The sequence below is a fragment of the Streptomyces sp. CLV115 genome (assembly GCF_038448545.1).
GTDB classification, from domain to species: domain Bacteria; phylum Actinomycetota; class Actinomycetes; order Streptomycetales; family Streptomycetaceae; genus Streptomyces; species Streptomyces sanglieri.
In genome coordinates this window covers 1-46,258 of the sequence record NZ_JBCEWQ010000064.1, presented here as the reverse complement: position 1 = coordinate 46,258, position 46,258 = coordinate 1, and the positions used below count along the sequence as shown (strand labels likewise).

Genomic DNA, 46,258 nt, shown 5'->3' with positions numbered 1-46,258 from the left:
TGGCTTCACGGCTTCCGACGCCTACGTGTCCGCTGGGAGCGACGCGACGACATCCATGAAGCCTTCCTCGGCCTCGCCACCTGCCTCATCACCCACCGACACGTCCAACGCCTTTGTTAGGACCTCTTAGCCACCTCACCGCATACTAACCTCGGGCTTTCATGACGATTGCTCGCGCAGGCTTATGGCCGGTTGCTTTCACCGGCTGTGATCTGGGCTGTTGCATCTCGGCCCGGTCATAGTCCTGGCCCCAGTGCTTTCACCTGTTGAGTGACGCATCCATCCGGCGTGTAACAGCTGACAGGCTGTGCCCATGGACATGGAGGCGCTCAGCGCCGATGACTACGAGTCGGTGCATCGGGCCAGCCGAGGTTTGGCGGCGCGATACGGGATGGTGACGCTCAACGCCATGATGGAGGCGTGGGAGGCGTTGGTGCAGGATGTCGAAGAGGGCTTCGACGCCGAACAGGTCTGGGAGTACGGGAACATGCTTCGTTGCCGCAGGTGGCTGGCGGAGGCATGGCCTGTGTTCACGGACAGGATTCGGGCCGTGAGGCAGGCGGAGCTCGACGCGCTGGATGCCCGCTTCCAACTGGCTACCGTGCCGCTGCGAGGCCAGGCGGACGATGCGCGGTGGCATTCGCGGCGACCGCTTCTGATCGTCGGCGACACGTTGCTGGAACTGCCAGGATCCTGGGTCCTGTGACACGTGCGAGCTGATGTCCAACCACCGGTCAGATCACCGGAGAGTGCCTCTGAACTGGGAAGATAGGGCTCTTCTAGGGTCCTGTCCGCCCCAATGAGAGGCACTCTCCAGGTGAGGAAGCGTAGCGCGTCGTACCCGCGTGTCCGTATCGAGAGTGGCGGTCACGGGGTGGTCTCTCAGGCCGGGGGTGTGCTGCTGGTCGAGACCGCCCGCAAGAGTGGCCTGGATACCGCGATATCGGCCGCGCTCGTTCCCTGGCGACGTCCTCGGGCGGTGCACGATCCGGGCAAGATCCTGTTGGATGTGGCGCTCGCCGTCGCGCTGGGCGGGGACTGTCTGGCCGATGTCAGCATGCTGCGGGCCGAGCCTGCCGTATTCGGGCCGGTGGCCTCCGACCCGACCGTCTCCCGTCTGGTCGACAAACTGGCCGCTGCTGGGCCGAAGGCCCTGGATGCGATCCGCACTGCTCGGGCCGATGCCCGCGAGTACGTATGGAAACTGGCCCGGAACCAGGCGCCGGACAGGGACGGTCACGTAATCGTGGACCTGGACGGCGTGCTGGAACTGGCACACTCCGAGAAGCAGGACGCCGCCGCCACTTGGAAGAAGACCTACGGGCACCATCCGTTGATGGGCTTCGTCGATCACGGACGCGGCGGCACCGGGGAGCCGGTGGTCGCCCTGCTGCGGCCGGGGAACGCAGGCTCCAACACCGCCGCCGACCACATCACCGCCACCCGGCTCGCCTTGGCCCAGCTTCCCCAGCAGCATAGGCGCGGCCGGTCCACACTGATCCGCACTGACTCCGCCGGCGGCACCCACGAGTTCGTGGCCTGGCTCGCCCAGCGCGGGAGGTGGCTGTCTTACTCGGTCGGGATGACCATCACCGAGCAGATTCACCAGGCTGTCCTGAAGGTTCCCGACTCCGCCTGGACGCCGGCCGTCGAACCGGGCGGCGAAGTCCGCGACGGCGCCTGGACCGCCGAGCTCGACGGCGACGTCCTCAAGGGCTGGCCGCAGAGGATGCGGCTGATCGTCCGCAAGGAACGGCCCCATCCCGGAGCCCAGTTGCGTTTCACCGACGCCGACGGGCTGCGGCTCACCGCATTCGCCACGAACACGGCAGACGGGAAGGTCGCCGACCTCGAACTGCGGCACCGTCAGCGCGCGAGGGCCTAGGACCGCATCCGGGCCGCACGGGCCACCGGTCTGCGGAACCTGCCCCTGCACGACACGGCGCAGAACCAGATATGGCTGGAGATCGTCCAGCTCGCCCTCGACCTGCTGGCCTGGCTTCCGATGCTCGCCCTGATCGGCAAACCCCGTCTCTGGGAGCCCCGCCGCTTGCGGCTGCGACTATTCTCCGCCGCCGCCCAGATTGTCACCACCGCCCGCCGCCGACACCTTCGGTTCGGCCGTCACTGGCCTTGGACCGACGTGATCACCAATGCGATCCAGCGACTCGCGGCTCTCCCGAACCCTGGCTGACCAGCAGCGTCACCCGCCCCAACGAGCCTGATCACTCCGCCGGAAATCGTGGAACCCGGCGCCCACCCGACGCGACAGCCGGGCCCCCACCGCACCCGCAACCATCCACGAGACCGGAACGGCCCGCCGGATAACCCGACGGGCCGTCATGAAAGATCGAGGCTAACGGATTTGATGGTGCCGATATTTCAGAGCCTGGATTAAGGAATGAGCGAAATATATGCGGCGTTCACGTAGCCGGTGACACCCGTCGTGGTGTCCTTGAGCTTGACCCAGTTGAATTCGCCGTTGACGTTCTCACCCCGAACGCTGGCGAGGAAATTCGCCTTGTGGCTCTTATAGGCGAGGCCGAGCGAGGGAGACTTCGTCGTGGCCTCCGCTCGAATATTAACGCCATCCTGAAGGAACTTAACATGATCCAACGAGACCACAGCCGAGGCGGTGATTGCGGACGGCGCAGAATTCGAAAGGGCGCCTGCGGCTGGTGCCGAAATAGCGAGTGCAGAGCTGGCCATGACGCCAACAACAAGCATGGTTGACCTTTTGACCTTCACGACAGCCTCCTATTTGATCCCTCTTACCGAGTGCGATTGGAACGCTAGCTTGAAAGATCAAAAACGGCAATGCCAGGTGCAAGTTTTAAGTCATGGGATGGACATCACGCCACCCGACAGGATCCACCCATTGATAACGTTTAGCAACCTTTCTCCCTCCAAGGTCATTTGTGCGATTTTCCCGTATGCCCCGACTGAGGCGCCCCGAAGTTCTCGGACAGGGATCCAACAGGAGGGATCGAAGGGGAAACAGCACGCGGCGCGTCCGAGCACATACACGCCAGGGTTCCATGAGGAAGTGGTCCAGATGGCGTTGAAATCCAGCAAGCCCATTCCCCAGGTGGCCCGGGAAATTGAAGTGAATCCCGGGACACTCCACAACAAACTGGTTCATCGAGCTCGTGCACGGTTGGCGGTGAGACGTCGAAGGGCCGGTGGGGCCGCGGTGCTCACGTCTACCGATGCCGAGCCAGGATCCGGTCTGCGGTCTGCGGTCTGCGGTCTGCTGCAGGGACAGCAGACCGGCGACGGCTTGGACAGTGTCGTCCATGTGCTCGCGGCGGCCGAGTTGACGGGCCAGCGCCCTCCAGTTCTTCAGGTGGGCGATGCCGTTGCCCAACCCGGACGCGGCGCAAGGAGTGAGCCTTACGCCGGCGCTCGTACATCTCCTCGTACCACTCCGGGGCATTCTTCTTGAACTTGCGGTGCGGTGGCGTCACGACGCGTCCGCCGGTCTGTGCTCCGAGTCCCTGGTAGCCGACATCGGCAAGGATCTCGACCGCGGGACCGTCGGCCAGGAGCTTGACCAGCCCAAACTTTCGGGCGTGGGTGACGTCCGCGCAGCTGCCTGGTTCGGTCGGGCTGCAGAACAGCAGCCGCCCGTCCCCGTCGGTGAAGACCATGGCCTTGACGGCGTTCTGCTTGCCCTTGCTGGAGATGAAGCGATCCCGGTCCTTGCGCATTTGGGCCGCGTTTCCTACGAGCTCAGCGTGTTGGTGAGGTGGGGCCCGACGCAGCCCACGATCACCCTGCCGGCACCCTCGCCCCGCATGCCTTTCGTGTCGTCCAGGAAGTAGACACGCGGCGCGATCTGGCCGCGCGTGGCGAGCTTCATGTGCGCCTGCATCTCCACACACTGTCGGCCAGGCACCGTGAACAACGGTGCTCCGTGAGCTGCCTGCCCCTGAAGGCGGCAGGTTCGGCTGGGGCTACAACGGCACCGGCACTGGCAACGCGGCCGCCGTAATCCTCGCCGACGCCGTCGAGGACGAGGACGACGTCACCGGCTTCAATGCCGAGGGCACCACCGTTGTCGCCGGCCTGAGGATCGGCCCGAAGGGTGTCATCCCCAAGGGCACGATCGCTCCTTCGGACGCCAAGCCCGTCACGAACTCGTATACGCCGTCTACCAGCACGCTGCCTGTCGGCTGAGTGGGCACAAGCCCTGTCACGATCAAGCCATTCATACTCGCCCCCTCGCTGGGACTCCACCTCGTACCTGCGCAACTCCACGGGAGCAGGCAAGCCTGCCAACAAGGGGGATCGACCTTCAGTATGAAGGCCCCGCTCGGGTACAGCTCCCAGCTTGGCGCCCCGGAGAAGGCCGTTGCCGATCACATCAAGTTGGCTTTCACGAACCCCAAAGCGACCAAGCCACTCAACGCGCTCAAGGTCGTCCCCGGGGACTCCGCCGCCCAGCCCTTGAGCCGCCTCTACCTCGACAAGAAGCGGGCCGCTCGCAATCGGTCAGCCGCGATCCGCGAGTGCAAGCGCTACTGGGCCAAAAAACTAAGCTGCCGGAGGCAGGCAGTGCGACGAATTCCCCTTCGCCTACGAAGGATCCGCCCTTGAGGAGTACGACATCCACGCAGAGAGGGAGAACTACTCCGCGATGCCCCTGGACGGCGATCAGAACAATGCCACCGGAATTCTGCTCGCCGGTTCCTACACGAACAACCGCATGCTTGACGGTCCGGAAGACGGCTTCATCGTCAAGATCAACTGCCTGAGGATGCGCGCTCACCCCAAGTATTACCCCTTGGGGCGAGCACGCTTCGTCAGCGCTGGAGCCAGAAGTCGACGACGTACTTCTCCACGCCGTAGGCGACCCCTTCTTCCTCGGACACCCGCTTGGCCTCGGCCCGACCCGAACAGCTCACCCGGACCCGCCATCGGCCCGGGGCGCCCAAGCTGATCAGATCGGGCAAGCGGCCATGGACCGTCGACCAGATCGCAATATCCCCGGTGGCCGATTCGAAGTCGACCTCACCCTGCTCGTCCCAGGGCCCGCCACCCGTCTCCGGCTCCATGTCCCAGACCCGCACCCGCATCTCGGCGTCGTGCGTATGCGCGCCGCTGTACACATCAATCCTGCGCGCGTGCTGGGTCAGGAAGCCACCTCGCTCATATTCCTGGGCGTATGGCACCGGGACCAAGCTGTCGTCCGACTCCTGGAAAGCGAAACTGTTGAAGGAAACACTCACGTCAAGCACGTGTTCTCGAACCGATAAGGCCACGAAAGCACTCCGTTCCTCGATCAGGCAGGAAAGATGAAACGACACTCCAAAGCGTGTCGCAGAAGGCTGCGGGGTGGGTATTCCCCCTGTATGGGCGGGATGTTGCGGGCTGAGCGAGAAGCCGCGGCGCCGTGACGTCGTCCTGCGGATCTTTCACCACCTCTTCGCCAGTAGCGCCGCGGGCCTCAACTCCTACGAGTGCGACGCCCTGCGGACCTGGCTCACCGAAACCGAGGTGCCGACAGCGTCCACCGCGTGGCGCGAGGACCCGCTCGACACCACCCTGGTGCGGCTGGAGACCAGCGTCACCGAGGGCAAGGGCACGAAGTGGATCGCCGTGACCACCGCCCGCACCATTATCACCGCCCTCCTGATCATCACCGCCGTCCTGGACGCGCCTGGCAGTTCCAAGGCGGAGAGCGCTCCTGCGCGCTGTCGACCAACACTTGGACGGGTGGGAGACCAACCCCTGGGGCATTGAGGCCCGACGGTACGGAACCGGCCCCCGCTACCGTGCCGAGGTCCTCAAGGTGACGGGCCGTCCGACCGTGCTCTCCGAACGCGGAGGACTCTTCGGCCTCAACCACACCCCGCCTCCGGCCACCGGGCCGGGCGACGCGGTAGGCAGCACCGGCCGACCAACGCGCCCAGTACGTCCCGCAGACGCGGGACGACTGTTCACTGGGGGCTCCGGCGTCGATGTCGTTCGGGAATCCGCGCAAGGGGCGGACTACACGCGCCACAGTCCGGGGAAGCGGCCGTAGTCGGCGTCGCCGGGGTGGGCAATCGACTCCATGTGCTCGGGCGGGATGGCGGGGCGGTGGAAGACCTCGGCGTGGGCGGGCCGGTTGTCGAGGGATCTTGCCGACGAAGAGGTTCGGCAGAGCGGTGAACACCAAGTGGGCCCGCGGATCAGACAGGTCGACGAGCGCCGTCGCCACAGCGGGCCTGCGCAAGCTCCGCAGGACGCCCGCCAGATTGGGGTCCTGCTCATGGGAGCGTAGAGGCTCTCGCCGCGCCAGTGGCCCAGCAGGCGCCAGAACCCGTCCGGGTTGTCAAGGAACGCGGCCGTCGACAGGGCCAGGCAGATCTGTCCCTCGCGCATCCCCCAGCTCTTCGCTCCGGGAGCAAGGCTGTGCTTCGCCCTCAGCGCGGCGTACTGCTCGGCCGACAGCAGACCACGCCGGTGTACTTCGAGCAGCAGGCCTTCGACCAAGTCCCCTTCCAACTTGCGCAGCCCCTGCCCCCGGATGCCGTCTACTTCGTGGTCGAGGAGACGGGTGCAGTGCCACGCGCGCACCAAGTGTCCGTCCAAGAGCCGGTGTACCTCGTCGTCGTACTCGTACAGCGACAGATCCTGGTAGTTGGCCTGCCCGTGCGCGCGGCCTCCCGGGCGAGTTCGTCCATGAGTTCGGCCAGTGAGGCGGGCCAGGTGGCCGGGGCATCGGCGTCCACGACAGGACGCCTGGGCAGTGTCATCGTCATAACGACCAGCATGGCGCCCGGCACCGACAACCGGCGGCGGGAAAACGCCGGCCCCTCTCCGGTCACCGGCAGGGTGCCCTGCGCTGTTCGGCGGTACGGGCACAGCGCTGCTCTGAGCGAAGGCGGGGGTCAGTCCCCAGAACATCGATGAGATTGGCCAGGTTCTTCAGGGCGCGGGCGGAGGCGCCGCGAGCGGCTGGAACGGGCGCTGCATGTGGCCGAGCCGCCGGGGTTGTGACTGAGCGCTTCATTTGGCGGATGAGGCGAGAGCCGGCCGGTCGACCGGTTCCCCACAGCGACTCCAGGGCAGTATTTCGCGCGCCCTGCGCACACCCGGCACCCTACGATGCCCGGTACGGCTGCCGGCGAGGGGCGGGAATGCGTAAGAAGACCAGGGACGGGACCGTGCCGGCGATGCGGCTCGCGGGAGGTGCGCCGCTTCGGACCACGCTCGATATCGCCGACCCCAGCGACTGGCTCGCGCTGGACGCGGGCGTGCGTGAGGTGGACTGGTACCGCTCGCAGTCCCTGCTGGAGTGGGAGCATTCCACGCCGCTGCCCGTCGACTCGAATCAGCTCGACGAGTCTCGGCTCGCACTTGCCCTGTGCCACCGTGACGGGTGGATCCGTCAGGAGGCGGTGCAACGGTCGGCCCGGTACCCCGGTCTGCTGCCGTTGATCGTGATCCGTTGCACCGATTGGGTCGGCCCAGTGCGTGACCGCGCCCGCCGGCTGCTGCGCGAGGTCCTGGACGTCGATTCTGCCCTCGCCCTCGCGCCGCTGATCCTGCGCGTCGGCGACCGTGACAGAGGCGCCTTTGGCGTCGAGTCACTCGAAAAGGCCATGCACCGGGCCTCCCACCGACAGCTCGCGGCTCTCTTCACTGCCCCCGACCGAACCGTGCGCCGGTTCGCGTACCGGTGGGCTGTCGACAGCCGGCTGCTCCGCCCTGCCGAGCTGGCCCGCGCGGCCGCCCAGGACGAGGACACCGTGGTCCAGGACCTGTGTGCCACAGCGGCGCTCTCGACTCTGAGTGACGAGGAGGCCTACGAGTACGTGCTGGCGCCCTTGCTGACCGCGCGCAACCCGCGTACCCGCTCGGCCGGTGTCACCGCGCTGCGGCGGGCGGGGCGGTCGGAGCAGGCTGTGCCGTTCCTCAGTGACCGGTCCGCGCTGGTGCGCGCTTGCGCTCGGTACGTCATACGACAACACGCAGGCGATCCGGCGGCCTGGTACCGGCAGCGGTGCACGGCCCCGGACGACGCCGAGTTGCCGCCTGGTGCGGTCATCGGGCTGGCCGAGTGCGGGGACCGGGCGGATGCGAAGCTCCTGTGGTCCTTGCTCACGCACCCGGCGGCCGGGGTGCGGGCGCGGGCGGTGGCCGCGCTGCGTGCGTTGGACAGCACGGACGCGGAGCGGCTGCGGCCACTCCTCGACGATCCTGCCGCCGGTGTCGTGCGCGAGACGGCCGTCGCCCTGCTGCCATCGGCAAAGGAACTGCCCGCCGACTGGCTACTGGACCGCATCAGCGCCGAGCGGCCGCGGCACGTTCGGCTCGCCGCGTTCCGGCTGCTCGACGCGCGCGACGGGGTAGCGGCATTGCGGGCGGCGGTCGGGCTGTTGGAGGACCCGGATGTGAAGCTGCGCACCTGGGCAGGGCAGGCGGTGCAGCGGTGGCATCCCTCGGAGGACGTACGGCACTGCGGCGCGGAGGTGGGGGAACTGCTCGACCGGAGCCGACACCTTTTCAGCGACTACGTGCTGCGGCAGCGTAAGAGGGAGGCAGGTGCGGGCAGCTGAGTACGCCTGCGGACGCACAGGGGCCGGCAGGTCCCGATGGCCGGTGGAACCGGACACCGGCCCGAACCACACTCGCCGGCCAACTGGAGCCCTCAGTAACAGGAGCTGTGACTGAGGACCTCGGCCGGCCGGCTGAGCCGGCGCAGCTCGACCTGGGTGGCGGGTGTGCCGGGCGGGGTGGACCAGAATGGAAAGACGTTCACCGACCCGCGCCTTTGCATGGCCGTCGTCGACCGCCTCACCTTCGACAGCAACGTCATCGAGACCGGCACCGACTCCTACCACCTCGCCACCACCCGCGCTCGCGCTCGCGCTGAACAGCAGACGCCACATGAGCCAAGGCGAAGCGCCCCTCATCCATCGCTGCCAAGACTCCCGAAGACACGAGCGACCCACTGATCCATCCGGGCCTCGAAGTCCGACGCCGACGTGATCCCCGAGGCCGGCAGGCAACCAGCGTCGTCAAGGTCAGCGACGAAGTCCACATCGGCCCAGCCGCCACGGAACAGCACGACCGACAGCACGGCCTCCGCCGGACCGGATATCACCACGCCAACCGAGTCCGGATCATGAACCTGAGCCCTGTCGGTCTCCAGCGGCTGAGGCCAGGACGCCTCCGCATCCCTCCATGTCACCCGGCCCACTTCAAGGCCGGCCGACATCCAGCCCGCCGTCCGCTGAGCCAAAACGACAGCCGCCTCGTGGAGATCAACAACTCTGTCCATGAGGGGATCATCCCTCATGGACAAAACTCAGGGCCCAGCCCGAAACCCCCTACGGCGACTCCCCTGTTCCTACTTCTCATCAACATGTTCGTGATCGTAGACCTGCGGTCGTTCCCAGAGTGCGTCGACAGCCGTTCCTGCTTCTGACCTACACAGCCAGGCGGCGAACTGCTCGGCGGTGCGCTCGCCGGAGGCCGCACGGCGCTGCAACGCCTCGGGCGAGAGCCGGTCCCCCGACCAAACCACAAGGTCGCCGTCGAGGACCAGGCCCTGCGGCAGCTGCCCGGCGGCGGTGCCCGCATCAGGGAAGTGGCCCTGGATCAGACTGCCGCGCCGCGACTGCAAAGGCACAGGGCCACCCGGTCTCGCGGGCCTGGTTCAGACGGCGCCGTTCACCACCCCGGGCAGGCCACGTCCACGGCGAGGACAGCTGCCCCGGATGCGACGGCAGCCGTGGGCCGGCCAGGCACGACTGGGAGGCCCGGACGCGCACCATCACCGAGATTCAGCCGCACATCGGCAAGTGGTTCGACCGCGGCGTATGGACCCGCGCCGTCAACGACGCGGGCTGCACCGCCACCCGCCGCTGAAGTCAGCGCGCAGGGACTGGCAGGACGTTGCGGATGGTCAGCGTAGAGCACCGCGCCTTCCTCCTGGAGCTCCTCGCCGATGCCGAGCCGTCGCTCCAGGTTGTTCCGGCGACCGACGACCGGGACGTTGCCGTGCTCTGGTACGACACCCTGCGCGACCAGGACATCGAAGGAATCGTCCGCAAACGTGTCGTCGTGCGGCGCGCCTTCGCCAACGCCCTGGTTGGCTCGCAGCTGATCGCGGTGTCGGCCGGCAGCAACCGGGCCAAGGGCGACAAGGACCCCGGTAAGTGGAAGCCATCGCTGCAGTCGTACTGGTGGCCCTACAGCCGCGCCCGGATCAGGGTGAAAGTCACCTGCTGGCTCACCGCCAACCCCGCCGAGGCCAAAGCCCTCTCCGAGTGCTCGACACCTGCGCCGCCTGACCTGCGCCACCTGATCCCGCCGGCCGGCGGCGCTGACCAGGGCCTGTCCGATGGGTCATGGCCAGGCCCTAGCCTTGTCCCGGTCGGGCGCGGTTCGTGTCAGCTGCAAGAGGCAGTAGCTACCCTCGCCCGTCCCGAACGAAGAGTGTGCAGGCACCATGAGGCTGAACGATCTGCGGGACCCGAGCGCGAACCTGGGCCTCTGGAATCCGCAGGCACCCGGTGCCGCGTTGTTCGACGCCGTCGACCGCGGCGACATGGCAGCGGTTCAGGACCTGCTGGCCGACGGTGCAGAGATCGATGCACCCGACCCTCGCTCGCCGTTCTTCGACGGCCAGACCGCATTGATCAGCGCGGCGAACAATGGCCTCGGCGACATGGTACGGCTGCTGCTGTCCGCCGGCGCGGACATCAACGCACGCTCCGCATCGGGCTGGACGGCACTCATGCGGGCGTGCAACGCCGATCGGCTCGACTGTGCACGCGTACTTCTTGATGCGGGAGCCGAGGTCGGGGCGCGCAACGGCGAAGGCTACAGCGCTCTCGGACGCACCCGGACCACCAACGTGGAGCTGATGCGGCTATTGGTAGAACGAGGCGCGGATTAGGTGTTGTCTACACGGCTGACGGGTGGGTGTCCGTCCAGCGTGGTGTGGCAGGGGCGGTGGTTGCAGGTGTGGAGGAGGTCTGTCAGGGCTTCGGTCCGCTCGGTGTTGGTCTGCGGCCGGTAGGCACGCGTGAGCTTGCCGGTCGCGCCGGGTTCGGCGAGGGCGGCCTTCCAGGCCAGGCCCTTGCGGTAGCACCAGGCGTTGTCGGTCAGGACCCGCTCGATGCGGAGCGGAATCCATCCTCCCGGGCACGGCCGCCGAAACTGACGCCTCGAATTGGATCCGCGTATGGGTCTTTGTCAGTGTGCGGGGACAGCGGGCCGGTCCAGGTCATGACGCGCGCTGCGTTCGTACCGGAGAGCGAGATGAAGGTGGTGGATGGTGACGGCGGGCAGCAGGCCTCCCAACCGTGCCGCGGCTCGTAGGTGCTCGACGGCCGCCTTCAGCGCGGCCACCGCCTCGGCGCGGGCGACAAGGTCGTCCGGGAGGTGACCAGCCACGTGGGCCAGTTGGTCGGCGAGCTCGGTGACCCCCGGGTCGTCGGGCACGTCACAGCCCAACTTCGCGGCGGCCTCCGCCAGTTGAGCCATGGCTCGGGAACGGGCGGGCGAGCAGCGGGCGGTCAGTGCGTTCATGAAGCCATCATCTCCGGCGAAGACGCGGTAGCGGGCAGGCTCCGGCCAGACCGGCAGGAACTCCACGGTCCGGGGAACTTCCCGCCCGATCAGGGTCGTGCCTCGGGCTCGGTGACAACGAAATCCTCACCGGTTCAGCGCACGACCACCTCCCGAACTCCCGTGCGGGGCCGCCGATTTGCTCCCGATCTGGCCGATCCCGGCCACGGTGCGCGGTGCGCGGTACGCGGTACGCGGTACGCGGTACGCGGTACGCGGTACGCGGTACGCGGTACGCGTCAGGATCCGGTGTCCCCGCCCCCGGCGGAATCCGTCCCGGAGTGCCAGCGCGCGATCGTTCGGAGGCCCGCCCGGGCCAACTCAAGGTACTGCCCCGGGCACTCCCACAGCTCGCGCGCCGACAGCTCCGGGGGCACCGGCGATTCCGGATGGTCCGCGGGCGCGCAGAGGTGCAGGACCGCAGCGCGCCGGTCCGCGACCGCGGACCACGGGTGGATCCGGTGGCTGCACACGGCGTTGAGGTCGACGGTCTCCAGGGCGGCCCTCATGTCGCGCGAGTAGGACGGCGGCAGCCCCTCGTACGAATTCTGGACGACCATGCGGAGGGATAGCATCACGCCGATCCGCTCGTTCTCCCCGACCTGCCCGGACAGCCATCGCCGGGCGCACCACAGCCCCACCGGCCCTGCGTTGTCCTCCCAGGTACGGGCGAGGGCGTCCTGGACGGCGGTGAAGTCGATACGGCCGCCGTCGCGGAGGAACGCGGCGTCGAGGCAGGAGACGTCGATCTCGCCGAAGAGCTTCTCGATGCACTCGCGGACGGCCACGGCGGCCTTGTCGGTGAGGTCGACCAGGAAGGCCGGGCAGTCCAGTACGGCCATCTCGTCGTTTTCGAGCTCGTAGTCCGCGGCGATGATCTCCCGCCCGACCGCGGTCAGCAGGCTCACCCCGTACTCGACCATTCTCTCGGGGTCGTCACTGAGAATGTCGTCCGGGTGCCCGTCCGGGCAGCGGCACACGGCCGGTTCGAGGGCCGCCCGGATGCGGCCGAGGACGTCGGCATAGGTGTCGGGGAGGGTCCTGCCCTGGATCCGGCCGGAAGCCGCGTACCAGGACGTGGCAAGAAGGAGCACGGTGTAGCCGGACAGCTCCCGGCGCCCCTCCGGCGTGCCACGGCGGTCGAGAGCGCCGGCGGCGTCCGCGACGAGGCCCGTCAACGCCTCCACCGGGTCCACGGAGGGATAGTCACAGACGATTCCGCCCAGGTCGGATACGAGTTCGGCATGGCTGTCGGAAAGCGCAGGCAATTGATCGTTCACGCTCTGGACCGACGCGTGCGGACCCGGCGCGGTTCCCGGCCCGGCGCCGGGCCCCGGCCAGCCGGAGCCGCCGGGTGCCGCCGACCGGTCCCGAGGATCAGCCGCGGAGACGGGACTCAACTGGGCGTGTACCGAGCACGCCTCGGGCTCGCAGCTGGTCGAGGTCGGAAGGACGCTCTCCGGGAAGAGCGTCGAGCAGGTCGGCCCGGGCGGCGCGGATGCGTGGCCCGGCCCGGGGGCCTGCGCCAAGGGCGCGGCGGACGGTCACGCCGGTCGTCGTACGGGGGGGCTTCGTTCACTTCTCAGGGTTCTGGCTCAACTTCCGTGCAAGGGCGACTCTGAGTGACGGTTGGCGGCTGCTGGGTGGCGCGAGAAGCAGACCGAAAAGAGATCATGATCATCGTGGTGGGGCTGACAGTCTCGCCCGTGAGAGAAGTTGTGCTCCGGTTGCAGGAGCTGTTGTTCCCGTCGATCGCGGACGTCGCGGTGCTGTCGGTAGACGTCGATATCGCGATAGTCCGTGTTGACGCGCACAGCACTTCGCGGGGCGCCGCCTGCCCGCAGTGCGGCATCTGGTCGGCTCGGGTTCACAGCTCCTACCTGCGGTTTCCCGCCGATGTCCCGAGTGGTGGGCGAAGAGTCGTACTCCGCCTGCGCGTCCGGCGCTTCCGGTGTCTGGACAGAGTGTGTTCGCGGCGGACCTTCGTCGAGCAGATACACGGCTTGACCCGGAAGCACGGCCAGCGCACCGAGCGGCTGCGCTCCACGCTCGCTTCGGTAGGTCTCGCCCTGGCGGGCCGGGCCGGTGCCCGACTGCCCGCGGTTCTGGGCGTGTCCGTCAGCCGGAGCACGGTCCTGCGCCTGATCAAGGCCCTGCCCGAGCCGGATATCCCGTCTCCTCGGGTGGTCGGCGTTGATGAGTACGCCACCCGCAGGGGCCATGCCTACGGCACCGTGCCGGTCGACGTCGAGACCCGACGACCGGTGGACTTGCTGCCCGACCGGGAGGCGTCCAGCGTGGCCGGGTGGCTCGCCGCTCGCCGCTCGTCCCGGGATCGAGGTCGTCTGCCGCGACCGTGCGCCGTTCTTCGCGGAAGGCGCCAGGGCCGGGGCACCACAAGCCATCCAGGTCGCTGACCGGTGGCACTTGTGGAACAACCTCGGTGATGCCGCCGAGCGTACTGTCGCCCGCCATCGCCAGTGTCTGCGCGTCCTCCTACCCGAATCGGTCGGGAAGGAGGAAGCGGACGAGCCTGTGCTGTCCGGGGAGACCCCGGCCTCCCCGTGGAAGAGTGACCGGTTCGCCAACCGCATCCGGGCCAGACACGCCACCGTCCACGCAATGCTCGAAGCAGGCCACAGCCGCCGTTCCATCGGTCGTCAGCTCCATATGACACACCGAACCGTCAAGAGCCTGGCTGACGCCGCCAGACCGGAAGACCTCTTCACCGGCCAGTACCGGTTCAACCGAGCCACGGCCGTTGACGAGTACAAGCCCTACCTCGACAAACGCTGGGATGAGGGATGCACGAACGCCTGGAAGCTGTGGGAGGAGATCATCCCGCTCGGCTACACCGGCAGCTACGGCACTCGAGGTGTTGGCGGCTGGGCGGTGACAGGGGCGGGGTGAAGTGCGCTTCTTCCTGAAGGAAGACCTGGCCAACTGCCCTGAACTCGAAGCCCTCACCGGCCACGTCCGGTCCTTCACCGAAATGCTCACCGAGCGCCAAGGCCACCGTCTCCCGCAACGGCTCGACGCCGTCCGCAGCGACGACCTGCCCAGCCTTCACACCCTCGCGGCCGGCATCGACCGCGATCGCGACGCCGTCATCGCCGAACTCACCTTGCCCTGGAACTCGGGCGTCGTCGAGGGCCACGTGAACCGGATCAAGATGCTCAAGCGTCAGATGTTCGGCCGTGCAGGCTTTGCCCTCCTGCGGAAGCGAGTCCTGCTCGCGCCATGAAGGGAGTGCCTGTTCACAGGCCGAGCCGGATGGGTCTAGACGGAGCACCGGCGGTGATCAATGTCGTCAGGGAAGACGCGAGGTCACGCGGGGAGAACAGGTCCGAACCGGCATAGGACGCGATCTCGCGAGGGTGCCACCACTTCAAGACCGCTGATGCACTCCGCGGCAAGCTGGTCGTCGGACAGGGTTCCGCGCGGCTTGAATGCGGCAGTGCGTACGAGGAAGTAGTCGTTGATGACGCCGTCGTAGCCCTCGGCATGTCCAGGGGCCACAACTTCCTGGTGCCAGACGTGCGGCAGATCGGCTGTGACGGCAAGCCCAACCTCTTCCTGCAGTTCGCGGCTCAGCGCGGCAAGCGGCGTCTCACCCGGCTCGATCCCTCCGCCGGGAGTTGCCCACACCACGGTTCCTGCTGGCTCTGGAATCGTGAACCGGCAGAGAAGGACTCGCTCGTCCTCGTCGAGGATGATTGCGCGGACTGAATGACGCAGATTCACAGACGGCATCCGGACACGCTAACTGCGTGCAACCAGGCGGTGTGATCGAACAGGCAGGCCGACCCCAGTAGCTCACCGTTACCGATCACGGAAGTTGAGCCAGAACCCTTCTCGGTTCTGGCTCAACTTCCGTGGAGCATGCACGCTGAGTGACGGGTCTCGGTCGAGTCGGCCTTGGGGAAGTTGCCCGGAATTGACCCGTACCGGGTGCGGTGTGGCTGACAGTGCGGCCCGTGGAAGAAGTGGTGCTCCATCTGGATGAGTTGCTGTTCCCGTCGATCGCCGACGTGGCGGTGCTGTCGACCACCGTGAACAACGAGGCGGTACGCATAGAGGCCCGAAGCACAACGGCTGGGGCCATGTGTCCCGGATGCGGGAGCTGGTCACGGAGGATTCACAGCTCCTACCTGCGGTTTCCTGCTGATGTGCCCAGCGGAGGCAGACAGGTTGCTCTCTGTTTGCGAGTCCGCAGGTTCCTCTGCCAGGTCATCTCATGTAGGAGGCGGACTTTCGCGGAACAGCTGCCAGGGTTGACCCGTCGATACGGTCGACGGACCGAGCGCCTGCGGTCGACGCTTGCCGCGGTCAGCCTCGCGCTCGCCGGTCGCGCCGGTGCCCGCATGGCGAGCGTGTTCGGTGTGTCCGTGAGCCGCAGTACCGTGCTGCGGCTTGTCGAAGCGTCGCCCGACCCTGAAGTTCCGGCCCCGCGGGTGATCGGCGTCGATGAGTACGCGACCCGCAAAGGGCGTCACTACGGGACCGTCCTGGTCGACGTCGAAAGCCGGCGTCCCGTGGACCTGCTGCCCGACCGGGAGGCGTCCAGCGTGGCGGCTTGGCTCGCGAAACGGCCAGGGGTGGAGGTGGTTTGCCGTGATCAGGCACCGTTCTTCGCCGAAGGTGCCACGGCCGGGGCACCGCAGGCGGCGCAGGTCGCTGACAGGTGGCATCTTTGGCACAACCTGAGCGAGGCCGCAGAGCGATGCGTCGCAGACCACCGCGGATGCCTGAAGGTCCTGACGCCAGATCCAGCCCAGCCTGCCCCCGAGACGGAGAAGTTCGACGACCCCTCCGGCTCGCCTTGGCCGAGGGGACACCGCTTCGCTGACCGCACCCGTGTGAACCACGCGACCGTCCACGAACTGATGGCCGCCGGGCTCAGCCGGAGGGCGATCGGCCGCCAACTCCGGATGACCTCCCGCACCGTCAAGCTCCTCGCCGACGCAGCCATCCCGGAGGACCTATTCCAGGGGCAGTGGCAGGGCCGACCATCCAAACTCGACCCCTTCAAGCCCTACCTGGATGACCGCTGGAACCAAGGCTGCACGAACGCCTGGAGGGTGTGGGAGGAGATCGTGCCGCACGGCTATCAGGGCAGCTACCAGCGGGTTCGCGCCTATTTCCGGGAGAAGAGGCTCTCGCCAGGCCTCGTCACGGCTCGGCCACCGTCACCCCGGGTCGTCGCCGGATGGAGCCTCCGCCGCCCGGAGACCCTCACCGAAACGGAGCACCTTCGTCTCAAGGCCGTTCTGGTCCACTGCCCTGAACTGGACGCCCTCACCGGCCACGTCCGCTCCTTCGGTCAAATGCTCACCGAGCGCCAGGGCGAACGGCTGCAGCAGTGGCTCGACGCCGTCCGGCAAGACAACCTCCCCGGCCTCCACACACTAGCCGCAGGCATCGACCGTGACCGCGATGCAGTCATCGCCGGCCTCACCCTCCCCTGGAGCTCAGGCGTCGTCGAAGGCCACGTCAACCGAATCAAGATGCTCAAACGCCAGATGTTCGGCCGGGCCGGCTTCCATCTTCTCCGCAAGCGCGTCCTGCTCTACTCCTGATGCACAGGTCAGGCCGCATCATCAAGGAGCCCGAAGCCTTCCGGAAACCCTTCTAGGAACTCCCGCCGTGCGGGGTCGGACTCGGCTTTGGCCATCGTCCCGAGCAGACCGATCAGTTCGCTCCGTTGGTCGCTCGGCAGCTTGCTGACCAGGTGGGCGACACCCTCCAGGACCTTGACGGCTTCGTCCGGATCCATCTGCTCGTCTTCACTGCCCTCGATGAACCACAGAACGTCGACCAAGGCCGCGGCCAGGGCGTGAGTCAGAGACGAGTACACGGGCATGAAGGCGGTCTCCCAGCAGGCCACGGCAGCAGAGTCCAACCATCCCACCACACTCCACTGACATCACACTCAGTCAGCGCTCCACGGAAAGTGAGCCAGAACCCGAGCTTTGACAACACCGGACTCCGTGGAAGTTTGCCGGGCCCGCAGGGTGCTGTCAGCGGCTGGGGCTAGGGTCCGTGATGTGAGTGACTACTACGACCTGTTTCTGGCGGTGGACCTACTGCCGGACCTGCCCGAGCCGGTGCTCCTGGAACTGAGGTGGCTCCTGGGACAAGCGGACATGCCGACAGAACTGAAGTCGACCGACTGGGAGTCATGGGGCGGTCCCTGGCAGGCCTTCGACGGTGGCTCGGCGAGCCACTCGTTCGACGGAGCCGATGTCTCCCTGCTGGTCCGTGCCACAGACAGGCCGAACCTGGACGGCAGCGAACCGTGGGCCCTGACCGTCCGGACGTGCGTCCACGAGGACGACTTCGGGGTGACGATGGACGTCGTCGGGTGGCTTCTCCGACACGCGACCACGCAAGGGTGGGTCGGGTTTGTCCGTGACTCCGGCCTGGGCCAGGTTCAGCATCTCGTACGCCACGAGGATGGCTTCGAACTTGTCGATGTCCACCGCCGCCCGGCCGGTCAGCAGAAGCGTGTTCCCTGGTCATCGCGGTAGCTCGTTCAAGGATTGTCCCGTGATTGTTGGTTGTCACGGGGCGGCGGCGTGCAGGTTCCGGATGTACCGGTCGAGGCGTGTGCCGTCCTTGCTGCGCGTGGGCTTGCCGGGGGTGAACCCTGCCCGCTGCGCGACTGCGGCAGATGCGGGATTATCCGGCTCGACCTGGATGACGGCTTCCCCGCCGCCCTCATTCGCCGCGTACTGGGACGCCAACAGGACCGCGCGGGTAGCCAGGCCGCGCCGCCGCCAGGACGGATAGAGGCCGTAGGCGACATTCACCTGGCCGGGCGCCAGACCCTCTCCTGCGAACCGCAAGTCGATCGTGCCGGCGAGCACCCCGTCGGCGCCCATCCGGATGCCGAACGCACGTAGTGGCCGGGCGGTGTCCCACTGCTCCCGACAGTGCCGGAAGTACGCTTCGATGCCCTCGCGCGTGCCGGGACCTCCGTTGAGCCAGCGAACGAGTAGCTCGTCCTCCCCCGCGAGGTGCGCCTGCACGTCGTCCAGGCGCAGGGGGGACAGAGTGATGACCCCGTCGGACAACTTCACTTCCTGCATCCTGGGATTCTTGACGCCGGAGCCGCGCAGCACCATCGGATTCCGCGCGGCATCACACAGAGCTCCCCCGACACAGGAGACGATCTCCGTGTGAGTGGTGGGATCACGGCGTCGGGAGCTGTCCTGGACAGCCCCGTTCACCGGACTGGTTCCGCGTGCCTTCGGGAAACTGGTGACGATGCTGCGCCGCGCAGGTGCGGACGCGTTCCGCAGGGGCCGGCCGTGGAGCCTTCCGCTGGAGGGCCAGGGGACTGCTGGTCGCGGCGTACTGGCGTACAAACCTGACCCCTCGGCGGCTCGCTCCGCTGTTCGGGGTGTCGAAGTCGGCGGCGGACCGGATCACCGACCATCCCGGGCCGGGTTCGCCGTTCAGTACGTCGCCCTTATCGCCGTAGGTGAGGCCGTGGGCGGCTCCGTCGTCCGGGAGACGGTCGGTCAGCATGGCGAGGGCGCCAGGGCCGAAGCCGGTGCAGCCCCAGGGCAGGCCGGGATGTCCATCGTCGGGTCCAGGTAGAGGGTGCCGTCCTGGACGCGGACCCAGATGGAGGTTGTCCAGGATGACCTCTTCGATCTCACTGCCGGCGGGCTCGTGCCAGGAGCCGTCCGCCTCATTCTTTCAGCCGCTGTTGGCGCCGTATCGAGTCCGCCCGTCGGCGCCTCGGCACCTGCCCCTCAAGATCGGTACAGGCCTTCGTGCATGACGTGAGCTGTACGCCCCCTGCGCCGCGAACGCGAGCCGCCCACGGCCCCCGGGGACTGATGTCACTTGGCGTGCGGGTAGGCGATCATGGTGTTTGTGGAGTCGTCCCAGAACAGACCGTATCCGGAGTAGTCGCTGAAGGGAGCCTCGACGTAATCACTGGCTTCGACCTGGCCTGTGGCGAGGTCGATGACGACTCGCGGGTCGGCCTGATCGGCAGTCGAGGAGCCGATACCGAAGGCGACGCCGTCATCGGTCACACCGGTCAGATGGACCGGCTTGTCTCGGTCGGTCTCCTCGAAGCAGCGGCCGGTGCCCTTCTCCAAGTCGAAGGCCGTGTGGCTGCGAACGAGATAGCGTCCGTCGGCCGAAACGGAAGCTCCCTTGGAGTCGTCGTCGGTCACTCCCTTCGTCGGCGCACAGTCGACCTTGGCGCGTACCCTCCCCGTGGCGGCGTCCAAGACGGCCCACGTGTCATCGGTAGCCCCCTCGTCGTGCCAATTGGCAACGAGAGAGTTCCCGACGGGTGCCATGAAGACCTTGTTCTCGCTGTCAGTGGTGAGAGATCCACCCGACCAGGCTCCCGGCACCCAATAGTGTCCGTAGGGCCGGGTGTCAGTGGCCAACAGCGGCCCGCGAGGCGTGACCGCGACGGCCTTGGTCGATGAGAAACACAAACGGCACTCGCCGGCCGGGGGTTTCGTCTTCCTCAGGTCGTACTTCTTCGTCGCGCCTGTGGCCGGATCCACGGTCATCACCACGTCGTCGTCGAACTCCACCAGCAGTCCGCCGCCGCCGCTCGCCACCGCACCATCGCCGTCCAGTTCCAGATGGTGGGACGGCTTGACGTTGTCGCCCGTAGCACGGGCGGGGAATATGTCGATCGTGGTGACATTTCGGCCCTTGTTGACGACGTCGGCACCCGCAGCGCCGGACGCGGAGGCGACCAGGTAGTCCTTTCCATCTTCGGTGACCGAAAGTGCTGACATGATGCCAGGGCCTTTCACCTCGGTCTTCCACAACGTATTGCCGCTGGTCACATCCAGCACGGTGAATGTCCCATTGTTCCTACCGCCTTCCTGGAAGACGGCGACCGCCCCGGAATGCGGCAGGGTGAGCTGGGTTCCCGGCAGACCTGACTCCCAGCCGCGGGAGGGGTCATAGAGGCTGGGCACCGACAGCTGTGTTTTCGGCGTGGCACTCCCGGGAGAGGCGGACGGCGGCTTCCTCGTGCCGGTCCGGGGCATCTGCGACCCTTGATCGGAGTCGTCTTGAGTGGCCCAGTACAAGCCCCCACCAGTACCGGTGAGCAGCACGGCAACGATCGCGATCCACCAGCCCCCGCCGATCTTTGTTCTGTTGATGTCCCGACCCGCGACTGTGCCCCAATTGTCCCTTCCGATCGACGGGCCTGTGACTGGGTCTGTGATGTTCTGGCCGGCCATCATCGCCCCGTCGCCCGCACTGAACGTGGTGGAGGGCGGGTGCGGCGGAGGGGGCGGCACGGGAAGATCGCGCTCGGGCGGGACGTTGCTGTCTTTCCCCGAAGTCATGAGCTGTCGCTGTCCTCTCCAGCCGTCACATCGCGAAGATCCGCGCCTGAGAGGACGGAGCCGTCACCGGCAGCCATCTGCACGTCCTCATCGGCATCGATCTGCGAGGATCCGCCGCGAGGCACGCGGGCACGCGACCGTTCGATGCTGCCCTGCGCGAGCAGCGAGCCGTGGCCGGCGCGCATCGTGATGATCGGAGCTGGTGAGTCGCTCGGGGTCCGCAGAACGATCACCAGCGGCACTATGGCTCCGATGATGCTCGCGATTGCTCCGCACACACTGGCCACCTGATCGGCTTGGTCCAGATCTCCGAGGGACGCCCAGGCAATGAGTCCCCCAGCAACCAGCGTCCCCAGGCCCGCCAAGATCCAACACAGGATGCGCTTCCATGACGCCATGCGCGGAGTATTCCCTGAGCGGTGGCCTTTTCACTGGACTTCACCGCATGTCCACGTCCGGAACCCGGCAGACCACCGGCCAGTCCCCGCAGGCCGAGCACCACCTCGTCGCCCTCGGCCGCACGGCAGCCCGATTCGAGATCGGTCAGCTCATCGAACGCGTACAGCCTCTCGATGCATGGACAACCTCAACTGATCTGCGGAATTTGACAACCACTCATCTCAGATCGACGACGATCAGCCTGGGCTGAAAGGCCCCTTTGTGCTGTCATCCGCTACGTCACGGACAACCACCGTGCCGAAAACACACAAGGTCAACGGCTCGCCGCGCGCGCGAGCGAGCGAGCGACCTCAAGATGATCCATCAGCAGGTCGGCCGAGAGTGCGACAGTGCCGGAGATTCCCCATGGATGCCCGCCGCCCACCCCGTGCTCCACCTCGCGGGAGTATGCCTCCTCAACGCCCACCTGCACAGCGCTTCCTCGACGTATGGGGAACACATGGTCGCCGGCCGCGAGTGGCTGCTGGGCAACGAACACCCTGACCGCCCGCGGCGACCTGGCCGCTCGGTACCACGCCCCGCCGCAAAGAGCAGACCCACCGGCTCCCGGCCCCTCTGGCCGTTCCACGCGGAATCGCACATGCGCCCAGATCGGACCGCGGTAGCGGTGCAGGGCGGCGATCGGACGCGATCGCCGCCCCGGGGTCAGCTACGGCTCAGAGGATTCTGATCCAGTCCAGCGCGACCCCCCCAGGATGGTTCGGGAAGGTGTAGACGGTGTTCTTACCGATGGGAGTTTCGGGCTGCCAGCGCCCGTCCCCCCACCACTGGACACGGTTGTTGCCGGTCGAGATCTCGTCGAGCCACTCGGTCCCCATCACGTCCATGTCGATCTCACCGGCATTGGCGAAACAGGACTTCTCGGTGGTCCAGGAGCCCCCGTACTCGATGTGCCAATACACTGTGAGGTAATCACTCGGCCCGCACTCCACTCTGTCGATCGCGTGGGCTTGCGGTGAAGTGGCGAGGGCCAACGAGGTTGCCAGTCCCAAGGTCGTCAACGCGGATAAGACCGACCGTTTGACGGTTCGTTTCACGGTAGTTCCCCCTCTTTCGAAGCTGCGGAAGCCTGATGGTCGTCGTTCTGGCTTCTGCGCGATCCAGTCTCAAGCATGGCAAGGCTAAGCCGACAATCCTTCATGTCAACTTCGCCATTTACGCAATCCATCCGCGTGAGGCCCGCCTCTTCGGGCAGCCGGTCGTCACCCAGCCGCCGACAGTGCCCGCCGAGATCTGCCCGGCGGGTCATGGCCGACCAGGCCGAAAACCCACCGAGGCCTGCCCTGAGAGGCAACGGCTCAGACTCGTACGGCCCCACAGCACTTCGGCCTCGGCCGGGTTCGCGGTGAGCTGGTAGGTGGCTTTCTCTTCCATGAGCAGGGCTGGAACGTGATCGCCACGATGCGCAGCCCCGAACGGGAGACCGAGTTCACCCCGCTGGACAACGTGCTCGTGACCCGGCTCGACGTGCGGGACTCCGGCTCGATCACTGCGGCCGTCGCTACCGGTCTGGAGCGTTTCGGCCGGATCGATGTGCTGCTCAACAACGCGGGGTGCAGCATCGCGGCTACGGATCTGCCCATCAGGCGAGGCCACCGTGCCCCACCAGCACACTGCCGGGGCACGAAGAGGGGGATCTGCAGAAGGAGCCGCCCGGCGGCGCCGCCGAGCCGGTCGATCATGGCCCCGGACGCTCGCGCGGTGGCCTGACCACCGAGCTGCACCTGGCCGTCGAGCAGCGGCAGAAGTCCATGTCGATCGTCATCGCGCGGAGCAGCGAGGGGGACGTCCTGCGGTTCGAGGTCGTCCTGGGCCGTATCCGGGTTCCCCGGCTGGAAACGGGCAGGCCGCGCGCTCGGCCGCGGCGGGTTCGCGCGGACAAGGCATTCGCCTCTCGTAGGAACCGCGCCCACCTGCGACGGCGTGGCATTCGCTGCACCGTCCCGGACAAGGCCGAACAGGCCCGCAACTGCAAGGAACGCGGCTGGCCCGGCGGTCGGCCGCCGGAGTTCGACCCGATTGGCCGCCGCGAGCGGCACGCGGTCGAGGGCGGTGTTCACCGCCTCAAAAGACACCGGGTCGTAGCCACGCGGCATGACAAGCCGGTGGTCCGCTACGAGGCGACCGTCCTTGTCTCGGCCATCAACGAGTGGCTGTGACCAGCACATTCGATCCAGGCGCTAGTTGGGGGCTGACTCGTCGGCGAGCTGGTTGCTGCGGTCGATCTCCGGCATGTGCGTCTCGGCCCAGGCTCGTAGGGCGGCGAGCGGTCCTTCGAGGGACAGGCCGAGCTCAGTGAGCCGGTAGTGGACGGCGGGCGGCACGGTGGGTTCCACGCGGCGCGCGACCAGACCGTCGCGGACCAGGCTGCGCAGGGTGACGGACAGCATCTTCTGCGAGATGCCCGGGATGCGGCGCCGCAGTTCCGCGAAACGGAGCTCACCCGGAGCCTCCTCGGCCAGCATCTTGACCGCCATCGACGTCCATTTGGTGCCGATACGGTCGAGCAACTGGCGGGTCGGGCAGCGCGGATCCAGCAGGTCCCCGCGCTCACCGGGTCGCTGGTCGCGTTCGCCGTGGCTCGACATGGTCACCTGGGGCTCACCACCTGAAGGGAAAGTGCCGTCTTGGGCAGACCAGAGTAGTTCCCTAGCGTGACCTGGTCACCATCACTCACCAAGCACCCGGAGTCCCTCCATGCCCGAGCTGCGAAGCGTCCTCGCCAACGGTGTCGAACTGAACGTCGCCCTCGCCGGATCGGGCCCGGCCGTCCTGCTGCTGCACGGCTTCCCGCACACCTGGGAGCTGTGGACGGACGTCATGGCCGATCTGTCCGGCCGCTACCGGGTCATCGCGCCGGACCTGCGTGGGTTCGGTGCGAGCAGCCGGGCCGCCGCCGGGTACGACGCCGGCACTCTGGCCGAGGACGCCGCGGCGCTTCTCACCACGCTCGGTGTGTCCTCGGCCGCGGTGGTGGGCATCGACGCGGGCGCCGCGCCGGCCTTCCTCCTCGCCCTGCGCCGCCCCGGTCTCGTCCGGCGCCTGGTCGTCATGGAGTCCCTTCTGGGCAGGCTGCCTGGCGCCGAGGACTTCCTCGCCGACGGGCCGCCGTGGTGGTTCGGCTTCCATTCCGCTGCACTCGGCCTTGCCGAGACCGTGCTGGAGGGCCAGGAGGCCGCCTACGTCGACTGGTTTCTGAGTGCCGGCACGCTCGGCGACGGGGTGCGCCCCGCTCTCCGGGACGCGTTCGTCCGCGCATACACCGGCCGCCAGGCGTTGAGCTGCGCGTTCTCGTACTACCGGGCCCTGCCCGAGAGCGCAGCACAGATCGAACAGGCGGTCGCCACTGCCCGCCTGACGGTGCCGACGATGGCGCTGGGCGCCCTGCCCGTCGGTCCTGCGCTGGAACGCCAGCTCCGCCCGGTCACCGACGATCTCACCGGACACGTCATCGAGGACTGCGGCCACATCATCCCGCTGCACCGGCCGCACGCCCTGCTCACTCTGCTGCATCCGTTCCTGGCCGGTGAGGACGCGAAAGCAGCGTGACCGGGGCGGCGCTGACATTCGATACACGCCCTGGCCGCAGCGGTGGAGTGCGTCGGCGACGGCAAACCTGCCGACCGCGACAGGACCACCGTCGCGCGGGTACCGCGCACGTCGTCGCCGTCCTGTCCGGCCGAGCTAACCGGGATCGGGTTCGTCGTGGATGGTCAATGCTCCGGCGAGGTCGAGTTCGGCGACAGTGCCATGTGCCCCGGCCCGGACGAGCAGCACCGCGCCGAGCGCGGTGCTCCAGAACGTCCTGATCTCCACGTCGAGCGGTCGACGGGCCCTCCAGCCGCGACTGTCGATGAGCCGGCTCACGAAGCGCTCGGACTGCAGGAACAACAACTGGAGGTGCCGGTCGACCACGGGCGCGAGTTCTGGCTTGGAGATTCCGGCGGCGAGTGCCCGCGCGACTGACGGGAGCGAGGGCATCGCCAGTACTGCGCGGGCGATGTTGCGCCGAAATGTCGCCGCATCGGGGGCTTGGCGACCGAGGCGCTCAATCCTTCGGGCGTCGTGCAGCATGCCGAGAAAGGCGGCGTGCACGAGGAGCGAGTCCTTGGAGCCGAAGTAGTAGGTGACCTGATTGGGGAAGACGCCTGCCGCGTTCGCGATCTCCGCGACGCCCACCTCAGCGCCGGGCCGTTCCATGCAGAGCCGTGCAGTTGCCTCAATCAGCCGGTGCCTCGTCGCGCGACCGCGGTCACGCGACCGGGCCGGCGTTGATCGTGCTTCGGTTCGCTTCTTCTCCACACCGAAATTGTATGTGATACAACAAAGAGCGCTTGTTTGTATCGCATACAAGAAAGGTTGAAGGGCATGCACCGGACCGAAGTCGTCGTGACCGGACTCGGCGCGATCACCCCACTCGGGGCAGACGCGGCGTCCACCTGGGACGCCCTGCTTGCCGGCGAGTCCGGCATCCGCGGCGGCGTCCTGCGTGATCACGAACATGTCGGCCTTCCCGACACCGTCGCGGGGACGATGGCGATCGACCCCGCCGAGTTGCTGCTGCCGGTGCAGGCCAGGCGGCTCGACCGCTCGCAGCAGGCGGCCCTGGCCGCGGCGGCCGAAGCCTGGGCCGATGCCGGCACCCCAGAGGTGGACCCGGACCGGCTCGCATCGGCGATCGGCACGGGCATCGGGGGCGTACGAACGCTGCTGAAGGAAGACGACGTACTGGAGACGGCCGGCACACGGCGCGTCTCGCCACGCACGGTCCCGATGCTCATGCCGAACGCGGCGGCGGCGCTGATCAGCATCGAATACGGTGCACGGGCAGGCGCCTACACGCCCGTCTCGGCCTGCTCCTCCGGTGCCGAGGCGATCGCCCTCGGGGCCAGGCTCATCCGCGCCGGCGAGGCGGACGTGGTGATCGCGGGCGGGACCGAGGCCGCGATCACACCGATCACCGTTGCCGGCTTCGTCCAGGCGCAAGCACTGTCGCGGCATACTGTCGAACCCGCGGCAGCGTCCCGGCCGTTCGCCGCGGACCGCAGCGGATTCGTCCTCAGTGAAGGTGCGGCTGTACTGGTGCTGGAAAGCGCCGAGCATGCCGACGCCCGGGGCGCGCACGTCCACGCGGTGCTCGCCGGCGCCGGCATCGCCGCCGACGCTCACCACATCACGGCGCCCGCTGCCGACGGCTCCGGTCAGATCTCAGCCATGCGCAAGGCCCTCGCGCAAGCCGGTTTTACTCCCGAGCAGATCAGCCACATCAACGCCCACGCCACCGGGACTCCGGTCGGCGACGTTGCCGAGGCGCACGCGATCGGGGAAGTCTTCGGCCGCGCCACCGTGACAGCCCCCAAGGCGGCGCTCGGTCATCTCTTCGGCGCAGCCGGCGCGATCGAAGCGCTCATCGCCGTCCTCAGCGTGGAGCACGGCGTCATCCCGCCGACCCGCAACCTCACTGTGGCCGGCATCGGCCCCGACATCGATCTCGATGTCGTCACTGAGCGACGAGACGTCCCCCAGGAGGCCGTGCTCAGCAATTCCTTCGGCTTCGGTGGGCAGAACGTCTCGCTCGTCGTCACCGGCGCACGGCACCATGCGTCCCGTACGGCCTCGACGACACCATGACCCACGCGAACGCGCCGTTGTCCATGAGGGGCACCGCCGATTGACCGAGCCTCGCAAGTCCCGTCTGGCTGCGCACCTCCCCGTAGGGATGGGGATGTCCGAGCAACGGCGTCGAGGAGGGTGAACCGGCACCGGTGACGCGGTGAACTCGGGTGGTGAAGACGGACTTGAAACCTCAACAGGCCCAGGGGACGGTGAGTGAGTGTGGAGAACCCTCCGGCGCCCCTGGGCGCGCTGGTTGACGTGCGAGCGGCCGGCGGTGCGCAGACTTCCCCGGCCGGGGCGGCGGGCGGGTACCGGGGCTCAGTCGGTGTCGATGCCGGACGCCGTCCTCCACGAAGGTGACCTCCCGCAGGTTGGGCAGCAGGGCGAGGTCGTCGAGCGAGCGGACGTCGAACAGGTCGTCCTCGCCGTCCCAGGCGGGGGCGCAGTGCCGGAAGACGTCCGCCCCGGCGTCGAAGCACAGCTCCTCGACGCGGGCGAGCAGCTCGGTCGGGATCTCCAGGGCCTCGAAATGGGCCCGGGACTCAGGCAGCACCTCCGCGTGGAGGCCGTTCTCCAGGACGTAGGACGCGGGGTCTCCGATCCCGCGCTCGGCCAGCCGCGCGGGCAGGTCGTAGACCGGGAGGAGCGGCTCGGGGCCGTACATGAGCTCCTCGATGACGAGCAGCTTGAGGTTGAAGTCACGGAACTTACTCATGGGACATGAGTACCACGGAGGTACGACACGGGTCCTCCGCCCGGCCCCGCCCGGCACCTGCCCGCCCCGCTCGGGCCGCCGTGGCGGTCGGCCCGCGGAAGCGCATGCCGTGGCAGACGTGGAGGCGGCGCAGTGGACGGACACGGGGCGTGACACGTCTTCAGGTACCGGCGGACCCGCTTCCTGGCCGGTGTGGTCAACGGGGCGACTGGGCCGCGGCGAAATACGGAAGAGGCAACAGCCTCGTGCATGCCGGAACTGCGGGCCGCCACCATCGGCAAACTCAACCAGGCCCTTCACCTCTGAGGAACCACGTCACGACCAGGAGGCGGAAACGGTCGGCCCCGGCGGCCGGGGCAACCTGGTCGTACGGGACGGAGCGGATGCGCGGCGCGCACATCGTCCGGCGTCGGATCGGCGGGCACGACACCCTCACCAGCCCCTGAAAAGGTCAGGTGCTCGGGCGGCAGGAGCGCCGGAGGTGACCGGTGCGGCTGATCGGTCCGCGGGCTTCGAGGCGGCCGAGCTGGTGGGCGACGGAGCCGGCGCTGAACAGGCCGAACCGCACGCCGATCTGCCCGACGGACGTGCTCCCCCGATCTGCGCGATCCAGTCCCGGATCGCCGCCAGGACCGCTTCCTGCCGGGAGGACAGGATGTCGGGCCGGGTCATGGCGCTCGCGTCCCGCGCTGCTCCCGACGGTGAGCGAGCCTGCACAGTTCGGCCCGGGGCGGCGGGTGTGCCGGGCGGGTCGGACAAGAACGGATACCACTGCGGGTAGAGCGCAGCCGGCTTTGGTTTCGGCTCCCGTGCGCCGCCCTGTTGGTCGGCTTCATCCGGCCGAACGGAGAACCTCGTCGGCGCTGCGGGGTTCCGTGCGCGGCTGCTGGTTGAGCTTGTGACGCGCGATGGAGGAATGGCGGTAGACCTCTTTGCGGGCGCGCATGATGTTGCCCAGGGGTGCGTGTTCGGCGGTGACGCGCCAGGGTGTGAAGGACAGTGCGTCCATCTTTTCAAGGTTCTCCGGGCCGGAGATGTCCTGCTGAGGCAGCCGCAGCTTTGCCACGGTGACGGGCGGTGAGAGCTGTTCGGGCCACTCCACGGTGGTGTCCTCCACCGGCATGCGCTCCAGGTCGGTGCAGAGCTGGATCTGGATGTCGAAGGCGTAGGGCCGTTCCTGCAGTTCGGCCTGCAGGGCCGGCCGGAAGACCTCCGCTGCCGAGGTCGGATCGATGTCGCGCCGGACCACCGCGGCGGCGAAGTCCGGGTCGGGGGTGATGCGCACCTTGGCGATGTAGTCCCCGTGCCGGACCGCGCCCATCGTCCAGTAGCTCGACAGCAGTACGTTTGCCGGAGGGGTCTTTGACAGTCGCAGGAAGGCCAGGAACTCGTCCCATGCCCAGTTGTCCTGGTCCAGTGTTCCCTTTCCGGTCACGAAATCGGTGAAGAAACGATGTGCTCCCGGTCGGCCCTGGGAGAAGTAGGCCGGGGCGTTCAGGAACAGTTCCTGGATGAACAGGTAGTGCTCGACCGTGTTGCAGAAGAAGATCGGTCCGTTGATGTTGGCGTAGTCGAAGGTGCCCGTGTCCGGTTCGTCTTCCAGCAGGGTCGGGCCGGGGATGTCGAACATCTTCAGTGCCAGTCCGGTGGCGGCGCCCAGTCGTGCGTCGGCTCCGGCGTGCGGCGAGCCATTGGAGAATCGGATGAGTGCATCGTGGGTTCCCGGGGTCGCGTAGATGCCCTGGGCGTACTCGGGAGGTAGCCCGTCCAGGATCTCCACCTCTCCTCGGACCAGCCCGTAGCCCTTGGCATGGGCGTCGCGCAGGGCCCGGCCGGTGCCGCCGGCTTCGACGGAGCCCGCAATGTAGCTCTCGGTCTTGCCGATCACTGTCTGCAGGTTGCGGTCGAAGTCGGGATCGTCGGCTTCAACGTCGGGCGTATAGCGGACGAACTGTGCTGGCATGGTGTCGGACCCTCCTCGAAGGCCGTGGTGGAAACTGCCCTCAGTCCTCCAGTTCCGCGAGCCAGCGCAAGGCGCGCAGCCCCGGTACGAAGCAGTACTCGCCACCCCGGGTGACCACGAAGCCGGGCAGGTTCTGCAGACGACGGCGGACCGGCTTCTCCGGGATGGTGAGGGTGCCGGTTCCGCTGTGATGCCCGGCCACCGCGTCCTTCTCGCCGGGGTAGCCGATGAAGTTGCCGTCGTTGATCCACTGGGCCTTGATGAACTCGAACTGTCGTTCCAGATGGGCGCCGAGGAACACTCCGACCAGGCCGCGTTCGGCGCCGTCGTCTTCCAGCGCACCGTCCGGCAGCGGCGGGCCGTAGGTGGTACCGCGGCGGATGAGGCGGTGCATCCGTGCGTCGCCGATGATGGTGGAATCGCGGGGGTTGGTGCGCCGGATGTGCGCGCCGGCGGGGCACCGGTAGCCGCGATCGTCTTTCTCCCGGTACAGGAAGTTGTTGACGCGGTGCGGATCGGCGGCCAGCTCCGGATCGTCGTGCTCCGGTGCCAGTGTCAGTGGTGCTCCGCTCGGCCACCGTCCCACCATCTTCGCCGCCAGGAGTGCTTCCTCCTCGGCACCGGAACTGTTCGCCCGCAGGTACCGGCGCCAGGCCGCCACGTTGGTGTGGATCTTGCGGACGGCCGCGTAGGTCCCGTTGCGTCCCAGCACGTCGGGGGTGGGCATGGGCGGCAGGTTCCCGGTTTCGTCGGGGTAGCCGAGGATGAACTCACCCGCCTTGATGGGGACTTCCTGCGGGTTGGAGCCGGGCAGCCCGACGCCCTCGATGTTCGGATGGCTGATGCCGTCACGGAAGCCGAAGGTGGTGCGCCCGGTCGGGAGCTGGCGGACCTCCTGCTGCCAGATCACCCGGACACCGGGCGTGTCCTCGAAGGCGACACGGGCCTGCTCCAGCTTCGTGCTCAGCTGCGCCACGTCGGAGGAGAGGGCGCTCAACGCGATGTGGACCTCACCCGTACCGAACGGTGGCTCCCAGTGGGCCGGGGCACTCTCGCCCATGTCGCCGATCTGCTCCGCGCGAGCGGCCATGCCCTCACGAAACGCTTGTGGAAAGCTGTCCAGCGACTCCTGGGGCACCCCCAGGGCCCTCAGCCCCTGATAGGTGAGGGCCACAGCCACCCAGGCGTCCTGGCTTCGGTCCGTGCTGGGCAGGCCGCCCGAGGTCACCGGGAGCAGCCGTCGCAGCAGGGCGCGGCCGGCGTGGCGGTCGTCGACGCGCAGGAAGATGAATCTTCCCTCGTAGGGCACGGGCCGCGGGCGTAGAGCCCCGCTCTGGACATCGTCGATCTCGATGCGCACGTCGGCCGAGCCGCGGCTGTCCCCGGTATTCATGATCGCTTGTGCCTCCAGATCGGTCTCTGCTCGGGCAGCCCGGCAGCGGCCGGCCCACGCCCGGCCATGCGGCCCGGCCCTGTGTCTGGACCGAGAGTCGTTACGCCGGGATTCCGGGTCGTCCGGTTGCTAGGCCGAGGCTTCCTCCAGCAGCTTCTGGAAGGCGGGCGTGGCCACCAGTTCCGCGTTGGCCGGATTCTCCAGCGCCGCCCGGAACTCAGAGGTGTCCAGCACCTCCTGGAACGCGTCGTCCACGCGCTGGTCCTTGTAGATCTGCTGAACGGTCAGATCGGGGTAGGCGCTGACGAAGACCCCTGCGGGCTCCTGGTGGGCGAGGAACCAGTCCTTGACCCCTGGATCCTTGATGCCGGGGAATCCTTCGCTGTGTGAGAAGACCTTGTCGAAGCGGGCCCCGACCACCGTTTTGGCGAAGTCGTCGATGTAGGTGTCCCAGGAGCCGTCGAAGACGCTGGCGAACATGAACCTGGTGTCGTTGTCGAAAATGACATGCCGTGCGTCATGCAGCGTGCCGATCTGGCGCAGCGCCGCATGGACGTTCTCGTCATTCGCCGCGTCGCCGAGCCAGTTGAGATCCTCGCGCAGTGCATCGGCCTCGCCCGGTTTGATCTTGGTAAAGACGGTGAACTCGTTGCAGACCCCGTCCATCCTGCCCGGGTGCTCATGGCCGGCCGACGAGGTTGCACCTGTCGTCGCAGTCATCGCGAGGTCCTCCTGTCACGGATCGGCGCGAGGACAGCCAAGCGCACGGAAGACAGGCGCCATCGCCCTCACATATTCGATGTTTCCTGAGAATGGGCTGCCCCGCATCTCGGCCCGGGGGTGTTTTGGTCCCTTGGACGGACGCCCGGGCGAGAAGCCCCGGCGGGATCCCGGTCTGCGCTGTGAAGCAGACCGGGATCGGGAGGTCCTCGTGTCACGAGAGCCTCCCGGAGACAGATTCGGCCAGGCGCAGGAAGATGGAATTGGGTGGAACGTGCCGCGTACATCCTCACCATATTCTCGGGCCGTCACTTCCGCGGCCGTGAACAGTGCCCCGGCCGTGCACAGCGCCGCGGCCCGTCACTGACCCGGCCGCCCGGGTGGCCGGGTCACCCGCTGCCGCCGCCCTCTGCTCCACTGGATCGCCACGGAGGCAATCATGGGCCACGTGCTCGGAGACGTGCTGGGTTTCGCGGCCGCCGTCGCGGTCAGCCCGCTCCCGATCATCGCCATCATCCTCATACTCGCCACGCCGCGGGGGCGTCTCAACGGGGTCGCCTTCACCGTCGGCTGGATCCTGGGGCTCTCGGCCCTGGGCGCGGTGATGCTGGCGATCGCTTCCCCCGCAGGTGCCGCCGCCCACAATCACCCGGCCACCTGGGTAGGAGCCCTCAAACTCGCTCTGGGCGTGTTCCTCGTTCTCTTCGGCGCCCGGCAATGGCACCGGCGCCCGAGGGATCCCTCGCAAGCCCAACTGCCGAAATGGATGGGTGTGATCGACCGTCTCACACTGGTCAGGGTCTTCGCACTCGGGCTGGCGCTGGCCGCCCTCAATGCCAAGAACGCCCCTCTGACCATCGCCGCGGGCGCCACGATCGGCTCAGCCGGACTGCCCGTCGGGCAGCAGATCGCATCGCTGGCGATCTTCGTCCTGATCGCCACCCTCGGCCTGCTGGCCCCGCTGGGAGTGTTCCTCCTCGGGGGAGAACGAGCCAAGACCACGCTCGGCAACTGGAAAGAGTGGGCAGCGCAGCACAATGTCGCCGTGATGGCCGTCCTGTTCTTCGTCCTCGGACTGAAGCTACTCGGAGACGGCGTTTCCATCCTCGTCTCCTGATCACTCGCTGGGAGGGCCTGTCCCCGTATCCCTGGCCAGACCCCAATCGCCACGACCACGGGCTCGGGTCCGCGGCCCGTCGCCCGTCGTCGGGCCGGTTGTCGGGGCTGCCCCGACGTACGCCTCCCCGCGTCACGAGTGTCAGCTCAACCAATCCGGATGTCCCAGCCCGCACACCGTGCTCCGTACCTCAACTGCACCCCGCGAAACGACACTTCTCGAACCGAGACTTCGTTGCTGCCAGGAGGTGCGGGGCGGCCCATGTGACCGAAGTGCTACTGGACTGCGTGTATCTCCCCATGTCACGTTCGAATCCGCAGGGGATCCGGCTACGGGGGGCTGGGAATGCTGGTCACGGAGTTCAGGACGGACGTGGTGGCAGCGCCGGAGCGGTTCGCACTGTGGGAAGAAACCACAGCACAATCGCACATGCGCAACCGGCTGCGCAGCAACGACCAGGACGACTTCCGGGCCAGGATGCGCGTTCTGGACTTCGGCGAGGTACAGGTGTCCGCGCTGGCCTACTCGCATCTGGAGATCGCTCGGACAGCGAAGCTGATACGGCAGTCCGACCCCGAGGTGTGCCAGATCAACTACTTTCTCGACGGAGAAGGCGCTGTCTCCGTAGACGGGGACGACAGGGTGCTGAGTACCGGCGATCTGGTGGTCACGGACAGCAGCCGTCCCTACTGCGGCAACGTTCGCGCCGTTCCGGGCAAGTGGTCGCATGTGACCATGCAGTGTCCTCGCCGGCTGCTGCCGTTGCCGGAGAAGAGGGTGCAGGGCTTGTTCGCGGTCCCGATCAGCGGGCGCAACGGCATGGGCGGGGTGTTCGCCCGCTGGCTGACCGATCTCAACACGCGCGCCGACGAGTTCACCCCCGCTGACATCCCCACTCTCACCTCGGTCACCCTGGACCTCCTGGCATCTGTGATCGCCACTGAGGAGGCACTGCCCCCGGAGGCACGCAGGACCGCATTGCGGGCCGGGATCAACGCATTCGTCGAGCAGCACCTCGCCGACCCGGCCATGACCCCCCGGACGGTGGCGGACGCCCACCACATCTCCCTGCGTCATCTCCAGCAGCTGCTCGCCGAGGACGACACGTCGCCGGCCGCCTGGATACGCCACCGCCGTCTGGAACGCTGCCGCCTCGATCTGACCGACCCCCGCCTGAACGCCCGCCCGATCCAGGCCATCTCCGCCCGCTGGGGCTTCACGGACCCGAAGCACTTCAGTCGCCTGTTCCGCGCCACTTACGGGATTCCGCCACGGGATTTCCGGGACCGGTCGCGCGAGGCGTGCGCGAATCGGCACCAGCCCTGCGCGGATTGACACGGGCGAGTGCGGTTGCCCTCGGCATGCTGGTTCCGGAAGCCGGGTCAAGGATCAGCGGCCTGCGGCCTCGCCCCGCATCACAGCACGGAGCACTGGGCGAGAGGCCGCGATTGCTCGACGGACTTCCGGACGTTCATGCACGCCACGATGATCAAGGGAGCAAACGAATGCGTACTCGATTCTGGCTCACCAGCGTTGCCCTGGGAGCTGCCCTGGTGACCGGCGGCACCGTCGCCACCGCCCAGGCGGCATCCGCGTCCTCCGACGCGAGCACGGCCGCCTACGGCCCGGTGGTGCCTTTCGCATACACCGACGTCGGAACCTACAGCACCGAGGCGGCCTGCCTGGCGGACGGGGAGAGCTCGATCTACTCCGACTGGTTCTGCCGCCAGAGCACCACCACCAGCAACTGGCACCTCTGGGTGAACCTGAACTCGTAGGCGGTGACGGTCGGCTGTCCGGACAGGCCGGTGACGGCCGGCAACCGCCGGCAGGTGGTGCGGCCGGACCGCCTGCCCGGCCGGGGTGGGCCGGTTGTCCATGTACTCGGCGCGGCGCGGGTACAGGCGCATGAGGTCGGTCGCCGGTGCAGGGGCGGGTTGGGCGGTTGTTCCTGAACAGCCGGTGCTGCCGTGACAGCCGACGAGGAATGAGCCGGTCACGCCGAGCGGGTCGGCGTGACCGGCTGCGATGATGTGGTCAATGAGGGCCAACACATCTGTGCTGACGAAGGTGTCGGCCGGGCCGTGGTCTTCGGAGCGAGTTCGGGTCTGTTCGTTGGCCCGACTGGCAGCGAGGCGGCCGGCCCAGCTGTCCTGCGTGAACCGGGACCACCTGTGCGCCGTGCTGGGAGCTGTGCCGCGGAGATCGCCGACGACGATCGAGGGCAGTGTCGACGGGCGTTCAGATTCCGGACGGCGCCGATCTCCCCGGCTGCCCGGCCTGCGGGAACGAGGAGGTGCTGGCTGAAAGCTGACGAGTTTTGGCACACCTGGCTCGACTGGATGCGCGAAGCCGCCGCCCACGGGGGCATTCCGGTGGGCTGACACCTGCTTGGGTCCAAGAAGCGCACCGACTCGCTGGTCCGACAGCCGCGTCGGCCCGGCGTGTACAACTCAACCTTCGTCTGACGCGGCATGTGACCCGGCCCCGTGGAACGGTACCGGGCCGTGTCACGGCAGGGCACTGTCATGTTGTTGAGCATGTCGGTGTCCGACGATGCGTTGGGGCACCGTGGGCTTGCGTTCCAGGCCTGTGGTCAGGCCGTGTTGGCCGACCGGCGGCTCGGGCGACCTGGTCCGGATCGCGAAGCGAGCTGTGTGAGCGGAGAAAGTATCAGGCCGAGTCAGGAGTTCCCGACTTCTGTTGTCCGTCCTTCGCCGACAGGGGCACAGGCTCTTCGACATTCAGAAGCCTCAAGACCAATCCGCGGTTCGCGCGGCCCCGGATTACACGGGATGTTCCGGCCTGTCACGCCTAAGAAAGAGCGATTATGAGAGAACCAGTACATATTGGCGCAAGCCCGTCGGTCAAGCCTGACCTGCAGCGGCTGCTGCACGAGGTGGCACTGGGCGACCAGGAGGCTTTCGCCAAGGTCTACGATGCCGTGGCCGGCTCCGTCCTCGGTACTGTCCGGGCGGTCCTGCGCGATCGTGCACAGTCGGAGGAGGTTGCGCAGGACGTTCTGGTGGAGGTGTGGCGAACGGCCCCGCGCTACCGTCCCGAGCGCGGAAGCGCCATCAACTGGATTCTCACCTTGGCCCACCGGCGGGCGGTGGACCGGGTCCGGTCGGTGGAGGCCGCCGCGGCCCGGGACACAAAGGCCGCCCTGCTTGACCATCAGCCCGCATTCGACGAAGTGACTGAGCAGGTGGAGACCCGGCTGGAGCAGGAACAGGTACGGCGCTGTCTGCGGACCTTGACCGAATTTCAGCGGCAGTCGGTCACTCTGGCCTACTACCGCGGTCTGACCTATCGGGAGGTCGCCGAAGCGCTCACGCTACCGCTCGGCACGGTCAAGACCCGGCTGCGCGACGCGCTCATCCGGCTCCGCGACTGCCTGGGCGTGACGGCATGACCCCCACGGATCTGCATGGTCTGACGGGCGCCTATGCATTGCATGCGCTGGATGACGACGAGCGTGTGGCCTTCGAACTTCACATGGCCGGGTGCGAGGCCTGCGATCAGGAGGTCGCGGAGTTCACGGCCACCGCAGCACGCCTGGTTCCGGCTTCCGGGGTGCGTACCCCTTCGGTCATGCGGGAGCAGGTCTTGCGCCGCATTGTCACCGTGCGCCAGGTGGCGCCAGGTTCCGTGCCTCTGGACCGAGCGCGCCGCGGGGTGCGGAGCGGGCGTGGCCGGGTCCGGTGGGCGCTGGCGGCAAGTGTGGCTGCCGCGGTTCTGTTCGGCGGCGCCGCGGTGTGGCAGTACGAGCGCGCCCGGGACGCACGAGTTCAGGCGGCACAGGTTCAGCGGAACGTTGAGGATGTCGCCGGTGTGCTGACGGCATCCGATGCCAAGTCCCGGTCGGTTCCGGTTGCGGGCGGTGGGGGCACGCTGGTGGTCTCCACCGGTCGTGACCGGGCTGTTTTCGTCGCCTCGCGGATGGCCGCACCTCCGCGCGGCAAGGTCTACCAGCTGTGGTTCTCGGACGGCGGGAAGATGCGGCCGGCCGGCCTGATGAGCCCTGACCGCAGCAGCCAGGCCGTGCTGATGGAAGGGGCGGTCGATGACGCCACCGGCATCGGCATCACGGTGGAGCCGGCCGGCGGATCCAGACAGCCGACCACCCCTCCCCTGGTCGTGCTCGGCGTGCCGGTGTGAGGCACGGGTGTGGGGAGGCCGTCCCATGGCGGGCTTCCCACTCCCTCACCGGTTCCTACGGGGTGGCAAAGGAACAAAACTGCTGGTTCGCGCCGCGTAGGCGTGCCAGCCAGGCCGGTCGGTCATGTGCTGCTCCAGCAGTCGCTTTCCACTGCCTTTGGTCAGCAGTGCGCTCATGACCAGCGGTGAGATCACGGACACGGCGGCGGCCATGAGCCCCGCGTCGCAGGCGATGAGGAACAGGCCCCACCAGATGCAGAAGTCCCCGAAGTAGTTGGGGTGCCGGCTGTAGCGCCACAGTCCCTGGTCCATGATTCGGCCGCGGTTGGCGGTGTCTGTCTTGAAGCGCGCCAGCTGGGCATCCCCCACGGCCTCGAAGAACAGCCCCAGGGCCCACACCCCTGCGCCGGTGAAGGCCAGGGCGGACAGCGGCCGCATCGTGTACTGGGCGGCCTGTACTGGCAGCGAAACCAGCCACACCAGGAATCCTTGGAGGAGATGGACCATCCGCAGGGCGTACAGGTTCCGGTTTCCCGGCGCGCGGGCCAGCATCGTCTCGTATCGAGGGTCCTCGCCGTGACCGGCGCCCCTGCGCGCGATGTGGACGGCGAGCCGCAGCCCCCATGCGACGGTGAGACCGGTCACCAGGGTGCGTCTGGCCGGATCGCCGTGGCCTGCCGAGTGGGCGAAGGTCACCAGGGCGACTGCGGCGAAGGCCACCCCCCAGGCAATGTCGACGATGCGGTGCACTCCTCGGACGAGGGCGATCGCGAAGGTACTGAGCATGACCGCCAGGGCGGTCGCCGCCGCCCATCCGAGGTTCGCGGCGAACGCACCGCGGGCGAGCCCGTTCACCGGCCGACCAGGTGCCGGTACCAGTCGGCCGCCTCCGCCGCCGTCAGGCCGCTGTCGCCATCGGCGGCCGGCCGGGCACACACGATCTGGTCGACGCCCATGCGGCCCTCCTCGAAGGCCAGGGCCCCGCCGGCCAGATACAGGCGCCATACGCGGGCGGTCTCCTCTCCGACCAGTCGCACGAAGTCCGCCCAGCGCTCTTCGAGAGTGCGGTGCCAGGCTCTGATGGTGCGTACGTAGTGCTCGCGCAGGGACTCCGCAGACAGCACCTCCAGGCCGGCTGCCTCCAGAAGACCGATGGTCTCGCCCAGCGGCCGCATGTGCATGTCCGGGGCGATGTAGGACTCGATGAATGCGCCGCCTCCCGGGGAACGCGTGCCCCGGGACATCTGCTGTACGAGTACGCGACCGCGAGGGCGTACCAGACGGTGCAGGCAGGCGGCGAACGCCGGGTACTCGTCGTTGCCGACGTGCTCGCCCATCTCTACGGTGGCGACCGCGTCGTAGGCGGAGCCGGTGATGTCCCGATAGTCCTGGCACACCACTTCGACCAGGTGGTCCAGTCGTCGCTCGTGGACCTGTCGCCGTACGTAGGCGGCCTGTTCCCGTGCCAGGGTGACGGCGGTGACGTGTGCCCCGTGTCTTTCGGCCGCGTACAGGGTGAGCGAGCCCCAGCCGCAGCCGATGTCGAGCAGCCGGGCGCCGGGGCCGAGGCCGAGCTTGCGGCAGACGAGCTCCAGTTTGGCGAGCTGGGCGTCGGCGGGGGCGAGATCGGCTTCGTCGCCGGTCCAGTAGCCGCAGGAGTAGGCCATGGTCTCGTCGAGGAGAAGGCAGTAGAAGTAGTTGGACAGGTCGTAGTGATGGCTGATCGCCGCTCGGTCGCGGGTCCTGCTGTGCAGGTTGCCGTGCAGACGTGCCTGGGTCGCCGGGGCGGGCGGTCGCGGGCCGACGGCCCCCAGCCGTACGGCCTCACCGGCCGTGCGCGCCCAGTCCGCCGGGGAGAACTGCGGGGCGTGCAGGCTCCTTTCTCGCGCGGCGGCCCACATGGTGCGCAGTGCCTGGGTCAGATCGCCCTCGATGTCGAGTTCGCCGGTGACGTAGGCCTGGGCCAGGCCGAGTTCGCCGGGCTGCCACAACAGGCGGCGCAGTGCGCGTCGGGAGCGAACGACGACCACGGGGGTGTCGGCGGGGCCGGTTTCGCTGCCGTCCCAAGTGCGCAGCCGCACCGGGAGCGGCCCGCCGAGCGCATTCTCGGCGAGGGCAGCGAGCCGTTGCGCGGCACCGGTGCGGACTCGAATGCGGGCGGTCGTCATCGGGTCGAGGTCTCCTTGGTGAGCAGGTACTGCTGGACGTCGAGGTATCCGGAGCGGAATCCGGCCTCGGAGTAGGCCAGGTAGAAGGTCCACAGGCGGCGGAAGGTGGCGTCGAAGCCGAGCGATGCGACGTCGTCGGCGCGGTCGGTGAACCGTTCCCGCCACAGGCGCAGTGTTTCGGCGTAGTGCTCGCCGAAACCGTCCCGGGCGACGACTGTCAGCCCCGTGTGGTCGCGAACCGTCTCCTCAATGGCAAGTGTGGAAGGGATCAGACCGCCGGGAAAGGTGTACTTCTGGATCCAGGTGTGGGAATCACGACTGGCCAGCATCCGCTCGTGCGGCATGGTGATGGCCTGCAGAGCCACTCGGCCGCCCGGCGCCAGGCGCTCGTCGAGGGTGCGGAAGTAGACGGGCCAGAACTCTGCACCGACCGCCTCGATCATCTCCACGCTGACGACCGCGTCGTAGGTGCCGCGGGCCTCGCGGTAGTCGCACAGCTCGATCGATACGCGGTCGGCGTACCCGGCCCGGCGCACGCGTTGGAGGGCCAGTTCACGTTGTTCCCGGGAGAGGGTGAGCGAGGTGACGTGCGCGCCGCGGGCGGCGGCTCGCAGGGCGAGTTCGCCCCAGCCCGTGCCGATCTCAAGCAGGCGGGTGCCCTTGTGGACGCCTGCCAGGTCGAGCAGCCGGTCGACCTTGCGCCGCTGGGCAGCGGCCAGCAGCGGCCGGTCGGCGGGGAAGCCCCGGAACACGGCGGCGGAGTACGTGAGTGTCTCGTCCAGGAACAGCGCGAACAACTCGTTGGACAGGTCGTAGTGACGGCTGATGTTGGTGCGCGAACCGTCGGGGGTATTGCGCTGCGCGTGGGGCTGCCGTTGCGCCCACAGGCCGCGCAGCCGCTGCAACGGTGCCGGGACCAGGTGCGCGGCGCGGGCGGCGAGCACGGTGAGCGCGCCGACCAGATCCGGGGCGTCCCACTCGCCCGCCATGTACGACTCGCCGAACCCGATGAGCCCGCGGGTGCCGATGCGAGCATGGAACGCCTTCGGGTCGCACACCTCTATCAGCGGTCCGTCCAGGCCGAGAGTGCCGCCGTCGGCGTACCGGACACGCAGGGGCAGTCGCCGCAGGGCGCCTGCCAGTACGGACGCGGTGAGGGCCCGTACCGGCCAGGACGCCTTCGGAACAGCGGCCACGTCGGGCCAGCGCTCGGCGTCGACGGGGGCAATGCGGTGGCCGCCGGTGAGGTGGCGGGCTGTGGGACGGGGTTCGACTTGGGTCATGACGCACTCTCCGGGTTGCGGCGGCCTGGGCGCGGCTGCACCGGCAGGCCCCGCAGGAACAGGCGGATGCCGTGGCAACGGATCGCGGCCGACACCATCAGGGTCGGCCAGGGATGACGCAGCAACAGGCGCAGCAGCACGGGAACCGTTCCCTCGCACCGTCTGCCGTGGACGGCGGCCGTGAAGGGCGCGCCGTGGGGCCGTCGCAGCCGAATCGACAGACGCAGGTGCTCGCCGGGTGGCGGGAGCCACATCTCGTAGCGGCCGTCCACCGGGTTGAACGGCGACACGTAGAAGTCCTTGCCGACCTGGGCGGCGCCGTTCGAGTCGGGGTGCAGCAGGTAGGCGTGGCGCTCGCCGTAGGTGTTGTGGACCTCGGCCACCACACAGCGCGGTCCGCCGTCGGGGTCGTGACACCAGTACAGGGTGAGGGGGTTGAAGACGTGTCCGAGGACCTGGGCGTGCGTGAGCATCAGCACTCGGCCGCCCTGCAGGTCGATGCCGTGCTCGCCCAGGAAGCCGTCGAGCGCGGCCCGGACCGACGGGGCCTGCCCGGTGAAGTGGTCGCACGCGCGGAAGCCGGCGAGCAGGCCGAGCGGACGCGGCAGCACGGGCAGGTGGTCGAGGTCGACCAGCCACAGGTAGGTGCGGTGCCGCAATGCGTAACGCAGGGGTGCCCGGCGCACGTGGGTGATCGTGCACGGGTAGAGAGCTGCCGGTCGCGAAGGTGCCGGCTGCCGGGCGGACGGCTCGGTCACCACTCCACTCCCAGGGCGGCGGCCGCCTCGACACCGCTGCGGCAGCCGTCCTCGTGGAATCCCCAGCCGTGATAGGCACCCGCGAACGCGGTGACGGCCGTGTTCAGTTCGGGCAGCCGACGCTGGGCTGCGACCGACTCGGGTGTGTACACCGGATGTTCGTAGGTCATGCGGGCCAGTACGCGGGCAGGGTCGACGCGGTCCTGACCGCCGAGGGTGACGACATGGGTCTGCGTGGCGTCCAGTCGTTGCAGCCGGTTCATGTCGTAGCTCACCTGCACCCGGTCCGCGCTCGTCCGGCAGTCCGGCATCAGGTAGTTCCAGGAGGCTCGGGCCCCGCTCGCACGTGGAAGCAGGGAGGTGTCGGTGTGCAGCAAGGTGGCGTTGCGGGAGTAGCGGAACGCGCCGAGAACCTCCTTCTCGTCCGCAGTCGCGTCCCCGAGCAGTTGCAGCGCCTGGTCGGGGTGCACGGCGATCACCACGTGGTCGTAGGTGGTGGTGGTCGCGTCGTCCGCGGTCACGTCCGCACTGTCCGCGTGCCGGAGCACGGACCGTACGGGGGTTTGGGCACGCACCTCGTGCAGGCCCGCCGCGATCCGGTGGACGTACGTTCCCGAGCCGCCGGTGACGGTCCGCCACGCCGGTGACCCCTTCACCGAGAGCATGCCGTGGTGCGCGAGGAACCGGAACAGATAGGTCGCCGGATATCGCAGAGCCGTCTCCGCGTCGCAGGACCACACCGCGGACACCACCGGCGTCATGAAGTGCGCCCGGAAGTAGGACGAGAACCCGGCCCGGCCCAGGAAGGCACCGAGCGTCAGCGTATCGGCGGTGCCCGTCCCCAGCAGGCGGCGTGCCGTTCGGTGGAAGCGCGGCACTTCGGCCAGCATGCGCAGGTACGGTCCGCGCAGGGTATTGCGCGGCTGGGCGAGCAGTCCGCGAAGGCCCCGTGCACCGGCGTACTCCAGACCGCAGCCCTCGCACCGCACGGACATGCTCATCTCCGACTCCTGCGTGGCGATGCCCAACTCGGAGAACAGACGCAGCAGGTTCGGGTAGGTACGGCGGTTGTGCACGATGAAACCGGAGTCGACGTGGCGGGTACGGCCGTCCGACGCGGTCAAGTCGTGGGTGTGGGCGTGGCCGCCGAGCCGGTCGTCGGCCTCGTACAGGGTGACGTGGTGGGCGCGGGCCAGGATGTGCGCGGCGGTCAGTCCTGCCACTCCGCTGCCGATGACGGCTGTACGGCGCGGGCTTTCCGTACCGGTCGTCGGCCCGGTCGGTGTCACGTCGGACGGTTGTGCCATGTCATTGTTCCCCTTCCCGGACATATGAGCGGCAAGCTCCTGGGGCTGGTCTGCAGGTGTTCCGGTCCGCAGACCAGCCCCGGGGAGGGGGCATCCGGCAGACCCTGCCGGTCGGGTGCTGGCGGATGCCCCGGCATGAGGGACGGGCGCCGCCGGGATCGCCTCCGTCGAGGCGACCGGGCAGCGCGTGCGTCCTCGGTTCACACGGGTGTCAGTTCTTGGGCATCAGGACGGTGTCGATGATGTGGACGTTGGCGTTGGCGGTCCTGACGTTGCCGCAGACCACCTTGGCGGAGTCGTTGACCGTGTAGGACTCGCCCGAGCCGGAGGTCATGACCTTGGACTTCTCCAGCGTGTCGAAGGAGCCGTGCTCCAGGTTCTTCGGGGTGAGCTTCCGGCCGACAACGTGGTAGGTGAGGATCTTCGTCAGCTCGGCCTTGTCGCTCAGGACCTTGTCCAGGGTCGCCTTCGGGATCTTCTTGAAGGCGTCGTTGGTGGGCGCGAACACGGTGATGTTCCGGGCGTTGTTGAGCGTGTCGACCAGGTCGGCCTTCTTCACCGCGGTCACGAGGGTGGACAGGGCCGGGTTACTGGAGGCGGCGGTGGCGACCGGGTCTTCGGCCATGCCGTCGAAGGAGCCGGCACCGTTCTTCGGCACCGCAGAACAGGCGGGGCCGAAGGGCTGGCCCATGCTGCTCGCGGGAGCCGTCGAATTGCCCCTGTTGTCGCTGCTCTTGGTGGCCGGAGCAGCCGCTTCGTCGGAGGAGCCGGACTTCCCCGGGTCACTGCTGTTGCTGGAGCAGGCAGTCAGGGCCAGGGGCAGCAGGGCAGCGGCGGCGAGGAGGCCGGCGGTGCGACGGACGGAGGTGGTCATGCTGTTGTTCTCCTGTTGAATCGCGCAGCGCTCTGCTGAGTTCGGGGGGTATTGCGGAGGTTCGGGAAGGGGCACGAGGCTCCTGCCTTGAGGGTGTCGATACGCGACTCGGTCTTGATCGGCGCCCTGCGGGCCCAGCCGCGCTCGGCCCAGTGCGGGGCGCAGGAACCGAGGGTGGTGAGCTCGATGTCCTTGATCCGCTTGCAGGCCGACACGCAGCCGTACAGGCCCGGAACCACCATCCGTGCTGGGAAGCCGTGCTTCTGGGCGGAGTACGTACAGAAGAAAAGCCCCTGCGATGACCCCTGCTACGGACGGGAGAGCGTCAGTGAGGCTCGTGGAGTCGGGCCGGCCGAGAGCGGCTGCCGCACTGATGGCCCCGAAGAGAAGGACCCCGGCAGCTCCGACCCGCCGGAGTCGTGCCGCCGGCACACCCAGCACCGGGGCGGGCACGGCCGGCACGGCGAGGATGCCGAGCCGCGGTACGAGCCTGTCGTTGGTGCCGAAGTAGCGGATTGCCCAGGCCTTGACCGAAGCGGGCGTTGCGTCGATGGACGCGCAGCCCACCGCGACGACCGGGCTGGACCGCGGACGTACCGCCGCCGCGACCGGTTCGGCCACCGCCGGCGCGGCAAAGCCGGCCAACGCCCCGCTCGGCGCACCCAACGCCAGACGCGGCCGACCCGGCCGTACACGCTGGTCCTTCTCTTCGTCCCTCACGCAGGGAATCCGGTTCTGCATGTCGGGCGGATTGGTCCCAGACCCGATCAGGTGAAAAGAGATTCCACACCGATCCCCCATCCGTTCTGCAACGTATTACCTGGTTGAGGTGCCGGCGAGCATCGTCACGGCAACCAGTCCCACGCTCCGTACCCGAGACCTCAAAGACGTCGTGTTCGCTTTCCTCACCGCCAGGATCAACACGCTGCCGGGACACCTGCAGGCCGGTGACGCGGGCGGGATGCCCAGCGCAATCGCTTCGTACTCGGTCTGCGGCAGGCCTGTCCGGTGCGGTCCTGCGGTCACTTTGCACGTTCCCCGGAGCCATTCATCCGTCAGGCCAACCGAAAGTGGGGCGAGGAACGCTCACGGGGACTCGTTTCACGAAACGCTCAGCGTGGTGATCGGACCAGGCACGCATGTCCTGACAAGCCGCCGGACGCTCTGGCTTCCACGGACGTGGAACGCCGTCGGCCCGTCGGATACTGCTTCGCGGCCACACCGGGAAAAGGTACTCCGGTCTGTGGGCCCGCGCACTGGCGTGTACAGCCCCACAGGTCGGGCAGGCTCCCCCCTACCGCTTGCGCAGCACGCCGTCTTCCGCGATGTCGCGGCGGATCTCGAAGAAGTCGGCGTTGGCGAGGCTCGTGTCCGTCGCGAAGAGACCAGAACACCCCGACACCTGTTCTGCTCGTGATGCTCTGTCCCGGTGGCGGTCGGGGGGGTGGTTCAGACGGCGGTTGGCCACGTTGCCGAGTGGGCCGTCTTCGGCATCGACACCTGCGCCGCCGTCACGGGGCACGAGTCAGGTTGAACAAGCTTGCTCTTCACCCCTTTCGGCATCCAGGTGCTGAAGTGGATTCAGAGCTTCAGCGGCCCGAAGGTGCCGTCTCGGAACGTGAAGGCGGTCGGCTCGGTGTCGAACTCCTCCCGGAAGTACCCGGTGTAGCCAGGTTCTTCGACGTGGGGTGCGAGCAGATCCAGGACGGTGTAGAGATCACCCATCATGTCGTCGAGCCAGAGGTTGCGGCTGAACAGTCCCCATGCGTGGAGCTCACCACCGGGCGTGAAGCCTCGGGATTGGCGTCGTAGGGACACGGAATCGGCGCCGGGCAGGCGACTGTCCGGATCCGGGGAGAGCAGTGGGTACGAGTGCTCCTCCGCGTCGAGCTCTGCTGGACGCCCGGGGGCCAGGCCGAGGTGCCATCGCAGGGCTGCCAGGACCGTGGCGGGCGTGTCGTCCCGGAGGAAGCAGGTGAAGACGACTTCGTAGTGGAGGCTCACGGGAGTACATTCTGCCCGGCGCCACTGACTGAGCCGGATCATGGCCTCAGGGCCGGGCTTGATCACGTTCGATCAGGGTGTCCGGGCGTCCGACGGTCTTGCTCACGCCGTAGCGGGTGGCTGGCTGCATGTTCTTCGAGCCGAGCAGGCGGCAGCCTCCGGTCGGATCAACGTTCCCTTGATGACGGGGAGCTGGCCGTTCCGGTCGGTCCACGCGGAGCGGGTGGCCAGCCGAGGATGGATGCGGTCCCAGGCCCTCGCGGCGCGAGCGGTGCCGTAGCGGTCGGTGAACTGCACGGTCTCGGCATCGGGCTCGCCCAAGGTGTCGGGCTCGGCAAAGCGGAACTCCTTGCCGTGCTTCGGCGGGCGCCCGCTCTTCGGCGGCGAGAACCAGGGGGACGTCCTACGCCGGCCCCAGCTGCAGCGCCCAGGATCCGGCACCACGAGGTCCGGCCCCCGGCTCCAGCGCGGCAACGCACGAGTAGGGCCGGCGGACATACGCTGCTGCTGAAAGTGCACGAAGCCATGTGGTGAATGTCCTCCGACGGGCAGACCTGCCGGGACGTCCCCCAGGTCCCATTCCTGGGGCGCAGCCGCCCGTCGATGCCGATCCGTTGGCGGGCCGGTCGGGAATCGATGCTGTCCGAGTCCTTTCTGACGTCCGCCGCGTGAGCATGGGGGGGGACAGCCTGGAACGGGTGTCGACTGGTACGACGGCACCTCGGCCCAAGCGCCACTGTGGCGCGGAGGTGGCCGGAGGCCCGCACCGCGCTGCGTTGCGGGGCGGCCGAGCACCCCGCAACGC

The 46,258-nt window shown here is 68.0% G+C and carries 48 protein-coding genes and 7 pseudogenes; 24 read left to right on the top strand and 31 right to left on the bottom strand.

Annotation, left to right across the window (positions count from 1 at the left end):
• The 3 genes and pseudogenes from AADR41_RS22320 to AADR41_RS22310 form a co-directional block, all read left to right on the top strand.
• Positions 1–120, top strand: a pseudogene (locus AADR41_RS22320) (IS5/IS1182 family transposase); the annotation flags it as partial.
• Between the two features lie 193 nt (positions 121–313).
• On the top strand, positions 314–706 hold the full coding sequence (locus tag AADR41_RS22315) for a hypothetical protein (RefSeq protein WP_342283151.1): 393 nt from the start codon (positions 314–316) through the stop codon (positions 704–706).
• A 111-nt stretch (positions 707–817) separates the two neighbouring features.
• Positions 818–2,194 (top strand): annotated as a pseudogene (locus AADR41_RS22310) (IS1380 family transposase).
• A gap of 200 nt (positions 2,195–2,394) precedes the next feature.
• Here the strand turns inward: AADR41_RS22310 and AADR41_RS22305 are convergent.
• From AADR41_RS22305 to AADR41_RS22295, 3 genes are all read right to left on the bottom strand, one after another.
• Entirely contained in the window at positions 2,395–2,748 is a 354-nt protein-coding gene (locus tag AADR41_RS22305) for an SH3 domain-containing protein (protein ID WP_342283150.1), read from the bottom strand.
• A 455-nt stretch (positions 2,749–3,203) separates the two neighbouring features.
• Entirely contained in the window at positions 3,204–3,710 is a 507-nt protein-coding gene (locus tag AADR41_RS22300; RefSeq protein WP_342283149.1) for a transposase family protein, read from the bottom strand.
• A gap of 14 nt (positions 3,711–3,724) precedes the next feature.
• Positions 3,725–3,862: a hypothetical protein gene (locus AADR41_RS22295; protein ID WP_342283148.1), complete on the bottom strand. Its 138-nt coding sequence runs from the start codon at positions 3,860–3,862 to the stop codon at positions 3,725–3,727.
• Between the two features lie 47 nt (positions 3,863–3,909).
• On the opposite strand from AADR41_RS22295, the gene AADR41_RS22290 reads away from it, so the two are divergent.
• Positions 3,910–4,179 (top strand): hypothetical protein, encoded by a 270-nt coding sequence (locus tag AADR41_RS22290; RefSeq protein WP_342283147.1) that lies wholly within the window; start codon positions 3,910–3,912, stop codon positions 4,177–4,179.
• A gap of 626 nt (positions 4,180–4,805) precedes the next feature.
• Here the strand turns inward: AADR41_RS22290 and AADR41_RS22285 are convergent.
• On the bottom strand, positions 4,806–5,309 hold the full coding sequence (locus AADR41_RS22285) for a hypothetical protein (RefSeq protein ID WP_342283146.1): 504 nt from the start codon (positions 5,307–5,309) through the stop codon (positions 4,806–4,808).
• Between the two features lie 28 nt (positions 5,310–5,337).
• Here AADR41_RS22285 and AADR41_RS22280 point away from each other — a divergent pair, with 28 nt between their 5' ends.
• Entirely contained in the window at positions 5,338–5,745 is a 408-nt protein-coding gene (locus AADR41_RS22280; protein WP_342283145.1) for a hypothetical protein, read from the top strand.
• 249 nt (positions 5,746–5,994) lie between these two features.
• Here AADR41_RS22280 and AADR41_RS22275 read toward each other — a convergent pair whose 3' ends face one another.
• The gene (locus AADR41_RS22275; protein ID WP_342283144.1) at positions 5,995–6,579 is read right to left on the bottom strand and encodes a hypothetical protein; all 585 of its coding nucleotides are present in this window, start codon (positions 6,577–6,579) and stop codon (positions 5,995–5,997) included.
• Positions 6,580–7,127: 548 nt separating this feature from the next.
• Between AADR41_RS22275 and AADR41_RS22270 the strand changes: the two genes are divergently transcribed.
• A complete protein-coding gene (locus AADR41_RS22270) occupies positions 7,128–8,549 on the top strand; it encodes a HEAT repeat domain-containing protein (RefSeq protein ID WP_342283143.1) in 1,422 nt (473 codons plus the stop codon).
• A gap of 192 nt (positions 8,550–8,741) precedes the next feature.
• A pseudogene (locus AADR41_RS42955) lies at positions 8,742–8,873 on the top strand (IS21-like element helper ATPase IstB); the annotation flags it as partial.
• Between the two features lie 29 nt (positions 8,874–8,902).
• Here the strand turns inward: AADR41_RS42955 and AADR41_RS22260 are convergent.
• Positions 8,903–9,274: a hypothetical protein gene (locus AADR41_RS22260; protein WP_342283142.1), complete on the bottom strand. Its 372-nt coding sequence runs from the start codon at positions 9,272–9,274 to the stop codon at positions 8,903–8,905.
• 69 nt (positions 9,275–9,343) lie between these two features.
• Positions 9,344–9,625 carry a hypothetical protein gene (locus AADR41_RS22255; protein WP_342283141.1) on the bottom strand — a complete coding sequence of 94 codons (282 nt, stop codon included), beginning with the start codon at positions 9,623–9,625 and terminating at the stop codon, positions 9,344–9,346.
• Positions 9,626–10,447: 822 nt separating this feature from the next.
• On the opposite strand from AADR41_RS22255, the gene AADR41_RS22250 reads away from it, so the two are divergent.
• The gene (locus tag AADR41_RS22250; protein ID WP_342283140.1) at positions 10,448–10,897 is read left to right on the top strand and encodes an ankyrin repeat domain-containing protein; all 450 of its coding nucleotides are present in this window, start codon (positions 10,448–10,450) and stop codon (positions 10,895–10,897) included.
• Here AADR41_RS22250 and AADR41_RS22245 read toward each other — a convergent pair.
• From AADR41_RS22245 to AADR41_RS22235, 3 genes and pseudogenes are all read right to left on the bottom strand, one after another.
• Positions 10,894–11,124, bottom strand: a pseudogene (locus AADR41_RS22245) (IS481 family transposase); the annotation flags it as partial. The gene AADR41_RS22250 and the pseudogene AADR41_RS22245 sit on opposite strands and share 4 nt — an antisense overlap.
• A gap of 72 nt (positions 11,125–11,196) precedes the next feature.
• A complete protein-coding gene (locus tag AADR41_RS22240) occupies positions 11,197–11,532 on the bottom strand; it encodes a hypothetical protein (protein ID WP_342283139.1) in 336 nt (111 codons plus the stop codon).
• A 278-nt stretch (positions 11,533–11,810) separates the two neighbouring features.
• Positions 11,811–12,851 carry a hypothetical protein gene (locus tag AADR41_RS22235; RefSeq protein WP_342283138.1) on the bottom strand — a complete coding sequence of 347 codons (1,041 nt, stop codon included), beginning with the start codon at positions 12,849–12,851 and terminating at the stop codon, positions 11,811–11,813.
• 393 nt (positions 12,852–13,244) lie between these two features.
• On the opposite strand from AADR41_RS22235, the gene AADR41_RS22230 reads away from it, so the two are divergent.
• The 3 genes from AADR41_RS22230 to AADR41_RS22220 all read left to right on the top strand — a co-directional run bounded on the left by AADR41_RS22230 (position 13,245) and on the right by AADR41_RS22220 (position 14,815).
• Positions 13,245–13,988, top strand: a complete 744-nt coding sequence (locus AADR41_RS22230; protein ID WP_342283137.1) for a transposase family protein — start codon at positions 13,245–13,247, stop codon at positions 13,986–13,988.
• Entirely contained in the window at positions 13,906–14,481 is a 576-nt protein-coding gene (locus tag AADR41_RS22225; RefSeq protein ID WP_342283155.1) for a hypothetical protein, read from the top strand. Before AADR41_RS22230 ends, AADR41_RS22225 begins: the two co-directional genes overlap by 83 nt.
• Before the next feature lie 82 nt (positions 14,482–14,563).
• A complete protein-coding gene (locus AADR41_RS22220) occupies positions 14,564–14,815 on the top strand; it encodes a transposase (RefSeq protein WP_446751091.1) in 252 nt (83 codons plus the stop codon).
• Between the two features lie 83 nt (positions 14,816–14,898).
• Here AADR41_RS22220 and AADR41_RS22215 read toward each other — a convergent pair whose 3' ends face one another.
• A complete protein-coding gene (locus tag AADR41_RS22215; RefSeq protein WP_342283135.1) occupies positions 14,899–15,324 on the bottom strand; it encodes an NUDIX domain-containing protein in 426 nt (141 codons plus the stop codon).
• A gap of 224 nt (positions 15,325–15,548) precedes the next feature.
• Here AADR41_RS22215 and AADR41_RS22210 point away from each other — a divergent pair, with 224 nt between their 5' ends.
• On the top strand, positions 15,549–17,150 hold the full coding sequence (locus AADR41_RS22210; protein WP_342283134.1) for an ISL3 family transposase: 1,602 nt from the start codon (positions 15,549–15,551) through the stop codon (positions 17,148–17,150).
• A gap of 8 nt (positions 17,151–17,158) precedes the next feature.
• On the opposite strand, the gene AADR41_RS22205 is transcribed toward AADR41_RS22210, so the two are convergent.
• Positions 17,159–17,458, bottom strand: a complete 300-nt coding sequence (locus tag AADR41_RS22205; RefSeq protein ID WP_446751090.1) for a hypothetical protein — start codon at positions 17,456–17,458, stop codon at positions 17,159–17,161.
• Positions 17,459–17,618: 160 nt separating this feature from the next.
• On the opposite strand from AADR41_RS22205, the gene AADR41_RS22200 reads away from it, so the two are divergent.
• Positions 17,619–18,101 (top strand): hypothetical protein, encoded by a 483-nt coding sequence (locus AADR41_RS22200; RefSeq protein ID WP_342283133.1) that lies wholly within the window; start codon positions 17,619–17,621, stop codon positions 18,099–18,101.
• A 33-nt stretch (positions 18,102–18,134) separates the two neighbouring features.
• On the opposite strand, the gene AADR41_RS22195 is transcribed toward AADR41_RS22200, so the two are convergent.
• Complete coding sequence (locus tag AADR41_RS22195; protein WP_342283132.1) at positions 18,135–18,698, bottom strand: GNAT family N-acetyltransferase; 564 nt, start codon at positions 18,696–18,698, stop codon at positions 18,135–18,137.
• Positions 18,699–18,752: 54 nt separating this feature from the next.
• Between AADR41_RS22195 and AADR41_RS22190 the strand changes: the two are divergent.
• Positions 18,753–19,021, top strand: a pseudogene (locus AADR41_RS22190) (helix-turn-helix domain-containing protein); the annotation flags it as partial.
• 403 nt (positions 19,022–19,424) lie between these two features.
• Here the strand turns inward: AADR41_RS22190 and AADR41_RS22185 are convergent.
• From AADR41_RS22185 to AADR41_RS22175, 3 genes are all read right to left on the bottom strand, one after another.
• Positions 19,425–20,915, bottom strand: a complete 1,491-nt coding sequence (locus tag AADR41_RS22185; RefSeq protein ID WP_342283131.1) for a hypothetical protein — start codon at positions 20,913–20,915, stop codon at positions 19,425–19,427.
• Positions 20,912–21,313 (bottom strand): hypothetical protein, encoded by a 402-nt coding sequence (locus AADR41_RS22180; RefSeq protein ID WP_342283130.1) that lies wholly within the window; start codon positions 21,311–21,313, stop codon positions 20,912–20,914. The genes AADR41_RS22185 and AADR41_RS22180 overlap by 4 nt, the downstream gene beginning before the upstream one ends.
• Before the next feature lie 717 nt (positions 21,314–22,030).
• Complete coding sequence (locus tag AADR41_RS22175; RefSeq protein WP_342283129.1) at positions 22,031–22,276, bottom strand: beta/gamma crystallin domain-containing protein; 246 nt, start codon at positions 22,274–22,276, stop codon at positions 22,031–22,033.
• 499 nt (positions 22,277–22,775) lie between these two features.
• On the opposite strand from AADR41_RS22175, the pseudogene AADR41_RS22170 reads away from it, so the two are divergent.
• Positions 22,776–22,880 (top strand): annotated as a pseudogene (locus tag AADR41_RS22170) (hypothetical protein); the annotation flags it as partial.
• A 47-nt stretch (positions 22,881–22,927) separates the two neighbouring features.
• A complete protein-coding gene (locus AADR41_RS22165; RefSeq protein WP_342283156.1) occupies positions 22,928–23,533 on the top strand; it encodes a hypothetical protein in 606 nt (201 codons plus the stop codon).
• 21 nt (positions 23,534–23,554) lie between these two features.
• Here the strand turns inward: AADR41_RS22165 and AADR41_RS22160 are convergent, their stop codons facing one another.
• A complete protein-coding gene (locus tag AADR41_RS22160) occupies positions 23,555–23,962 on the bottom strand; it encodes a winged helix-turn-helix transcriptional regulator (protein WP_342283153.1) in 408 nt (135 codons plus the stop codon).
• Positions 23,963–24,071: 109 nt separating this feature from the next.
• Here AADR41_RS22160 and AADR41_RS22155 point away from each other — a divergent pair, with 109 nt between their 5' ends.
• Positions 24,072–24,923, top strand: a complete 852-nt coding sequence (locus AADR41_RS22155) for an alpha/beta fold hydrolase (protein ID WP_342283128.1) — start codon at positions 24,072–24,074, stop codon at positions 24,921–24,923.
• Positions 24,924–25,058: 135 nt separating this feature from the next.
• On the opposite strand, the gene AADR41_RS22150 is transcribed toward AADR41_RS22155, so the two are convergent.
• Positions 25,059–25,676, bottom strand: coding sequence for a TetR/AcrR family transcriptional regulator C-terminal domain-containing protein (locus AADR41_RS22150; protein ID WP_342283127.1), 618 nt, complete (start codon positions 25,674–25,676; stop codon positions 25,059–25,061).
• Positions 25,677–25,742: 66 nt separating this feature from the next.
• Between AADR41_RS22150 and AADR41_RS22145 the strand changes: the two genes are divergently transcribed.
• Positions 25,743–27,005 carry a beta-ketoacyl-[acyl-carrier-protein] synthase family protein gene (locus tag AADR41_RS22145; protein WP_342283152.1) on the top strand — a complete coding sequence of 421 codons (1,263 nt, stop codon included), beginning with the start codon at positions 25,743–25,745 and terminating at the stop codon, positions 27,003–27,005.
• Between the two features lie 175 nt (positions 27,006–27,180).
• On the opposite strand, the gene AADR41_RS22140 is transcribed toward AADR41_RS22145, so the two are convergent.
• Positions 27,181–27,705, bottom strand: a complete 525-nt coding sequence (locus AADR41_RS22140; RefSeq protein ID WP_342283126.1) for a DUF6892 domain-containing protein — start codon at positions 27,703–27,705, stop codon at positions 27,181–27,183.
• A 481-nt stretch (positions 27,706–28,186) separates the two neighbouring features.
• On the opposite strand from AADR41_RS22140, the gene AADR41_RS22135 reads away from it, so the two are divergent.
• Positions 28,187–28,486 (top strand): hypothetical protein, encoded by a 300-nt coding sequence (locus AADR41_RS22135; protein WP_342283125.1) that lies wholly within the window; start codon positions 28,187–28,189, stop codon positions 28,484–28,486.
• Between the two features lie 51 nt (positions 28,487–28,537).
• Here the strand turns inward: AADR41_RS22135 and AADR41_RS22130 are convergent, their stop codons facing one another.
• The 3 genes from AADR41_RS22130 to AADR41_RS22120 form a co-directional block, all read right to left on the bottom strand.
• Positions 28,538–29,668 carry a catalase family protein gene (locus AADR41_RS22130; RefSeq protein WP_342283124.1) on the bottom strand — a complete coding sequence of 377 codons (1,131 nt, stop codon included), beginning with the start codon at positions 29,666–29,668 and terminating at the stop codon, positions 28,538–28,540.
• Positions 29,669–29,708: 40 nt separating this feature from the next.
• Positions 29,709–31,061 (bottom strand): Dyp-type peroxidase, encoded by a 1,353-nt coding sequence (locus AADR41_RS22125; RefSeq protein ID WP_342283123.1) that lies wholly within the window; start codon positions 31,059–31,061, stop codon positions 29,709–29,711.
• A gap of 129 nt (positions 31,062–31,190) precedes the next feature.
• A complete protein-coding gene (locus tag AADR41_RS22120) occupies positions 31,191–31,781 on the bottom strand; it encodes a hypothetical protein (RefSeq protein ID WP_342283122.1) in 591 nt (196 codons plus the stop codon).
• Positions 31,782–32,220: 439 nt separating this feature from the next.
• Here AADR41_RS22120 and AADR41_RS22115 point away from each other — a divergent pair, with 439 nt between their 5' ends.
• The 5 genes from AADR41_RS22115 (at position 32,221) to AADR41_RS22095 (ending at position 37,059) form a co-directional block, all read left to right on the top strand.
• On the top strand, positions 32,221–32,898 hold the full coding sequence (locus AADR41_RS22115) for a GAP family protein (protein ID WP_342283121.1): 678 nt from the start codon (positions 32,221–32,223) through the stop codon (positions 32,896–32,898).
• A 345-nt stretch (positions 32,899–33,243) separates the two neighbouring features.
• The gene (locus tag AADR41_RS22110; protein ID WP_342283120.1) at positions 33,244–34,233 is read left to right on the top strand and encodes an AraC-like ligand-binding domain-containing protein; all 990 of its coding nucleotides are present in this window, start codon (positions 33,244–33,246) and stop codon (positions 34,231–34,233) included.
• A 170-nt stretch (positions 34,234–34,403) separates the two neighbouring features.
• On the top strand, positions 34,404–34,676 hold the full coding sequence (locus AADR41_RS22105) for a hypothetical protein (protein WP_342283119.1): 273 nt from the start codon (positions 34,404–34,406) through the stop codon (positions 34,674–34,676).
• A gap of 1,052 nt (positions 34,677–35,728) precedes the next feature.
• Positions 35,729–36,313 (top strand): sigma-70 family RNA polymerase sigma factor, encoded by a 585-nt coding sequence (locus tag AADR41_RS22100; RefSeq protein WP_342283118.1) that lies wholly within the window; start codon positions 35,729–35,731, stop codon positions 36,311–36,313.
• Entirely contained in the window at positions 36,310–37,059 is a 750-nt protein-coding gene (locus tag AADR41_RS22095; protein ID WP_342283117.1) for an anti-sigma factor, read from the top strand. The genes AADR41_RS22100 and AADR41_RS22095 overlap by 4 nt, the downstream gene beginning before the upstream one ends.
• Before the next feature lie 45 nt (positions 37,060–37,104).
• Here the strand turns inward: AADR41_RS22095 and AADR41_RS22090 are convergent, their stop codons facing one another.
• From AADR41_RS22090 to AADR41_RS22050, 9 genes and pseudogenes are all read right to left on the bottom strand, one after another.
• Entirely contained in the window at positions 37,105–37,914 is an 810-nt protein-coding gene (locus AADR41_RS22090; protein ID WP_342283116.1) for a DUF1295 domain-containing protein, read from the bottom strand.
• Positions 37,911–39,227, bottom strand: coding sequence for a cyclopropane-fatty-acyl-phospholipid synthase family protein (locus AADR41_RS22085; RefSeq protein WP_342283115.1), 1,317 nt, complete (start codon positions 39,225–39,227; stop codon positions 37,911–37,913). Before AADR41_RS22085 ends, AADR41_RS22090 begins: the two co-directional genes overlap by 4 nt.
• A complete protein-coding gene (locus tag AADR41_RS22080; RefSeq protein ID WP_342283114.1) occupies positions 39,224–40,510 on the bottom strand; it encodes a cyclopropane-fatty-acyl-phospholipid synthase family protein in 1,287 nt (428 codons plus the stop codon). Before AADR41_RS22080 ends, AADR41_RS22085 begins: the two co-directional genes overlap by 4 nt.
• Positions 40,507–41,196 (bottom strand): DUF1365 domain-containing protein, encoded by a 690-nt coding sequence (locus AADR41_RS22075; RefSeq protein WP_446751089.1) that lies wholly within the window; start codon positions 41,194–41,196, stop codon positions 40,507–40,509. Before AADR41_RS22075 ends, AADR41_RS22080 begins: the two co-directional genes overlap by 4 nt.
• A gap of 68 nt (positions 41,197–41,264) precedes the next feature.
• Positions 41,265–42,575, bottom strand: coding sequence for an NAD(P)/FAD-dependent oxidoreductase (locus tag AADR41_RS22070; protein ID WP_342283112.1), 1,311 nt, complete (start codon positions 42,573–42,575; stop codon positions 41,265–41,267).
• Positions 42,576–42,786: 211 nt separating this feature from the next.
• The gene (locus tag AADR41_RS22065) at positions 42,787–43,449 is read right to left on the bottom strand and encodes a fasciclin domain-containing protein (protein ID WP_342283111.1); all 663 of its coding nucleotides are present in this window, start codon (positions 43,447–43,449) and stop codon (positions 42,787–42,789) included.
• Positions 43,446–43,691, bottom strand: a complete 246-nt coding sequence (locus AADR41_RS22060; RefSeq protein WP_342283110.1) for a hypothetical protein — start codon at positions 43,689–43,691, stop codon at positions 43,446–43,448. The genes AADR41_RS22065 and AADR41_RS22060 overlap by 4 nt, the downstream gene beginning before the upstream one ends.
• 1,339 nt (positions 43,692–45,030) lie before the next feature.
• Positions 45,031–45,453 (bottom strand): hypothetical protein, encoded by a 423-nt coding sequence (locus AADR41_RS22055; protein ID WP_342283109.1) that lies wholly within the window; start codon positions 45,451–45,453, stop codon positions 45,031–45,033.
• Between the two features lie 162 nt (positions 45,454–45,615).
• Positions 45,616–45,840: pseudogene (locus AADR41_RS22050) on the bottom strand (NF041680 family putative transposase); the annotation flags it as partial.
• Positions 45,841–46,258: the final 418 nt, after the last annotated feature.

Excerpts from the sequence above, each read along its gene's own strand:
- AADR41_RS22185 (WP_342283131.1), bottom strand. The coding sequence starts at position 20,915 with ATGACTTCGGGGAAAGACAGCAACGTCCCGCCCGAGCGCGATCTTCCC.
- AADR41_RS22110 (WP_342283120.1), top strand. The coding sequence starts at position 33,244 with ATGCTGGTCACGGAGTTCAGGACGGACGTGGTGGCAGCGCCGGAGCGG.
- AADR41_RS22180 (WP_342283130.1), bottom strand. The coding sequence starts at position 21,313 with ATGGCGTCATGGAAGCGCATCCTGTGTTGGATCTTGGCGGGCCTGGGG.
- AADR41_RS22130 (WP_342283124.1), bottom strand. The coding sequence starts at position 29,668 with ATGCCAGCACAGTTCGTCCGCTATACGCCCGACGTTGAAGCCGACGAT.
- AADR41_RS22230 (WP_342283137.1), top strand. The coding sequence starts at position 13,245 with ATGATCATCGTGGTGGGGCTGACAGTCTCGCCCGTGAGAGAAGTTGTG.
- AADR41_RS22115 (WP_342283121.1), top strand. The coding sequence starts at position 32,221 with ATGGGCCACGTGCTCGGAGACGTGCTGGGTTTCGCGGCCGCCGTCGCG.
- AADR41_RS22080 (WP_342283114.1), bottom strand. The coding sequence starts at position 40,510 with ATGACCCAAGTCGAACCCCGTCCCACAGCCCGCCACCTCACCGGCGGC.
- AADR41_RS22250 (WP_342283140.1), top strand. The coding sequence starts at position 10,448 with ATGAGGCTGAACGATCTGCGGGACCCGAGCGCGAACCTGGGCCTCTGG.
- AADR41_RS22155 (WP_342283128.1), top strand. The coding sequence starts at position 24,072 with ATGCCCGAGCTGCGAAGCGTCCTCGCCAACGGTGTCGAACTGAACGTC.
- AADR41_RS22195 (WP_342283132.1), bottom strand. The coding sequence starts at position 18,698 with ATGGTGCTGCGCGGCTCCGGCGTCAAGAATCCCAGGATGCAGGAAGTG.
- AADR41_RS22065 (WP_342283111.1), bottom strand. The coding sequence starts at position 43,449 with ATGACCACCTCCGTCCGTCGCACCGCCGGCCTCCTCGCCGCCGCTGCC.
- AADR41_RS22220 (WP_446751091.1), top strand. The coding sequence starts at position 14,564 with ATGCTCACCGAGCGCCAAGGCCACCGTCTCCCGCAACGGCTCGACGCC.
- AADR41_RS22240 (WP_342283139.1), bottom strand. The coding sequence starts at position 11,532 with ATGAACGCACTGACCGCCCGCTGCTCGCCCGCCCGTTCCCGAGCCATG.
- AADR41_RS22270 (WP_342283143.1), top strand. The coding sequence starts at position 7,128 with ATGCGTAAGAAGACCAGGGACGGGACCGTGCCGGCGATGCGGCTCGCG.
- AADR41_RS22260 (WP_342283142.1), bottom strand. The coding sequence starts at position 9,274 with ATGGACAGAGTTGTTGATCTCCACGAGGCGGCTGTCGTTTTGGCTCAG.
- AADR41_RS22120 (WP_342283122.1), bottom strand. The coding sequence starts at position 31,781 with ATGACTGCGACGACAGGTGCAACCTCGTCGGCCGGCCATGAGCACCCG.
- AADR41_RS22095 (WP_342283117.1), top strand. The coding sequence starts at position 36,310 with ATGACCCCCACGGATCTGCATGGTCTGACGGGCGCCTATGCATTGCAT.
- AADR41_RS22295 (WP_342283148.1), bottom strand. The coding sequence starts at position 3,862 with ATGAAGCTCGCCACGCGCGGCCAGATCGCGCCGCGTGTCTACTTCCTG.
- AADR41_RS22300 (WP_342283149.1), bottom strand. The coding sequence starts at position 3,710 with ATGCGCAAGGACCGGGATCGCTTCATCTCCAGCAAGGGCAAGCAGAAC.
- AADR41_RS22140 (WP_342283126.1), bottom strand. The coding sequence starts at position 27,705 with ATGAGTAAGTTCCGTGACTTCAACCTCAAGCTGCTCGTCATCGAGGAG.
- AADR41_RS22215 (WP_342283135.1), bottom strand. The coding sequence starts at position 15,324 with ATGCCGTCTGTGAATCTGCGTCATTCAGTCCGCGCAATCATCCTCGAC.
- AADR41_RS22160 (WP_342283153.1), bottom strand. The coding sequence starts at position 23,962 with ATGTCGAGCCACGGCGAACGCGACCAGCGACCCGGTGAGCGCGGGGAC.
- AADR41_RS22145 (WP_342283152.1), top strand. The coding sequence starts at position 25,743 with ATGCACCGGACCGAAGTCGTCGTGACCGGACTCGGCGCGATCACCCCA.
- AADR41_RS22085 (WP_342283115.1), bottom strand. The coding sequence starts at position 39,227 with ATGACGACCGCCCGCATTCGAGTCCGCACCGGTGCCGCGCAACGGCTC.
- AADR41_RS22060 (WP_342283110.1), bottom strand. The coding sequence starts at position 43,691 with ATGGTGGTTCCGGGCCTGTACGGCTGCGTGTCGGCCTGCAAGCGGATC.
- AADR41_RS22105 (WP_342283119.1), top strand. The coding sequence starts at position 34,404 with ATGCGTACTCGATTCTGGCTCACCAGCGTTGCCCTGGGAGCTGCCCTG.
- AADR41_RS22070 (WP_342283112.1), bottom strand. The coding sequence starts at position 42,575 with ATGGCACAACCGTCCGACGTGACACCGACCGGGCCGACGACCGGTACG.
- AADR41_RS22100 (WP_342283118.1), top strand. The coding sequence starts at position 35,729 with ATGAGAGAACCAGTACATATTGGCGCAAGCCCGTCGGTCAAGCCTGAC.
- AADR41_RS22315 (WP_342283151.1), top strand. The coding sequence starts at position 314 with ATGGACATGGAGGCGCTCAGCGCCGATGACTACGAGTCGGTGCATCGG.
- AADR41_RS22125 (WP_342283123.1), bottom strand. The coding sequence starts at position 31,061 with ATGAATACCGGGGACAGCCGCGGCTCGGCCGACGTGCGCATCGAGATC.